The 57,671-nt window shown below is 69.7% G+C and carries 47 protein-coding genes, 2 tRNA genes and 2 pseudogenes; 32 read left to right on the forward strand and 19 right to left on the reverse strand.

Annotated features, from left to right (window positions below; genetic code table 11):
- Positions 1–609: 609 nt before the first annotated feature.
- The 4 genes from ABD207_RS23855 (at position 610) to ABD207_RS23870 (ending at position 4,373) form a co-directional block, all read left to right on the forward strand.
- The gene (locus ABD207_RS23855) at positions 610–1,287 is read left to right on the forward strand and encodes a PadR family transcriptional regulator (protein WP_167995092.1); all 678 of its coding nucleotides are present in this window, start codon (positions 610–612) and stop codon (positions 1,285–1,287) included.
- Positions 1,288–1,331: 44 nt separating this feature from the next.
- Complete coding sequence (locus ABD207_RS23860) at positions 1,332–2,414, forward strand: inositol-3-phosphate synthase (RefSeq protein WP_343999500.1); 1,083 nt, start codon at positions 1,332–1,334, stop codon at positions 2,412–2,414.
- A 100-nt stretch (positions 2,415–2,514) separates the two neighbouring features.
- On the forward strand, positions 2,515–3,777 hold the full coding sequence (locus ABD207_RS23865; protein WP_344015160.1) for an MFS transporter: 1,263 nt from the start codon (positions 2,515–2,517) through the stop codon (positions 3,775–3,777).
- A 122-nt stretch (positions 3,778–3,899) separates the two neighbouring features.
- Positions 3,900–4,373, forward strand: a complete 474-nt coding sequence (locus tag ABD207_RS23870) for an LppU/SCO3897 family protein (protein WP_344015161.1) — start codon at positions 3,900–3,902, stop codon at positions 4,371–4,373.
- Positions 4,374–4,506: 133 nt separating this feature from the next.
- Here ABD207_RS23870 and ABD207_RS23875 read toward each other — a convergent pair whose 3' ends face one another.
- Positions 4,507–5,967: a CCA tRNA nucleotidyltransferase gene (locus ABD207_RS23875; RefSeq protein WP_344015162.1), complete on the reverse strand. Its 1,461-nt coding sequence runs from the start codon at positions 5,965–5,967 to the stop codon at positions 4,507–4,509.
- A gap of 205 nt (positions 5,968–6,172) precedes the next feature.
- On the opposite strand from ABD207_RS23875, the gene ABD207_RS23880 reads away from it, so the two are divergent.
- From ABD207_RS23880 to trxA, 7 genes are all read left to right on the forward strand, one after another.
- Positions 6,173–8,560, forward strand: a complete 2,388-nt coding sequence (locus ABD207_RS23880; protein WP_344015163.1) for a DUF6049 family protein — start codon at positions 6,173–6,175, stop codon at positions 8,558–8,560.
- 44 nt (positions 8,561–8,604) lie between these two features.
- Complete coding sequence (murJ, locus tag ABD207_RS23885) at positions 8,605–10,896, forward strand: murein biosynthesis integral membrane protein MurJ (RefSeq protein WP_344015165.1); 2,292 nt, start codon at positions 8,605–8,607, stop codon at positions 10,894–10,896.
- A gap of 140 nt (positions 10,897–11,036) precedes the next feature.
- Positions 11,037–12,755 (forward strand): protein kinase family protein, encoded by a 1,719-nt coding sequence (locus tag ABD207_RS23890; protein WP_344015166.1) that lies wholly within the window; start codon positions 11,037–11,039, stop codon positions 12,753–12,755.
- 25 nt (positions 12,756–12,780) lie between these two features.
- Positions 12,781–13,506: an RNA polymerase sigma factor SigM gene (sigM, locus tag ABD207_RS23895; RefSeq protein WP_344015167.1), complete on the forward strand. Its 726-nt coding sequence runs from the start codon at positions 12,781–12,783 to the stop codon at positions 13,504–13,506.
- A complete protein-coding gene (locus ABD207_RS23900) occupies positions 13,503–14,504 on the forward strand; it encodes an anti-sigma factor (RefSeq protein ID WP_344015168.1) in 1,002 nt (333 codons plus the stop codon). Before sigM ends, ABD207_RS23900 begins: the two co-directional genes overlap by 4 nt.
- Positions 14,505–14,697: 193 nt before the next feature.
- Complete coding sequence (trxB, locus tag ABD207_RS23905) at positions 14,698–15,666, forward strand: thioredoxin-disulfide reductase (protein ID WP_344015169.1); 969 nt, start codon at positions 14,698–14,700, stop codon at positions 15,664–15,666.
- Between the two features lie 41 nt (positions 15,667–15,707).
- Entirely contained in the window at positions 15,708–16,040 is a 333-nt protein-coding gene (gene trxA / locus ABD207_RS23910; RefSeq protein WP_167995073.1) for a thioredoxin, read from the forward strand.
- Positions 16,041–16,130: 90 nt separating this feature from the next.
- On the opposite strand, the gene ABD207_RS23915 is transcribed toward trxA, so the two are convergent.
- From ABD207_RS23915 to rpmH, 9 genes are all read right to left on the reverse strand, one after another.
- Positions 16,131–16,748, reverse strand: coding sequence for a GNAT family N-acetyltransferase (locus ABD207_RS23915; RefSeq protein WP_344015171.1), 618 nt, complete (start codon positions 16,746–16,748; stop codon positions 16,131–16,133).
- A 311-nt stretch (positions 16,749–17,059) separates the two neighbouring features.
- A complete protein-coding gene (locus tag ABD207_RS23920; protein ID WP_344015172.1) occupies positions 17,060–18,148 on the reverse strand; it encodes a ParB/RepB/Spo0J family partition protein in 1,089 nt (362 codons plus the stop codon).
- Positions 18,145–19,224 (reverse strand): ParA family protein, encoded by a 1,080-nt coding sequence (locus ABD207_RS23925; RefSeq protein WP_343999556.1) that lies wholly within the window; start codon positions 19,222–19,224, stop codon positions 18,145–18,147. Before ABD207_RS23925 ends, ABD207_RS23920 begins: the two co-directional genes overlap by 4 nt.
- Positions 19,225–19,724: 500 nt before the next feature.
- Complete coding sequence (gene rsmG / locus ABD207_RS23930) at positions 19,725–20,444, reverse strand: 16S rRNA (guanine(527)-N(7))-methyltransferase RsmG (protein WP_344015173.1); 720 nt, start codon at positions 20,442–20,444, stop codon at positions 19,725–19,727.
- Positions 20,445–20,565: 121 nt separating this feature from the next.
- Positions 20,566–21,078: a R3H domain-containing nucleic acid-binding protein gene (locus tag ABD207_RS23935; RefSeq protein WP_167995069.1), complete on the reverse strand. Its 513-nt coding sequence runs from the start codon at positions 21,076–21,078 to the stop codon at positions 20,566–20,568.
- Between the two features lie 14 nt (positions 21,079–21,092).
- Entirely contained in the window at positions 21,093–22,355 is a 1,263-nt protein-coding gene (yidC, locus tag ABD207_RS23940; protein ID WP_344015174.1) for a membrane protein insertase YidC, read from the reverse strand.
- Between the two features lie 3 nt (positions 22,356–22,358).
- Complete coding sequence (gene yidD / locus ABD207_RS23945; protein ID WP_343999471.1) at positions 22,359–22,733, reverse strand: membrane protein insertion efficiency factor YidD; 375 nt, start codon at positions 22,731–22,733, stop codon at positions 22,359–22,361.
- Complete coding sequence (gene rnpA / locus ABD207_RS23950) at positions 22,730–23,101, reverse strand: ribonuclease P protein component (RefSeq protein ID WP_344015175.1); 372 nt, start codon at positions 23,099–23,101, stop codon at positions 22,730–22,732. Before rnpA ends, yidD begins: the two co-directional genes overlap by 4 nt.
- A gap of 21 nt (positions 23,102–23,122) precedes the next feature.
- Positions 23,123–23,260: a 50S ribosomal protein L34 gene (gene rpmH / locus ABD207_RS23955; protein ID WP_003956500.1), complete on the reverse strand. Its 138-nt coding sequence runs from the start codon at positions 23,258–23,260 to the stop codon at positions 23,123–23,125.
- A 398-nt stretch (positions 23,261–23,658) separates the two neighbouring features.
- Here rpmH and dnaA point away from each other — a divergent pair, with 398 nt between their 5' ends.
- The 10 genes from dnaA (at position 23,659) to ABD207_RS24005 (ending at position 37,172) form a co-directional block, all read left to right on the forward strand.
- Positions 23,659–25,656: a chromosomal replication initiator protein DnaA gene (gene dnaA, locus ABD207_RS23960; protein ID WP_344015176.1), complete on the forward strand. Its 1,998-nt coding sequence runs from the start codon at positions 23,659–23,661 to the stop codon at positions 25,654–25,656.
- A gap of 936 nt (positions 25,657–26,592) precedes the next feature.
- Positions 26,593–27,723 (forward strand): DNA polymerase III subunit beta, encoded by a 1,131-nt coding sequence (dnaN, locus tag ABD207_RS23965; protein ID WP_344015211.1) that lies wholly within the window; start codon positions 26,593–26,595, stop codon positions 27,721–27,723.
- Positions 27,724–27,915: 192 nt separating this feature from the next.
- The gene (gene gnd, locus ABD207_RS23970; RefSeq protein ID WP_344015177.1) at positions 27,916–28,791 is read left to right on the forward strand and encodes a phosphogluconate dehydrogenase (NAD(+)-dependent, decarboxylating); all 876 of its coding nucleotides are present in this window, start codon (positions 27,916–27,918) and stop codon (positions 28,789–28,791) included.
- A gap of 86 nt (positions 28,792–28,877) precedes the next feature.
- The gene (gene recF / locus ABD207_RS23975) at positions 28,878–29,999 is read left to right on the forward strand and encodes a DNA replication/repair protein RecF (protein ID WP_344015178.1); all 1,122 of its coding nucleotides are present in this window, start codon (positions 28,878–28,880) and stop codon (positions 29,997–29,999) included.
- Positions 29,996–30,568: a DciA family protein gene (locus tag ABD207_RS23980; RefSeq protein ID WP_344015179.1), complete on the forward strand. Its 573-nt coding sequence runs from the start codon at positions 29,996–29,998 to the stop codon at positions 30,566–30,568. Before recF ends, ABD207_RS23980 begins: the two co-directional genes overlap by 4 nt.
- A 437-nt stretch (positions 30,569–31,005) precedes the next feature.
- Positions 31,006–33,087: a DNA topoisomerase (ATP-hydrolyzing) subunit B gene (gyrB, locus tag ABD207_RS23985; RefSeq protein WP_344015182.1), complete on the forward strand. Its 2,082-nt coding sequence runs from the start codon at positions 31,006–31,008 to the stop codon at positions 33,085–33,087.
- A 42-nt stretch (positions 33,088–33,129) separates the two neighbouring features.
- Positions 33,130–35,712, forward strand: a complete 2,583-nt coding sequence (gene gyrA, locus ABD207_RS23990; protein ID WP_344015184.1) for a DNA gyrase subunit A — start codon at positions 33,130–33,132, stop codon at positions 35,710–35,712.
- Between the two features lie 18 nt (positions 35,713–35,730).
- Positions 35,731–36,471 (forward strand): DUF3566 domain-containing protein, encoded by a 741-nt coding sequence (locus ABD207_RS23995; protein ID WP_344015185.1) that lies wholly within the window; start codon positions 35,731–35,733, stop codon positions 36,469–36,471.
- A gap of 99 nt (positions 36,472–36,570) precedes the next feature.
- Positions 36,571–36,647: transfer RNA gene (locus tag ABD207_RS24000), tRNA-Ile, on the forward strand.
- Positions 36,648–36,818: 171 nt separating this feature from the next.
- Positions 36,819–37,172, forward strand: a complete 354-nt coding sequence (locus tag ABD207_RS24005; protein WP_344015186.1) for a DUF1330 domain-containing protein — start codon at positions 36,819–36,821, stop codon at positions 37,170–37,172.
- 222 nt (positions 37,173–37,394) lie between these two features.
- Here ABD207_RS24005 and ABD207_RS24010 read toward each other — a convergent pair whose 3' ends face one another.
- Positions 37,395–37,814 carry a DUF6344 domain-containing protein gene (locus ABD207_RS24010; RefSeq protein WP_344015187.1) on the reverse strand — a complete coding sequence of 140 codons (420 nt, stop codon included), beginning with the start codon at positions 37,812–37,814 and terminating at the stop codon, positions 37,395–37,397.
- A gap of 338 nt (positions 37,815–38,152) precedes the next feature.
- Here ABD207_RS24010 and ABD207_RS24015 point away from each other — a divergent pair, with 338 nt between their 5' ends.
- Together ABD207_RS24015 and ABD207_RS24020 are read left to right on the forward strand one after the other, a co-directional pair.
- Positions 38,153–38,281, forward strand: coding sequence for a DLW-39 family protein (locus tag ABD207_RS24015; protein ID WP_003999697.1), 129 nt, complete (start codon positions 38,153–38,155; stop codon positions 38,279–38,281).
- A 263-nt stretch (positions 38,282–38,544) separates the two neighbouring features.
- Complete coding sequence (locus ABD207_RS24020) at positions 38,545–39,885, forward strand: hypothetical protein (protein WP_344015188.1); 1,341 nt, start codon at positions 38,545–38,547, stop codon at positions 39,883–39,885.
- A gap of 1,292 nt (positions 39,886–41,177) precedes the next feature.
- Here the strand turns inward: ABD207_RS24020 and ABD207_RS32175 are convergent.
- Positions 41,178–42,075 (reverse strand): annotated as a pseudogene (locus ABD207_RS32175) (serine/threonine-protein kinase); the annotation flags it as partial.
- A 178-nt stretch (positions 42,076–42,253) separates the two neighbouring features.
- The gene (locus ABD207_RS24030; protein WP_344015190.1) at positions 42,254–42,802 is read right to left on the reverse strand and encodes a helix-turn-helix domain-containing protein; all 549 of its coding nucleotides are present in this window, start codon (positions 42,800–42,802) and stop codon (positions 42,254–42,256) included.
- A gap of 181 nt (positions 42,803–42,983) precedes the next feature.
- Between ABD207_RS24030 and ABD207_RS24035 the strand changes: the two genes are divergently transcribed.
- Positions 42,984–43,056, forward strand: a tRNA-Ala gene (locus ABD207_RS24035).
- A 229-nt stretch (positions 43,057–43,285) separates the two neighbouring features.
- Here the strand turns inward: ABD207_RS24035 and ABD207_RS24040 are convergent.
- Positions 43,286–43,987: a DUF5324 family protein gene (locus ABD207_RS24040; protein ID WP_344015191.1), complete on the reverse strand. Its 702-nt coding sequence runs from the start codon at positions 43,985–43,987 to the stop codon at positions 43,286–43,288.
- A gap of 350 nt (positions 43,988–44,337) precedes the next feature.
- Between ABD207_RS24040 and ABD207_RS24045 the strand changes: the two genes are divergently transcribed.
- Positions 44,338–44,865 carry a peptidylprolyl isomerase gene (locus ABD207_RS24045; protein ID WP_343999439.1) on the forward strand — a complete coding sequence of 176 codons (528 nt, stop codon included), beginning with the start codon at positions 44,338–44,340 and terminating at the stop codon, positions 44,863–44,865.
- A gap of 106 nt (positions 44,866–44,971) precedes the next feature.
- On the forward strand, positions 44,972–45,844 hold the full coding sequence (locus ABD207_RS24050) for a rhomboid family intramembrane serine protease (protein ID WP_344015193.1): 873 nt from the start codon (positions 44,972–44,974) through the stop codon (positions 45,842–45,844).
- Positions 45,845–46,087: 243 nt separating this feature from the next.
- Here the strand turns inward: ABD207_RS24050 and crgA are convergent, their stop codons facing one another.
- On the reverse strand, positions 46,088–46,342 hold the full coding sequence (gene crgA / locus ABD207_RS24055; protein WP_167995042.1) for a cell division protein CrgA: 255 nt from the start codon (positions 46,340–46,342) through the stop codon (positions 46,088–46,090).
- A 139-nt stretch (positions 46,343–46,481) separates the two neighbouring features.
- On the opposite strand from crgA, the gene ABD207_RS24060 reads away from it, so the two are divergent.
- From ABD207_RS24060 to ABD207_RS24085, 6 genes and pseudogenes are all read left to right on the forward strand, one after another.
- Positions 46,482–47,261, forward strand: a complete 780-nt coding sequence (locus ABD207_RS24060; RefSeq protein WP_343999433.1) for a DUF881 domain-containing protein — start codon at positions 46,482–46,484, stop codon at positions 47,259–47,261.
- Positions 47,262–47,283: 22 nt separating this feature from the next.
- Entirely contained in the window at positions 47,284–47,964 is a 681-nt protein-coding gene (locus ABD207_RS24065) for a class E sortase (RefSeq protein ID WP_344015194.1), read from the forward strand.
- Positions 47,965–48,016: 52 nt separating this feature from the next.
- Entirely contained in the window at positions 48,017–48,178 is a 162-nt protein-coding gene (locus ABD207_RS24070; RefSeq protein ID WP_206317402.1) for a hypothetical protein, read from the forward strand.
- Positions 48,175–48,813, forward strand: coding sequence for an aminodeoxychorismate/anthranilate synthase component II (locus ABD207_RS24075; protein ID WP_344015195.1), 639 nt, complete (start codon positions 48,175–48,177; stop codon positions 48,811–48,813). The genes ABD207_RS24070 and ABD207_RS24075 overlap by 4 nt, the downstream gene beginning before the upstream one ends.
- Positions 48,810–49,996: pseudogene (locus ABD207_RS24080) on the forward strand (class E sortase). Before ABD207_RS24075 ends, ABD207_RS24080 begins: the two are co-directional and overlap by 4 nt.
- Before the next feature lie 13 nt (positions 49,997–50,009).
- Positions 50,010–50,765, forward strand: a complete 756-nt coding sequence (locus ABD207_RS24085) for a class E sortase (protein WP_344015196.1) — start codon at positions 50,010–50,012, stop codon at positions 50,763–50,765.
- Positions 50,766–50,926: 161 nt separating this feature from the next.
- Here ABD207_RS24085 and pknB read toward each other — a convergent pair whose 3' ends face one another.
- The 4 genes from pknB to ABD207_RS24105 all read right to left on the reverse strand — a co-directional run bounded on the left by pknB (position 50,927) and on the right by ABD207_RS24105 (position 57,601).
- The gene (gene pknB, locus ABD207_RS24090) at positions 50,927–52,942 is read right to left on the reverse strand and encodes a Stk1 family PASTA domain-containing Ser/Thr kinase (protein WP_344015197.1); all 2,016 of its coding nucleotides are present in this window, start codon (positions 52,940–52,942) and stop codon (positions 50,927–50,929) included.
- Positions 52,943–53,111: 169 nt separating this feature from the next.
- Positions 53,112–54,590: a peptidoglycan D,D-transpeptidase FtsI family protein gene (locus tag ABD207_RS24095; RefSeq protein WP_344015199.1), complete on the reverse strand. Its 1,479-nt coding sequence runs from the start codon at positions 54,588–54,590 to the stop codon at positions 53,112–53,114.
- A complete protein-coding gene (locus ABD207_RS24100; protein ID WP_344015200.1) occupies positions 54,587–56,035 on the reverse strand; it encodes an FtsW/RodA/SpoVE family cell cycle protein in 1,449 nt (482 codons plus the stop codon). The genes ABD207_RS24095 and ABD207_RS24100 overlap by 4 nt, the downstream gene beginning before the upstream one ends.
- 27 nt (positions 56,036–56,062) lie before the next feature.
- A complete protein-coding gene (locus ABD207_RS24105; protein ID WP_344015201.1) occupies positions 56,063–57,601 on the reverse strand; it encodes a Stp1/IreP family PP2C-type Ser/Thr phosphatase in 1,539 nt (512 codons plus the stop codon).
- Positions 57,602–57,671 lie beyond the last annotated feature (70 nt).

Below are 57,671 nucleotides of genomic sequence, written 5' to 3' on the forward strand. Positions count from 1 at the left end.
CGCGCCGGCGCGCCGGCTGCCGGGCCCGGTGTCCGACGCCCGGCGCCTGCCGCCTCTCTGTGCTGCGCGCCGCGCCTCGGCGCGGCCGCCGTACATGGGCCCTTCGCCCCCGCGGGGTCCCGGCCCGTAGGAATCGGACGGCGACCCGGTGGCGCCTCGCGGTGCCGCGCGGCGGCCGGAGGACGAGCCGGACTGGCCGCGTCGGGCCGCGGCACGTCCGCCTCCCTGCGGCGGTTTGCGACGGTGCTCGCTCATCGAACGACTACTCCTCGGGCAGGCGCACCCTTGCGCGCCTGGAACGGCGGCTGGTTTCCGGTCCCCCCGAAGTACGGATACGGCGCTGGCCGCATTCAGCCCGTACTGCACCGGGGACAGGGACGCCCACAGACGTCACTCGGTTCCCGGTGGTGTGCATGGCGCACAGACTACGCACCGCCAAAACCTGCCGAGCCCAGAAGTTCACCTCAAATCAGGCAACTTGCTCGGTATGAATCCGGGATGTGATCCCGTTCACCACACTCCCTCTTGTCGCATCCGGAGGGCCGTTCTATCGTCGTGATGTATCGAGTCGATACATCAGAGCGGCATACGGGACGAGAGGAGGCGACGATGAGCCGGCGTTCCGGGATCCTCGAGTTCGCCGTACTCGGCCTGCTCCGCGAATCTCCGATGCACGGCTATGAGCTGCGCAAGCGGCTCAACACGTCGCTGGGCGTCTTCCGGGCGTTCAGCTACGGGACGCTGTATCCCTGCCTCAAGACGCTGGTCGCCAACGGCTGGTTGATCGAGGAGCCGGGGAGCACCAGCGAGGCCACCGCGACCCTCACCGGCCGACGCGCCAAGATCGTCTACCGGTTGACGGCCGAAGGTAAGGAGCACTTCGAGCAGCTCCTCTCGCAGACGGGCCCCGACGCGTACGAGGACGAGACCTTCGCCGCGCGGTTCGCCTTCTTCGGGCAGACGTCGCGCGACGTACGCATGCGCGTGCTGGAGGGCCGCCGCAGCCGCCTGGAGGAGCGTCTCGAGAAGATGCGCGCCTCACTGGCGCGCACCCGGGAGCGCCTCGACGACTACACGCTTGAGCTCCAGCGCCACGGAATGGAGTCCGTGGAGCGCGAAGTGCGCTGGCTGAACGAGCTCATCGAGAGTGAGCGCGCCGGGCGGGACCTGCGGGGTTCCGCCCCTGGGGGAGCCGCTCAGCAGGACAGGACATCTGGAGCGACGGGCGGCCTGCCCCGGTCCGGGGACGATCCCCGGCCGGATACGCCCGACGACACCGCCACGTGAGACCCACCTCAGGGCCTCACTCGTACACACAGGGAGCAACCGGAATGGGTTCGGTTCGCGTAGCCATCGTCGGCGTGGGCAACTGCGCGGCATCGCTGGTTCAGGGAGTCGAGTACTACAAGGACGCCGACCCGGCGAGCAAGGTGCCGGGCCTGATGCACGTCCAGTTCGGCGACTACCACGTCGGTGACGTCGAGTTCGTCGCCGCCTTCGACGTGGACGCCAAGAAGGTCGGCCTCGACCTCGCGGACGCCATCGGCGCCTCCGAGAACAACACCATCAAGATCTGCGACGTCCCCCGTACCGGCGTGACGGTGCAGCGCGGCCACACCCTCGACGGTCTCGGCAAGTACTACCGGGCCACCATCGAGGAGTCCGCCGAGGAGCCCGTCGACGTCGTCCAGGTCCTCAAGGACAAGCAGGTCGACGTCCTGGTCTGCTACCTGCCCGTCGGCTCCGAGGAAGCGGCGAAGTTCTACGCCCAGTGCGCCATCGACGCCAAGGTCGCCTTCGTCAACGCCCTCCCGGTCTTCATCGCCGGCACCAAGGAGTGGGCGGACAAGTTCACCGAGGCCGGTGTGCCGATCGTCGGTGACGACATCAAGTCCCAGGTCGGCGCGACCATCACGCACCGCGTCATGGCGAAGCTGTTCGAGGACCGCGGTGTCATCCTGGACCGCACCATGCAGCTGAATGTCGGCGGCAACATGGACTTCAAGAACATGCTCGAGCGCGAGCGCCTGGAGTCCAAGAAGATCTCCAAGACGCAGGCCGTCACCTCGCAGATCCCCGACCGGGAGCTGGGCGAGAAGAACGTCCACATCGGCCCGTCCGACTACGTGGCCTGGCTGGACGACCGCAAGTGGGCCTACGTCCGCCTCGAGGGCCGCGCCTTCGGTGACGTCCCGCTGAACCTGGAGTACAAGCTCGAGGTCTGGGACTCCCCGAACAGCGCCGGTGTCATCATCGACGCCCTGCGCGCCGCGAAGATCGCCAAGGACCGGGGCATCGGCGGCCCGATCCTGTCGGCCTCCTCGTACTTCATGAAGTCCCCGCCGGTGCAGTACTTCGACGACGAGGCCCGCGAGAACGTCGAGAAGTTCATCCGGGGCGAGGTCGAGCGCTGAACCCTGCCAAGCAGGCAGTTGGAACCCTGCCTCTGCGGGCAGTTGAGGGTCTCCGGGTCGCACGGCCCGGAGACCCTCTCCGTATGTGAGGCTGTGCGCCATGGCCGTCGTCCGTGACCTGCGCGTCCTGCTGCGCTTCCAGGGGTTCCGACGCCTGCTCGCCGTACGGCTGCTGTCCCAGGGGGCGGACGGGGTCTTCCAGGTCGCGCTCGCCGCCTATGTGGTCTTCTCCCCGGAGCGGCAGACCTCGGCCGCGGCGATCGCCTCCGCGATGGCGGTGCTGCTGCTCCCCTACTCGCTCCTCGGGCCGTTCGCCGGGGTGTTCCTGGACCGCTGGCGCCGCCGCCAGGTCTTCCTCTACGGCAATCTGCTGCGCGCCCTGATGGCCGCGGTCACCGCCGTGCTGATCCTGGGCGGCGTCCCCGACTGGCTGCTCTACGTCTCCGCCCTGTGCGTCACCGCCGTCAACCGCTTCGTGCTGGCCGGCCTGTCCGCCGCGCTGCCCAGGGTGGTGGACACCGAGCGGCTGGTCGTCGCCAACTCGCTGTCGCCGACCGCGGGGACGCTGGCCGCCACCGTCGGCGGCGGACTCGCCTTCCTGGTGCGGCTGCTGATCGCGGACTCCGACGCGGCCGTGGTGGTCGTGGGCGCCGGCCTGTATCTGTGCGCGGCCCTCGCCTCCCTGCGCATCGCCAAGGAGCTCCTCGGACCGGACCGCGCCCTCGTCAACCCCCGGCTCGCCACCGCGCTGTCCGGCACCGCGCGCGACCTGGTGGCCGGTGTACGGCATGTCGCCGCACCGCAGCGCCGGGAGGCCGCCTGGGCGCTGACCGCGATGTCCCTGATGCGGTTCTGCTACGGGGCCATGCTCGTCATGGTGCTGATGCTGAGCCGCTATGCGCTGACGTCGAGCACGGACGGGGGACTGGCGCTGCTCGGGCTGGCGCTCGGCTTCTCGGGCGCCGGGTTCTTCGCGGCCGCCGTCCTGACGCCGTGGGCCGCGGGGCGGCTGGGGCCGGGCCGCTGGATCGTGGTGTGCGCCGGGGCGGCTGCGCTGCTGGAGCCGGCCCTCGGTCTGCTCTTCGCCACCGTCCCCCTGCTCGCCGGGGCGTTCGTCCTGGGACTGACCACCCAGGGCTCCAAGATCGCGACGGACACCATCGTCCAGACCCTGGTCGAGGACGACTTCCGTGGCCGGATCTTCTCCGTCTACGACGTTCTGTTCAATGTGGCCTTCGTCAGCGCCGCCGCGGTGGCGGCCCTGATGCTTCCTCCGGACGGGCGTTCGGTTCCGCTGGTCGTAACGATCGCCGTGATCTACGGAGGAGTAGCTGCGCTTATGGCCCGTTTTGAGCGCCAGTAAGTGTCACATCAGTGCCACAGAGCCCCAGGAAGCTACTGAGATGTCCATGGCGGCCGATAGCTTACGTGGGTCTTACGAGCGAGCTTTTCGCGTCAGCACCCATGTATTGAGGGGGACCCCCAGTGACCACTCCGCCGCCCCAGGGCAACCCGTTCGCCCAGGGCCAGCAGCAGCCCTACGGCCAGCCGCCCCAGGGCGGTTTCCCCCAGCAGGCGGGCCAGCCCGGCTTCCCGCCTCCGGGGGCTCCGGTGCCGCCGGCCCAGCCGCAGCGGAAGGTCAGCTTCAAGCTGATCAAGAACATCGTGCTGGCCGTGGTCGTCGTCAGCGTCGCGATCGGCGGCTACATCGCCAGCCGCGATGATGCCGACCAGGCCGCTGTGGGCGACTGCCTGAAGTCCGCTTCCTCCTCCTCGGACCGCATGGAGGTCGTCGACTGCTCCTCCTCGGAGGCCGAGGGCAAGGTCCTCAAGAAGGTCGAGGGCCACTTCACGTCCTTCACCGCCGAGGCCGAGTGCCGCAAGGTCGACGGAGCCACCGGCTTCTACGCCGAGACCGGCGACGGCGAGGAGTTCCTGCTCTGCTTCGGCGATGTCTGACCGGACCTGAGCACCTGGTGTCACCGAACAGGCGGGTCATGTTTCACGTGAAACATGACCCGCCTTTCGCAACCTGTCGCGGGAGAGAGCCCCGGGGGCATGTTTCACGTGAAACGTGCCCCCGTTCCGCGGCTCAGCGCTGCTGCTCGCCGCTCTGCTGTTCGCTCCACCACTGCTTGAGGGCCGCGACCGCCTCGTCGTGGGGCATCGGGCCGTTCTCCAGGCGGAGCTCCAGCATGTGCTTGTAAGCCCTGCCCACATCGGGGCCCGGCTTGATGCCCAGGATCTCCATGATCTGGTTGCCGTCGAGGTCCGGGCGGATGGCGTCCAGCTCCTCCTGCTCCTGGAGCTTGGCGATGCGCTCCTCCAGGCTGTCGTACGCACGGGAGAGCGCGGCCGCCTTGCGCCGGTTGCGAGTGGTGCAGTCGGAGCGGGTCAGCTTGTGCAGGCGGTTCAGGAGCGGGCCCGCGTCACGGACATAGCGGCGCACGGCCGAGTCCGTCCATTCCCCCGTGCCGTAGCCGTGGAAGCGGAGGTGCAGCTCCACCAGGCGGGAGACGTCCCTCACCAGCTCGTTGGAGTACTTCAGCGCCGTCAGCCGCTTCTTGGCCATCTTCGCCCCGACCACCTCATGGTGGTGGAACGAGACCCTGCCGTCCTTCTCGAAGCGGCGGGTGCGCGGCTTGCCGATGTCGTGCAGCAGGGCGGCCAGGCGCAGGGTGAGGTCCGGGCCCTCGTCCTCCAGCGCCATCGCCTGCTCCAGGACGATCAGCGTGTGCTCGTAGACGTCCTTGTGCCGGTGGTGCTCGTCACTCTCCAGACGCAGCGCCGGCAGCTCGGGCAGCACATGATCCGCCAGCCCGGTGTCGACGAGCAGCGTCAGGCCCTTGCGCGGGTTCGAGGAAAGGATCAGCTTGTTCAGCTCGTCGCGCACCCGCTCCGCGGAGACGATCTCGATACGTCCCGCCATTTCCGTCATCGCCGCGACGACCTCGGGCGCCACGTCGAAGTCCAGCTGGGCGGCGAAGCGCGCGGCCCGCATCATCCGCAGCGGGTCGTCCGAGAAGGACGCCTCCGGCGTGCCCGGCGTCCGCAGCACCCGGGCCGCGAGGTCGTCCAGGCCCCCGTGCGGGTCGATGAAGACCTTCTCCGGGAGCGAGACGGCCATCGCGTTCACCGTGAAGTCACGGCGGACGAGGTCCTCCTCGATCGAGTCGCCGTACGACACCTGGGGCTTGCGCGAGGTGCGGTCGTACGCCTCCGACCGGTACGTCGTCACCTCGATCTGGAAGCCGTCCTTCTGCGCACCGACCGTCCCGAAGGCGATGCCGACGTCCCACACGGCGTCCGCCCAGGGCCGCACGATCCGCAGCACGTCCTGGGGGCGGGCGTCCGTGGTGAAGTCCAGGTCGTTGCCCAGCCGGCCGAGCAGTGCGTCCCGTACCGAGCCGCCGACGAGTGCGAGTGAGAATCCCGCCTCCTGGAAACGGCGGGCGAGATCGTCGGCAACAGGCGCGACCCGGAGCAGTTCGCTCACTCCGCGTTCCTGCACCCGGCTGAGAGGGGTACTGGTTTCTTCCTTGGCGTTCGGCACAACAGAAGAGGGTACGTGGCCCAGGCAGCCCGCAGCCTCCCCATTACATGCGCAGAGGGTCACCCCGGCCGGCACACAGGGCAACAGGCCGATCCACTTCCCGATCTTGCGCGGCGGTCCGTGGCACTACCTCTCAGCTCGCATCGTTACCATGCGGGGACCACTTTCCGACGACCACTGACGACGACAAGGGACGGGCGAGCGCGTGGCCGAGGCGGCAGCTATCCAGGGGACCAGTCCCTCACCTGCCCGCCGCTGGCTGCGGCGCACCGGAGCCCTGCTCGCCGGGGTGCCGCTGCTGGCCGGGCTCCTCCAGCTGCCCGCCCAGCCCGCGGCGGCCGACTCCGGCCGGACCGCTCCCCGCGCCGCGGCCGCGACGGGCTCCGTCTCCGTCTCGGTGGACACGCTGACCCCCAGCATCCCCGGCGAGGGGGACACGGTCACCGTCTCCGGCACGGTCACCAACAAGGGCAAGCAGGCCGTCACGGACGCCCACGTCGGCCTGAGCGTGGGTCCCCGGCTGACCACCCGCTCCGGCATCGACACGGTCGCCAGGAACAGCGGCGACGTCCGCACTCCCGTCGGCCAGGAGATCGGCGGCAAGTTCACCGAGAAGTTCGACAAGCTCACCCCCGGTGTCTCGCGCCCCTTCAGCATCTCCGTGCCGGTCGACGAGCTGGACCTCGGCCAGGACGGCGTCTACCAGCTGTCCGTGCAGCTGACCGGGCAGACTGCGGCACAGCAATGGGAGCAGACCCTCGGCGTCCAGCGGACCTTCCTTCCCTGGCAGCCCGACGAGGCCGAGACCAGGACGAAGACGACCGTCCTGTGGCCGCTGATCTCCGATGTGCATGTCACGGCGGAGACGGGTTCGAACGAGCAGCAGACCCCCGTCTTCCGTGACGAGGACCTCGCCAAGGAGATCGCACCCGGCGGCCGGCTCGACCGGATGGTGTCGCTGGGCAAGGAGCTCGACGTCACCTGGGTGATCGACCCCGACCTGCTGGCCTCGGTCGACGCCATGACCGAGAGCTACGAGGTCCGCGGCGAGGGTGACGAGAACGTCACCGGTCGCAATCAGCAGCTCGCCAAGCGATGGCTGGCCCAGCTGCAGCAGGCGGTGGAGGACAAGGAGGTGGTCGCCCTGCCGTTCGGCGACCCGGACCTGGCCTCCCTCGCCCATCACGGCACATCGGTCGCCGGCTCGCTGAACCACCTCAAGGAAGCCACCGACGCCGCCGTCGAAACGGTGCGGACCATCCTCCACATGACCCCCGCCACGGACTTCGCCTGGCCCGTGAGCGGCGCGGTCGACCCGTCCATCATCAAGGTCGCCACCTCCGCGGGCGCCGACAAGGTGATCGCCCGCAGCGACTCCTTCCGGGAGAACGGCGGGCTGTCGTACACGCCCTCGGCGCCGCGCCCCATCGGTGGCGGCACGACCGCGGTGGTCGCCGACGCACGGCTGTCCACGGCCTTCCAGGGCGACATGGCCAAGGCCTCCGGGTCCACGCTGGCCACCCAGCGGTTCCTCGCCCAGAGCCTGATGCTCGGCCTGCAGACCAACAAGCAGCGCAGCATCGTCGTCGCCCCCCAGCGCACCCCGTCAGCGAGCCAGGCCCAGACGATGGCCGAGGCGGTCAAGGCGCTGCAGAACGCCTCCTGGTCCGACTCACAGGGCCTCGCCGCGGCCGCCAAGGCCAAGCCCGACCCGGCGGCCCAGCCCACCGTCCCCTCCGCGGGCGCGTACCCGGCCTCGCTGCGCAAGCAGGAGCTGCGCCGGTCGGCGTTCGAGCAGATCGCGAGGACGCAGGACAAGCTCGACAATTTCAAGGTGATCCTCTCCGAGGCGGACCGGGTGGTGACCCCGTTCGGCCGCGCCCTGAACCGGGCCATGTCCGCCTCGTGGCGGGGCCGCCCCGCCGACGCGGCCATCTACCGCAGCGGAGTGGAGACCTACCTGGACGGGCTCATCGACTCGGTGAAGCTGATCGAGAAGTCCGAGACGAAGCTCTCCGGCCGCAGCGCCACGATCCCGGTGACGGTGCAGAACAACCTGGTCCAGGGCGTCGACCACCTGGTGCTGCGCCTGACCTCCACCAACCCGACCCGGCTCAAGATCGACGGCGGCGCCTATCAGGAGCAGCCGGTCACCGTCTCCGGCGGCCACAGCCAGTCGGTGAAGTTCACCACTTCCGCCAACGCCAACGGCCGGGCGACCGTGGTGGCCCAGCTGTACACACCGGACGGCCGGAAGTACGGCGAGCCCGTCACCTTCGACGTCAAGGTCACCGAGATCACCGCCACGGTGATGCTGGTCATCGGCGGCGGAGTGCTGCTGCTGGTCCTCGCGGGGCTCCGCATGTACACCCAGCGCAAGCGTGCCGCAGCCCGTGAAGCGGCGGAGGAGGAGCCCGGGGCGGGCGAGGAGAGCGACGACGCGCAGAACCCGGAGGCCGCCGGGGAGCGTCCCACCGAGGAGCCGGGGTCCGGCTCACCGGAGGGCGCCTCCCAGCAGCCGAGTGACCCGGCAGCGGACACCGCACCGGAAAGCGCAGACCCGTCCGGCACGGGTGAGAGAGTGGACCGTTGACGATGTCGTGGCCGGTCGGCCCGGGACGATGAGGTGGGGTAACCATGAACGCGCCGTACGACGGTGACCGCGGTCATGCCGCGGGCAGCTCGGGCCACCCCGAGTCGGACCACCCCGAGGGTCCGCCGCCCGGACACGGCCAGGTGCCTCCGCCGTCCGAGGACCCGTACCTCCAGGAAACCTACGACCAGGACCCCTACCGGGCGCAGGACATCTCCGCCCAGGACCCGGTCGACGAGGCGCGCTACGACCGCGCCGCGCACCCCCCGCCGGCGCAGGCCCCCCAGCCGCAGCAGCCGCTGTACGGCAGGCCTCCCCAGCCGCCGCACGCTCCCGATCCGAGGGTGTGGGCGCAGACCCCCGCGCCGGAGCCGGACGGCCCCTCGCAGCATCTGCCGTACGGGGACGACCCGCGCACCACGCAGTACGTGGGCGTGGACGAGCTCGTCGGCGGCGGCCGCCAGGAGCAGGACGCCTTCGCGCACCTCTTCCGCGACCAGCAGCAGAGCGGCGTGTTCCCGGACCAGCCCCCGGGCGACCGGTACCCCGCGCAGCACTCGGCCGGGCAGGAAGGCACCGGGCAGCCCGAGGGCCCCGCTCCGGTGCCCGGGCCCGCCACCCCGACCCCGGGCCACTACGCGGGCGCCACCCCGCCGCCCGCGGCGGAGGCTCCCGCCCCCGAGCCGGCTCCGGCGCCCAAGAAGGCGGGCCGGGCCGGCGGCCTGCTGAAGTCGAGCGCGGTGATGGCGGCGGGCACGATGGTGTCCCGGCTGACGGGGTTCATCCGCTCCGCGCTGATCGTCTCGGCTCTGGGGCTCGGCCTGCTCGGCGACTCGTTCCAGGTCGCCTACCAGCTGCCGACCATGATCTACATTCTCACCGTCGGCGGCGGTCTCAACTCGGTGTTCGTACCGCAGCTGGTCCGCGCCATGAAGGAGGACGAGGACGGGGGCGACGCCTACGCCAACCGGCTGCTGACCCTCGTCATGGTCGCCCTGGCCGCGCTCACCGCCCTCGCCTGGTTCGCCGCTCCGCTCCTGGTGCGCGCCCTGTCGAACCCGGTCGCCAGCGACCCCGACGCCAACGACGTCGCCGTCACCTTCACCCGCTACTTCCTGCCCTCGATCTTCTTCATGGGCATTCATGTGGTGATGGGTCAGATCCTCAACGCCCGCGGCCGCTTCGGCGCGATGATGTGGACTCCGGTCCTGAACAACATCGTCATCATCGTCACCCTCGGCACCTTCATCTGGGTGTACGGCACCGCCGCCGACTCCGGCATGACGGTCGAGACCATCCCGCCCGAGGGCAAGCGGCTGCTCGGCGTCGGCGTGCTCCTCGGCCTGGTGGTCCAGGCGCTGGCGATGATCCCGTACCTGCGCGAGACCGGGTTCCGGATCCGCCCGCGCTTCGACTGGAAGGGCCACGGACTCGGCAAGGCCGCCATGCTGGCCAAGTGGACCATCCTGTTCGTCCTGGCCAACCAGGCGGGCGCCCTGGTCGTGACCCAGCTGTCCACCGCGGCCGGCCGGGACTCCGGCGTCGAGGGCACCGGCTTCGCCGCCTACGCCAACGCGCAGCTCATCTGGGGCCTGCCGCAGGCCATCATCACCGTCTCCCTGATGGCCGCCCTGCTGCCCCGCATCTCCCGCTCGGCGGCCGACGACGACGCCGGGGCGGTCCGGGACGACATCTCCCAGGGGCTGCGCAACACGGCTGTCGCCATCGTGCCGATCGCCTTCGGCTTCGTCTCGCTCGGCATCCCGATGTGCACCCTGATCTTCGGCTCTTCGGGCACCAGCGAGGCGACCAACATGGGCTACATGCTGATGGCCTTCGGCCTCGGCCTGATCCCCTACTCGGTGCAGTACGTCGTTCTGCGCGCCTTCTACGCCTACGAGGACACCCGGACCCCCTTCTACAACACGGTCATCGTGGCGGCGGGCAACGCGCTCGCCTCCGGGCTGTGCTTCCTGGTGCTCCCGGCCCGCTGGGCCGTGGTCGGCATGGCCGCCTCCTACGGACTGGCCTACGCGATCGGCGTCGGCGTCGCCTGGCGCCGGCTGCGCAAGCGGCTGGGCGGCGACCTGGACGGCGCCCGGGTGCTGCGCACCTACGCCCGGCTGTGCATCGCCTCGGTGCCGGCCGCACTGCTCAGCGGCGCCGCCTGCTACGGCATCAGCCAGACGCTGGGCCAGGGCGTCGGCGGTTCCTTCGCGGCGCTGCTGGCCGGCGGTGCCGTCCTGCTCGGCGTCTTCTTCGTCGCCGCACGCCGCATGCGCATCGAGGAGCTCAACTCACTGGTCGGCATGGTCCGCGGACGCCTGGGACGCTGAGGCAGGGGGTAGACGCACAACCATCGTCAGCCACCGTGTGTCGTGCATAGCGGCGGACTGTGGGCACAATTGATGTCGGCGTCGGGCGGCGCGCAACGGCGCCGGCCGATGCGCAACGGATGGGGAGGCAGGGAACGACGGTGGCGGAACGGAGCACAGCTGCCGTCGACGTGGCAGACAACAGCGGCGAGGAGTCGCTGACCGCGGAGGCGGACCAGTCCACGGCCGACGGGGTGGCCAAGAACCGGGAGCAGGACACGGACAGCGACGAGGTACAGGAGAAGACCGGGACCGAGGGTTCCGGCAAGACCTCGCCGCCTGAACTGCACAGTGGTCACAAGCTCGCCAGACGCTACCGGCTCGAGGAGTGCGTCACCCGTCTGGACGGATTCAGCAGCTGGCGTGCCGTCGACGAGAAGCTGCGCCGCGCGGTCGGGGTGCACATCCTGCCCGCCGACCACTCGCGCGCCCGTTCGGTGCTGGCCGCTGCCCGCTCCTCCGCCCTGCTGGGCGATCCGCGCTTCGTGCAAGTCCTGGACGCGGTCGAGGAGAACGACCTCGTCTACGTGGTCCACGAGTGGCTCCCCGACGCCGTCGAGCTGACCACGCTGCTGGCCTCCGGCCCGCTGGAGGTCTACGACGCCTACCAGATGGTCAGTCAGGTGTCCGCCGCCATGGCCGCGGCGCACCGCGAGGGCCTCGCGCATCTACGGCTCAACCCCAATGCGGTGCTGCGCACCTCCACCGGCCAGTGGCGCATCCGCGGCCTCTCCGTGAACGCGGCGCTGCGCGGCATCAGCTCCGACACCCCGCAGCGCACCGACACCGAGTCCATCGGCGCCCTGCTGTACGCGGCGCTCACCCAGCGCTGGCCGTACGAGAACGACGCCTACGGCCTGTCCGGCCTGCCGAAGGACGTCGGCCTGATCCCGCCCGACCAGGTGCGCGCCGGTGTCCACCGCGGGCTGTCCGAGCTCGCCATGCGCGCCCTCGCCAACGACGGCGCCACCGCATCCCGGCACGAGTCGCCCTGCACCACGCCGGAGGAGCTGGTGAAGGCGATCGGCGAGATGCCCCGCATCCGCCCGCCGGAGCCCGCGTTCACCTCGCCGCCCGAGTACCAGCGCACCACCTACCAGCAGGGCACCTACGGCCGCACGGCACCCCGTCCGGGCAGCCCCCAGGCGGTGCCCGCTCCGCCGCCCCCGCTGCAGAGCCGCACGGGCAAGGCGCTGAAGTGGGCGGTGTCGGCCCTGCTGATCGCGGCCCTCGGGCTGGGCAGCTGGCAGCTCGCGGACGCCCTGATGGACCAGGGCGGCAAGTCCGACGACACCAACAAGACGCAGACCAACGACGGGGACGACAAGGGCGGCAAGGCCCGGCCGCCCAAGCCGCTGGCCATCCAGGGCGCCCAGGAGTACGTCGCCAAGGGGTCGGCCCAGGCGCCGGAGGACGTGGCCAAGACCTACGACGGCGATCCCTCGACCTACTGGCGCACCAGGAGCTTCGTGGACGGGCCCGACATGAACCCGGCCTTCAAGCCCGGTGTGGGGATCGTCTACGACCTCGGGTCCGAGCAGACGGTGAAGGCGTCGTCGATGGGGCTGCGCTACAGCGGCGACCACACCACGGTCACGCTGTACGCGACGGACTCCACCAGTTCGTCGACCCCGATCAGCGCCATGCGGAAACTCGGTACGGTGACCACCACCGGGGACAGCGCGACGGTGAAGGTCTCCAAGCCGGTGAAGACCCGGTACGTGCTCGTCTGGATCACCGCCATGCCGTCGGCGCCCGTTGACGCATACAGTGGCGCCGGATACAAGCAGGCCATCACCGACCTGAAGTTCACCGGCTGACGCCTGAAAAGGGGGAGGGGGTCCGATGGCGGACGGCACCGCGTACCGTGACGCGAGCGATCAGGACCTCCTGGCCCGCCATGTGGACGGCGATCCCGACGCCTTCGGTGAGCTGGTGCGCCGCCACCGGGACCGGCTGTGGGCCGTGGCCCTGCGCACGCTGGGAGACCGGGAGGAGGCCGCCGACGCGGTCCAGGACGCCCTGGTCTCCGCCTACCGGGCCGCCCACACCTTCCGAGGACGGTCGGCCGTCACGACCTGGCTGCACCGGATCACCGTGAACGCCTGCCTGGACCGGGCCCGCAAGGCCGCCTCCCGGAAGACCGCACCGGTGGACGACACCGAGCGCCTGGAGCAGCTGCTGGAGCCGCACGAGTCCGCGGCGGCGCCCGCCGAGCGCAACGATCTGCACCGCCAGCTGATCGAGGCCATGGGCACCCTTCCGGCCGATCAGCGGGCCGCACTGGTGCTGGTGGACATGCAGGGCTATCCCGTCGCCGAGGCCGCCCGGATCCTCGATGTGCCCACCGGCACGGTGAAGAGCCGCTGTGCCCGTGGCCGGGCCAGACTCCTGCCCCTCCTGACCCATCTGCGGCCGGACGCCGAGGGTGAGGCCGGGAAACCGGACGAGGCACGGAACCGGACAGCGGGCAGAGCCGTCCCACCCGCAGCGGGACCGCGTGCAGCGGATCCGCCGGAGGCAGGACCGAGTGACCCAGCGGCTATGAAGGGCGGAGGTGGGCGAGCGTGACGTCGACGACGGAGGACAGGGCGGAGCACCCGGACGTCGCGGAGATCTCCGACCTCACCGAAGGACTCCTGCCGCCGGACCGGACCACCGCGGTACGCCGTCATCTGGACGAGTGCGAGCTCTGCGCGGACGTCCATGCCTCGCTGGAGGAGATCCGGAGCCTGCTCGGCACGGCGCCGGGTCCGCTCCGCATGCCCGACGACGTCGCCGGCCGTATCGACGCCGCACTGGCCGCGGAGGCCCTGCTCGACGCCAGGGCGTCGCAGGCGCGGGCGGAGGAAGCCCCGGAGGCCCCCGAGGCCCCTGAGGCCGCGGAGACGCCGGGGGCGCCGGCGGAAAGGACCCCGGAGGCCGTAGGTGCCGCCCGTGCGGCGAGTGCCGAGGACGATGGCGCGCATGTTTCACGTGAAACCGCGCGCGTTTCACGTGAAACATCGGCCCCCGCAGACCGGCCTGCCGGGCGTCCCCGCTCCGCGACCACCGGTCCGGGCCGCAAGGGCCACCTGCGGGGCCGCCGCCGGCTCGCCGTCCTGGGCACCGTGTTCACCGTCGCCGCCCTGGGATTCGGCTCGCTGCTGCTGTCGTCCCTGAACGATGGCGGGGCTCCCGAGAAGGGGCAGGAGACCACTGCCGCGGACACCTTCTCCGGGGAGCGCCTGAAGGAGCGGGTCGACCATCTCCTGGCGAGCAGCCAGGGCAAGGGCGGCGGGTCCCGCACTCCGTTCGGCGTGGAGTCGGAAGGCACCGGAGCGAGCCCCCGAGTCCTGAGGGAGCCGGCGGTCCCGGAGTGCATCCGTGAGGGCATCGGCCGGGACGATGCCGCACTCGGCACGGAGCACGGCACGTACCAGGGCAAGGAGGCGTTGCTCGTGGTGCTCCCCGACGCCGCGGATGACACCCGCGTGACCGCCTATGTGGTCGAGACGACCTGCGTGGACGATCCCTCCTCGGGAGCCGAGGCGAAGGTCCTGCTGAAGCACTCCTACACCCGGTCCTGACCGAGAGGAGTGACGGCCTCCGACGCGGCAATGCGTACGGTGTGTGCCCCCTTCGTGCGCGTCACAGGGCCGTCTCCGTGTGCCCGGACACAGCGGGAATGCCAGCCCCTTAGGATCCGTTGGGTGGGGTGAGAGTCGAGAACAGAAGCTCCCCCGGTCGACCTGACGCAGACCAGAGACGAGGAAATCAGCCGTGAGCGACGTCCGTAACGTGATCATCATCGGATCGGGGCCGGCCGGCTACACGGCGGCGCTCTACACCGCCCGTGCGTCGCTGAAGCCTCTGGTGTTCGAGGGCGCCGTCACCGCCGGTGGTGCGCTGATGAACACCACCGAGGTCGAGAACTTCCCCGGCTTCCAGGACGGCATCATGGGCCCGGAGCTCATGGACAACATGCGCGCCCAGGCCGAGCGCTTCGGGGCCGAGCTGGTCCCGGACGATGTGGTCGCCGTCGACCTGACCGGTGAGATCAAGACCGTCACGGACACCGCCGGCACCGTGCACCGCGCGAAGGCCGTCATCGTCGCCACCGGCTCGCAGCACCGCAAGCTCGGTCTGCCGAACGAGGACGCCCTCTCCGGCCGGGGCGTGTCCTGGTGCGCCACCTGTGACGGCTTCTTCTTCAAGGACCAGGACATCGCCGTGATCGGCGGTGGTGACACCGCGATGGAGGAGGCCACCTTCCTCTCGCGGTTCGCCAAGTCGGTGACGGTCGTCCACCGCCGGGACACTCTGCGCGCCTCCAAGGCGATGCAGGAGCGCGCCTTCGCCGACCCGAAGATCTCGTTCATCTGGGACAGCGAGGTCGCCGAGATCCTGGGCGACCAGAAGCTGTCCGGTCTGAAGCTGCGCAACGTCAAGACCGGCAAGCTCACGGACCTGGCGGTGACCGGTCTGTTCATCGCGATCGGCCACGACCCGCGCACCGAGCTCTTCAAGGGTCAGCTGGAGCTGGACGAGGAGGGCTACCTCAAGGTCGACTCGCCCTCCACGCGCACCAACATCCCCGGCGTCTTCGGCGCCGGTGACGTGGTCGACCACACCTACCGCCAGGCCATCACCGCGGCCGGCACCGGCTGTGCCGCCGCTCTCGACGCCGAGCGCTTCCTCGCCGCCCTCGCGGACGAGGACCAGGCCGAGCCCGAGAAGACCACTGTCTGATCCCCACCCGCCCCACGCACCACACAGTTAAGGAGCCCGCCGTGGCAGGCACCCTGAAGAACGTGACCGACGACTCCTTCGAGCAGGACGTCCTCAAGAGCGACAAGCCCGTCCTGGTGGACTTCTGGGCCGCCTGGTGCGGTCCGTGCCGCCAGATCGCTCCGTCCCTCGAGGCCATCGCCGCCGAGTACGGGGACAAGATCGAGGTCGTCAAGCTGAACATCGACGAGAACCCGGGCACGGCCGCCAAGTACGGAGTCATGTCGATCCCGACCCTGAACGTCTACCAGGGCGGCGAGGTCGCCAAGACCATCGTCGGTGCCAAGCCGAAGGCCGCGATCGTGCGCGACCTCGAGGAGTTCATCGCGGACTGACGTCGGACTGCCATCGCGGTGGCGTCTGTTTCACGTGAAACACGAATGGGCCGACCCACACGGGTCGGCCCATTCGTGTGATGACGCCCCTCAGAGCGGCCGCAGCGCGGGCTCCTTCTGCACCGCGCCGAGCAGCCGGTCCAGCGCCATCTCCACGTCTTCCTTCCAGGACAGGGTCGTTCTCAGCTCCAGCCGCAGCCGCGGGTAGGTCGGATGCTGGCGGACCGTCTTGAAGCCCACGGCCAGCAGATGGTCGGCCGGCAGCACACAGGCGGGCTCCTTCCAGCAGGCGTCGCCGAAGGCCTCGATCGCCTTGAATCCCCGGCGCAGCAGATCCTTCGCCACCGTCTGGACCATCACCCGGCCCAGCCCCTGCCCCTGATAGCCGGGCACGATGAAGCCCGTCATCAGCTGCACCGCGTCGGGCGACACCGGGCTCGTCGGGAACGCCGTGGACCGCGGGACGTACGCCGGGGGCGCGTACAGCACGAACCCCACCGGGACGTCGTCGACGTAGACGACTCTTCCGCAGGAGCCCCACTCCAGCAGGACGGCAGAGATCCAGGACTCCTTCTCCAGGCTGGAGGTGCCCGCCTCTACCGCTGCCTCACCGCTGACGGGGTCGAGCTCCCAGAAGACGCACGAGCGACAGCGCTGGGGAAGGTCCTGAAGGTTGTCCAGCGTGAGCGGTACGAGCCGACGGCCCATGACGGCTGTTCCTCGCTTCCTGCGCCCGCTGCTTCGCGGGCGGCTGTGAGAGCACTTCGTTCCCTGAGCAGACTGCCGATGAACCCGCCGACGGCTGCCACCCCCAGCCCCGCGCCTACCAGTCCGCTGCGGCTCGTCAATCGCATGGCCCCTGCCTTGCTCTTCAAAGTACTGCCCGGAGGATGCGCCATATCCGAACGCATCGTATCCATGAAGCGATTCCCTCGATACCGACACAAAGCAAAGGGTGGACTGGTTCCGGAACGCACCGGATGCAGTCCACCCTCCAGGCTCGGCCGACGGCCGTGAGATCAGTCGTCGGCTTCCTCGCTGTCGTGCTCCGCGAGGCTCTTCTGCAGGACCGGGCCCTCGCCGGGAGCCAGGGTGCTGAGGATCCGTTCAAGATCCTCCATGGAGGCGAACTCGACCGTGATCTTGCCCTTCTTCTGCCCGAGGTCGACCTTGACCCGCGTCTCGAAGCGGTCCGAGAGCCGCGTCGCCAGCTCGGTCAGTGCCGGGGAGACCCGGGCACCGGCGCGCGGCCCCTTGGAGCGCTGAGCCTTCTGCGGACGCGATCCCATCAGGGTCACGATCTCCTCGACGGCCCGCACCGAGAGGCCCTCGGCCACGATGCGGTGGGCCAGCCGGTCCTGCTCCTCCGAGTCCTCGACGGACAGCAGCGCACGGGCGTGGCCGGCCGACAGCACTCCGGCGGCGACCCGCCGCTGGACCGCCGGGGAGAGCTTCAGCAGACGCAGGGTGTTGGAGACCTGCGGGCGGGACCGGCCGATGCGGTCCGCCAGCTGGTCGTGCGTGCAGTTGAAGTCCTTCAGCAGCTGGTCGTAGGCGGCTGCCTCCTCCAGCGGGTTCAGCTGGGCACGGTGCAGGTTCTCCAGCAGGGCGTCCAGGAGAAGCTTCTCGTCCTCCGTGGCCCGCACGATCGCCGGGATGGCCTCCAGACCGGCCTCGCGGCAGGCACGCCAGCGGCGTTCGCCCATGATGAGCTCATAGCGCCCGGGACCAGTCGGCCGGACCACGACCGGCTGGAGCAGACCCACTTCCTTGATGGAGGTGATCAGCTCGGCCAGCGCGTCCTCGTCAAAGACCTCTCGCGGCTGCCGCGGGTTCGGCGTGATGGCATCGAGGGGAATCTCCGCGAAGTGCGCACCGAGCGGCGGAGGGGGCACCTGCGAGGACTGCTCCTCTGTTTCACGTGAAACAGCGGGCAGCGTGGCCACCTTCGCCGCGGCCACACCACGTTCGTTGGGCAGGACCGGAACCGCGGCCGGCGATGTGGAGGCGTTGCCCCCCATCGCGGCCGGCGGCACCGTCTTCTCGGTCGGGGCGGCAGGGATCAGCGCGCCGAGACCACGACCCAACCCCCTCCGTTGCTCGCTCACTGGATGCCCTCCACCATGCTCGGATCGTTCTGCTGCTGTGCGCCGATGTGCGCCTGTGCGGCGTCATAGCTGACGCCGACGCCCCTCAGCGCGATCTCACGTGCCGCCTCAAGATAGGAGAGGGCACCGCTCGATCCAGGATCGTAGGTCAGTACCGTCTGCCCATAGCTCGGCGCCTCCGAGATACGGACCGAGCGCGGGATGCTCGTCCGCAGTACCTCATCGCCGAAGTGGTTGCGCACCTCCTCGGCGACCTGGGACGCCAGACGGGTCCGGCCGTCGTACATGGTGAGCAGGATCGTCGAGACGTGCAACGAGGGATTGAGGTGCCCTCGCACCAGGTCGACATTGCGCAGTAGCTGCCCGAGCCCTTCGAGTGCGTAGTACTCGCACTGGATCGGGATCAGCACCTCCCGGCCGGCCACCAGCGCGTTCACCGTCAGCAGCCCCAGGGAGGGCGGGCAGTCGATCAGGATGTAGTCCAGCGGCTGCTCGTAGGCCTGGATGGCCCGCTGCAGGCGGCTCTCCCGTGCCACCAGCGACACCAGCTCGATCTCCGCACCGGCGAGATCGATGGTGGCGGGGGCGCAGAAGAGACCCTCGACATCCGGGACGGGCTGGACGACGTCCGAGAGCGGCTTGCTCTCGACCAGCACGTCATAGATGGAGGGGACTTCGGCGTGATGGTCGATGCCCAGGGCAGTGGAGGCATTGCCCTGCGGATCGAGGTCGACCACGAGAACGCGGCCGCCGTGCAGAGCGAGCGAAGCGGCAAGGTTGACCGTGGTCGTCGTCTTGCCCACGCCGCCCTTCTGGTTGGCCACCACGATGACACGCGTCTGCTCAGGCCGTGGCAGACCCTCACCGGCGCGGCCCAGAGCCTCCACCGCCAGCTGGGCAGCACGACCGATGGGAGTGTCGTCCATCGGAGGCGGCGTTTCACGTGAAACATCCGCCCCCATCGACTCGGTACGGGGACCGGGGACCGGATCGGTCATCGGTCCCGCGATGTTGGCGTCGGACCGCAAGGATTCACTCTCCTCGACTTCAGGCTCGCAATGAACAGAGCCTCCCATGTCTTCGGGGTGGTGAACCAGTGAGGCCTGGCGTTCTGTGGAGAAATCCACCTCTGTGGACAACTCCGGACCCTCGACGAGTGACGAGGAGGCGCTCTCCGCGGGCGCCGGGGAAGCACCCTGCTGTGGTGACGGGGAGGAGAGGCCCTCCGCGGGCGAGGGGGAGAAGTCTTCCGCGGCGGGATTCGCCGGAGATAGGCCGGGAGCAGGCCCTTCTCCGAGTGATCCGAGAGGCTTCCGGTCGCGGGGTTCGGCCGCAGCGCGGCCTCGACTGATGATGCCGTGCAGGAGTGAGCGACGTTTCACGTGAAACACGATGCACAGCAGTCGAGGCAGCTTTGCCGCGACACTCCGGCACGAAGGCTATGGCAGCTTGTGTGGAGTACGCCCGCCCTGACGACGGGCCCGTGCGGAGCACGTCCTGTCCCGAGGACGGGCCTTGTGCGGAGTACGCCCAACCCCGGGACGGACCCCGCCGGGACGCACCCCGCTTCGGAGCGCTAGCCGCGACGCCGACGCGCCCGACCCGTACGTGCGGCCTTGGCCCGCTTTGCCGCGAAGCGCACCCCGCCGGGGCTCTCGCCCACCTCGACCCGCACCACGGTGGACATCAGGTCCACGACTCCCTGCCCCACATGCACGATGGAGGTGGCCACGGCGCCCAGCTTGCTCAGGGCCGTGGCCGCGTTCTTCAGCTCCTCCTCGGCGGTGTCGCCCTTGAGGGCGAGCATCTCGCCATAGGGCCGCAGCAGGGGGATGCCCCAGGCGGCGAGGCGGTCGAGCGGCGCCACGGCACGGGCGGTCACCACATGGACCGGGGGCAGCTTCCCCATGACCTCCTCGGCCCGGCCGCGCACCACCGTCACATGGTCCAGGCCCAGCAGCTCCACGACCTCGGTCAGGAAGGTCGTCCGCCGCAGCAGCGGCTCCAGCAACGTGATCTTGAGGTCGTCGCGGACCAGCGCCAGGGGAATGCCCGGCAGCCCGGCTCCCGAGCCGACGTCGCACACCGTCACGCCCTCCGGCACGACCTCCGAGAGCACCGCGCAGTTCAGCAGATGCCGCTCCCACAGGCGCGGCACCTCTCGCGGGCCGATCAGACCACGCTGCACGCCCGCCTCCGCGAGCAGCTCTGCGTACCGCACCGCATCCGCGAAACGATCACCGAAGACCTCGCGTGCCTGCTCCGGCGCGGGGGGAAGCTCCGCTGCCTCCGTCACGGGGGACCGTCCTTCCGCATACGTGCCGGCACGGGCGCCGGCACCAGAACCACAGAACATCAGGCTGACAAAGTTCGGCCCCGCCTGCGCAACAGACGGGGCCGGTGGAACGTAGTGCCGATCAGGCGGGCAGCACGACGACGAAGCGCTGCGGCTCCTCGCCCTCGGACTCGCTGCGCAGGCCCGCGGCCTTGACCGCGTCGTGCACGACCTTGCGCTCGAAGGGCGTCATCGGCTTGAGCCGCACGGCCTCGCCGCTGCTCTTGGCCTCGGCGGCCGCCTTGGCGCCGAGCTCCGACAGCTCGGCCCGCTTCTTGGCCCGGTACCCGGCGATGTCGAGCATCAGCCGGCTGCGGTCGCCGGTCTCCCGGTGCACGGCCAGGCGCGTGAGCTCCTGGAGCGCTTCCAGCACCTCGCCGTCACGACCGACCAGCTTCTGCAGGTCACGGCTGCCCGTGTCGCTGATGATCGAGACGGAGGCGCGGTCGCCTTCGACGTCCATGTCGATGTCGCCGTCGAGGTCGGCGATGTCGAGCAGACCCTCCAGGTAGTCCGCCGCGATGTCGCCCTCCTGCTCGAGGCGGGTCAGGGTGTCTGCACCCTCGGCAGCGGCGGAGGTGGTGCCTTCCGTCACGGGATGGACTCCTTCTACTTCTTCGACGGGGACTTGGGCCGCTGCGGGCCCTTGCGCTGTCCGGACTGGGCCTTGCTGCGGGTACCGCTGCCGGGCTTCGACGGGTTCTTCTTGGCCCCGCTCGCAGCCTTGGCGTCACCCTTGGGCTGACCGGTCTTGGTCAGCGACATCGGCTCGCCGGCCGCCTTGGCGGCCTGGCGCTGCGCCTTGGTCTGCCGCTTGGGCTGCTGACGCCTGGGGGCGGTGGTGACGGGCGCGCCGTCCTCGGCCTGGGCGGCGGCCGTGGCCTCGCTCTTGATCACCGACCCGTCGGCCTGGGCCGCCAGGCCGGCCTTGTTCAGACCGTTGATGAACTTGCGCTCGAACTCGTTGCGGTCCCGGCCCTTGGCGACGATCGCCTTGACGATGGCCCGCTCGCGGCGGCCGCGGGTCCCGCCGTGCTTGGTGACATGCTTGGAGAGGCGCTCCAGGTAGGCGGCCTGTGCCTTGGAACCCGGGGTCGGGTTGTTGTGGATGACATACATCTGCTGGCCCATGGTCCACACGTTGGTGGTCAGCCAGTAGACGAGGACACCGACCGGGAAGTTGATGCCGAAGACGGCGAAGATGACGGGGAAGACGTACATCAGCATCTTCTGCTGCTGCATGAACGGCGTCTTCACCGTGGTGTCGACGTTCTTCGTCATCAGCTGCCGCTGCGTGTAGAACTGCGACAGCGACATCAGGATGATCATGACCGCGGTCACGACCCGCACGTCGGTCAGCGACGCGTTGAGCTCGGCCAGCTTGGCCGGGCTGTCCATGAACTTCGCGGCGAGCGGGGCGCCGAAGATGTGGGCCTTCTGGGCGCTCTGCAGGAGCGACCCGTCGATGAAGCCGATCTCCTTGTTCGAGGCGATGCTGTTCAGGACGTGGTACAGGGCGAAGAAGAACGGCGACTGCGCCAGGATGGGAAGGCACGAGGAGAGCGGGTTGGTGCCCGTCTCCTTGTAGAGCTTCATCATCTCTTCGGACTGGCGCTGCCGGTCGTTCTTGTAACGCTCCTGGATCTTCTTCATCTCCGGCTGGAGCGTCTGCATGGCCCGCGTCGCCTTGATCTGCTTCACGAAGAGCGGGATCAGGCAGATACGGATCAAGATCACCAGGGACACGATGGACAGGCCCCAGGCCCAGCCCGTGTCCGGGCCGAAAAGGGCGCCGTACACGCTGTGGAACTGGACGATGACCCAGGAGACGGGTGTCGTGATGAAACTGAAGAGGCTGGCAATCGTGTCCACTAATCATGCTCCTTGGGCATGGGACGAGGTCTCTGCGGCCGGGCTCGAAGGACTCGTCGGACTTGTGGGGGAAGTCTGTCCTTCGGTGGCCGGTTCGGCGGCGGAGGGCCCGCCCTTGCGTGCACGCCAGGCGTTACGCAGCATTTCGTGCCACCGCGGACGCTTGCGCGGCGGGACATGGTCCACACCGCCCAGCGACCACGGATTGCACCGCAGGATGCGCCAGGCCGTGAGTGCTGTGCCCTTGACGGCACCGTGCCGGTCGATGGCCGTGTAGCCGTAGTGGGAGCACGACGGGTAGTACTTGCACACCGGCCCCAGCAGCGGACTGATCGTCCACTGGTAGAGCTTGATCAGGGCCAGCAGCGGGTACTTCATCTCGTGCCCCCTCCCAGGAGCCGCTCGAGGGCGGCATCCAGGTCTCGGGCCAGCTGGGCTTGGTCGGCGTCACCCGCTCCGGGCAGCGCGCGTACGACTACCAGGCTACCGGGGGGCAACTGGGCGATCCGGTCCCGCATCAGATGGCGAAGCCTGCGCTTCACCTTGTTGCGGACGACGGCTCCGCCCACGGCCTTGCTCACGACGAAACCCGCACGCGCCGGGGGAGCGCTCTCCCCAGGCGCATGCGGGTCCTTGGCACCGCTACGAAGGTGCACGACGAGGTGCTGGCGTCCGGCCCGGCGGCCTCGTCGTACCGCAGTCGCGAAGTCCTCGCGCCGCCTCAGCCGGTTCTCGGGGGGCAGCACGACGTCATGACCTGACCGGTATCAGGCGGACAGACGGGCGCGACCCTTGCTGCGGCGGGACGCGAGAATCGCGCGGCCGGCACGGGTGCGCATCCGCAGCCGGAAGCCGTGGGTCTTGGCGCGGCGACGGTTGTTCGGCTGGAAGGTGCGCTTGCTCACTCGGGGGCTCCAGAAAAGAATCGGTAATTGCGGGGTGCCGCCTTGGCTGTCACCGTGCGCCCACGAGTAGCTCGCGTTACGCCCCAGTGCACCGCTGACCGATCACCGTGGTTCACCCCCGCAGTGGCGGGGACGTGATCTTTGCCCATCGGAGGCAGGCGGCAGCAGCCATCGACAACTCGACCTGGTTACGGTACGCGCGGCTGCGCCATTCGGTCAAACCAGCGCCCGCCGGGAGACACTTGTCCACAGGCTGGGGACAACAACTTGAACCGCACCGGCCGCCCTGACTACCGTGACTGAACTCCAATTCGTTCCCTTGTCACTCGACCATCCCCTTTACATCCCGACCCGTCCCCGAATCACACGTTCGAGGGACCTGTGAGAGAGCGTGCCCTGTGGCTGACGTACCTGCCGATCTTGCCGCAGTGTGGCCACGTGTACTGGAGCAGCTCCTCGGCGAGGGTCGCGGCCAAGGGGTCGAGGCGAAGGACGAGCACTGGATCCGGCGCTGCCAGCCCCTGGCCCTCGTCGCCGACACGGCGCTGCTCGCGGTGCCGAACGAGTTCGCCAAGAACGTACTCGAGGGGCGGCTGGCCCCGGTCGTCAGCGAGACTCTGAGCCGCGAGTGCGGCCGCCCCATCCGGATCGCGATCACCGTCGACGACTCCGCGGGTGAGCCCCCGGCACCCCCGGCGCCCCGGCCCCAGCCGCGTTACGAGGAGCCCGAGCTCCCGGCCGCACGCCCGGAGCAGCAAAACCGCGGCGACCAGCGCGACCAGCGCGACCAGCGCGAACAGCGCGATCAGTACGACAGCGGCTACGGGGGCTACGAGCCCTACGGCCGCCGCCGCGCCGACCAGCATCCGTCCGGCGACGACCTGCCCACCGCGCGTCCCGCCTACCCCTCGGAGTACCAGCGCCCGGAGCCCGGCTCCTGGCCGCGGCCGCCCCAGGACGAGTACAGCTGGCAGCAGCAGCGGCTCGGCTTCCCCGACCGCGATCCGTACGCCTCGCCGGGCCCGGAGAGCTACGCCGGCGGGCCCTCCTCCCAGGACTACGGGCAGGACTACCGCCCGCAGCCGCCCGAGCGCCCCGGCTACGATCCGCAGCGCTCCGACTACGACGGCTCACGTGGTGACTACGACCGCGGGGACTACGAGCGGGGTGACCGCGGCGAGTACGACCGTGGTGACCGCGGTGACTACGAGCAGCGGGACGCCGCGCGCCGTGAGCTGCCCGAGCCCCCGCCCGGCTCCGGGCACGTCCACCGCGGCGGCCCCGCCGGCCCGAACCTGCCGACCACCGGAGCACCCGGCCCGCTGGCGGCGCAGCCCGCGCCCGCGCCCGGTCCCGGTGAGCCCACCGCCCGCCTGAACCCGAAGTACCTCTTCGACACCTTCGTCATCGGTGCGTCCAACCGCTTCGCGCACGCCGCGGCGGTGGCCGTCGCCGAGGCGCCGGCGAAGGCGTACAACCCCCTGTTCATCTATGGGGAGTCGGGGCTCGGCAAGACGCATCTGCTGCACGCGATCGGGCACTACGCCCGCAGCCTCTATCCAGGCACGCGGGTGCGGTACGTCAGCTCGGAGGAGTTCACCAACGAGTTCATCAACTCCATCCGGGACGGCAAGGGCGACAGCTTCCGCAAGCGCTACCGCGAGATGGACATCCTGCTCGTCGACGACATCCAGTTCCTGGCGGACAAGGAGTCGACGCAGGAGGAGTTCTTCCACACCTTCAACACGCTCCACAACGCCAACAAGCAGATCGTGCTCTCCAGCGACCGGCCGCCCAAGCAGCTGGTGACGCTGGAGGACCGGCTGCGGAACCGTTTCGAGTGGGGTCTGATCACCGACGTCCAGCCGCCGGAGCTGGAGACCCGTATCGCGATCCTGCGCAAGAAGGCGGTGCAGGAGCAGCTCAATGCCCCGCCGGAGGTGCTGGAGTTCATCGCCTCCCGCATCTCGCGGAACATCCGCGAGCTGGAGGGCGCGCTGATCCGGGTGACGGCGTTCGCCTCGCTCAACCGGCAGCCGGTGGACCTGGGGCTGACCGAGATCGTCCTGAAGGATCTGATCCCGGGCGGCGACGACGCGACGCCCGAGATCACCTCGACGGCGATCATGAGCGCGACCGCCGACTACTTCGGGCTCACGGTCGAGGACCTGTGCGGCAGCTCGCGCGGCCGCCAGCTGGTCACCGCCCGCCAGATCGCCATGTATCTGTGCCGGGAGCTGACGGATCTGTCGCTGCCGAAGATCGGTGCGCTGTTCGGCGGCCGCGACCACACCACGGTGATGCACGCCGACCGGAAGATCCGCAATCTGATGGCCGAGCGGCGCTCGATCTACAACCAGGTCACCGAGCTCACCAACCGCATCAAGGCGGGCTGACGACGAGGCGGCGCCGGCGGCGCCCACGCCTCACAGAGCCACGAGAGGTTTCGCGCAAGGCGCTCCCGGAGCGGATCCGGGGGCGCCTTTCCTCGTCTCTGAGGTCCTCCGGCCTTCTCCGGCCTTCTCCGTGCCCTTCCCCGCCGCTCTCCCGTTGTTCGATTAACTGCCCGGTTACGGCCTCTCTCCACAGATTCGGTGACTTTTTCCCGTCCACATCCTGGGGACCGCGAAGTTGTCCCGATCTTGTCCACAGCGGCCCCGGCCGGGGACCCATCCGCCCAGATCAGCCGGTTGTGGATCCGTGGACAGGGGATCTCCACAGCCTGTGGACGGGAAGCTGATCCACAGCCTGTGCATCGAGTTGTCCACGGACAACCCACAGGCTGAGGGCTGTTGTCCCCAGAGTTCACCGGGTTCTCCACATGACTGTCCACTGTTCGGCAACCCGGCGCGCCCTCTCACCGTGTCGAGTGAAAGGCGTCACATCATGCTGCCGAGAGGGGCTGTGGGAAAGAGCGCCGAAACTGGGGACGACTCTGGGGAGAACTCGCCCCTGCCTGTGCACGGACTGTGCAGAACTTTCCGTTCTCCACAGAGGGCCCGAGTTGTCCACGGATCCCGCCCACAGGGCCCGTGGACAAAATCCCGCCGCTGACCTGCGAAAACGAGGTTATCCACGGTATCCACAGGCCCTACTACTACCCCCAACCAGAGAGAGCGAGGAATTCGTTTCGAAGCGGGCCCTGTGCACAACTCGCTCTCTCGACCCCGCCCGTCCCTCGTCACGACTTGACCCCGAGGGGCACCTACTGTCAGTGCGGTGCGTCAGACTGGTCCCCGGTGTCCTTCCCCACCCCGGGGCTCACGACACCGAGTCAGACGACGAAGCCGAAGCAGGGCGACAAGCGCCGGCAACAGCAGGAGGCGGCAACAGTGAAGATCCGGGTGGAACGCGACGTACTCGCGGAGGCAGTGGCCTGGGCGGCGCGCAGCCTTCCGGCCCGTCCGCCGGCGCCTGTCCTCGCCGGCCTTCTGCTGAAGGCGGAGGACGGCCAGCTGAGCCTGTCCAGCTTCGACTACGAGGTCTCCGCGCGGGTGTCCGTCGAGGCCGAGGTCGAGGAGGAGGGCACGGTCCTGGTCTCCGGCCGCCTGCTCGCCGACATCTCGCGCGCCCTCCCCAACCGCCCGGTGGAGATTTCCACAGACGGTGTACGGGCGACGGTGGTCTGCGGCTCCTCCCGGTTCACGCTCCACACCCTGCCTGTGGAGGAGTACCCGGCCCTGCCGCAGATGCCGAACGCGACGGGCACGGTCCCCGGTGAGGTCTTCGCCTCCGCGGTCCAGCAGGTCGCCATCGCCGCCGGCCGGGACGACACGCTGCCGGTGCTGACGGGTGTGCGCATCGAGATCGAGGGCGACACGGTGACGCTGGCGTCCACCGACCGCTACCGCTTCGCGGTCCGCGAGTTCCTGTGGAAGCCGGAGGACCCGGACGCCTCCGCGGTCGCCCTGGTGCCGGCCAAGACGCTGCTGGACACCGCCAAGTCGCTGACCAGCGGTGACCAGGTCACCCTGGCGCTGTCCGGCTCGGGCGCGGGCGAGGGCCTGATCGGTTTCGAGGGCGCCGGCCGCCGCACCACCACGCGGCTCCTCGAGGGCGACCTGCCCAAGTACCGCACGCTGTTCCCGACGGAGTTCAACAGCGTCGCCGTGATCGAGACCGCCCCCTTCGTGGAAGCCGTCAAGCGTGTGGCGCTGGTCGCGGAGCGCAACACCCCGGTGCGGCTGAGCTTCGAGCAGGGCGTGCTCATCCTGGAGGCCGGCTCCAGCGACGACGCACAGGCTGTGGAAAGGGTGGACGCCCAGCTGGAGGGCGACGACATCTCGATCGCCTTCAACCCGACCTTCCTGCTGGACGGCCTGAGCGCCATCGACGCCCCGGTGGCCCAGCTGTCGTTCACCACGTCGACCAAGCCGGCGCTGCTCAGCGGCCGCCCGGCGGTGGACGCGGAGGCGGACGAGGCCTACAAGTACCTGATCATGCCGGTGCGCCTGAGCGGCTGAGGCTGGTCCCCGGTCGTGGGGGGCGCCCGGCTGTCCACAGGTGTGGAGAAAAACCGCAGGTGAGGGCGTGTGCGGATGAGCGCGTATGCCCACAGATGTGCGTGAGCGTCCGGGTTTAGGCTCGGGGCGGTACGTCAGTGCCGCGGCACACCCGTGCCGCCACGTCACGTCGCAACCTAAGGAACTCATCTGATGGAGCTCGGTCTCGTCGGCCTCGGCAAGATGGGCGGCAACATGCGCGAGCGGATCCGCCGCGCCGGCCACACCGTCTACGGATACGACCGCAACCCGGACCTCGCCGATGTCCACAGCCTCGAGGAGCTTGTGGGCAAGCTCGCCGCCCCGCGGGTGGTGTGGGTGATGGTTCCGGCCGGCGAGCCCACCGAGTCCACCATCGACCGGCTCGGCGAGCTGCTGGAGCCCGGCGACGTCGTGGTGGACGGCGGCAACTCCCGCTGGACGGACGACGAGAGGCGCGCCGAGGAGCTGGCCGCCAAGGGCATAGGCTTCGTCGACTGCGGTGTCTCCGGCGGCGTCTGGGGTCTGGAGAACGGCTACGCGCTGATGTACGGCGGCGACAAGGAGAACGTCGCCAAGGTGCAGCCGGTCTTCGACGCGCTCAAGCCGGAGGGCGACTTCGGCTCGGTGCACGCCGGCAAGGTCGGCGCGGGCCACTTCGCGAAGATGGTCCACAACGGCATCGAGTACGCGATGATGCAGGCCTACGCCGAGGGCTGGGAACTGCTGGAGAAGGCCGACCCCGTGACGGACGTCCGGGAGGTCTTCCGCTCCTGGCAGGAGGGCACGGTCATCCGCTCCTGGCTGCTCGATCTCGCGGTGAAGGCGCTGGACGAGGACGAGCACCTGGACGGGCTCCGGGGTTATGCACAGGACTCCGGTGAGGGACGCTGGACTGTGGAGGCCGCGATCGACAACGCGGTCCCTCTGCCGGCGATCACCGCCTCGCTGTTCGCACGGTTCGCCTCGCGTCAGGAGGACTCGCCGCAGATGAAGATGATCGCGGCGCTGCGCAACCAGTTCGGCGGCCACGCGGTCGAGAAGAAGTAGCAACACGGCAGGCAGGAAGCAGGCCGTCACCGCCGAGTGACGGAGCGGAAAGCCACCCAGAGGTACCGGGAGGTCGGCGAACGACCATGCACGTCACGCATCTGTCGCTGGCCGACTTCCGCTCCTATCCCCGGGTCGAGGTCCCGCTCGACCCGGGGGTGACGGCGTTCGTCGGCCCGAACGGGCAGGGCAAGACGAACCTGGTCGAGGCGGTCGGCTATCTCGCCACGCTCGGCAGCCACCGGGTCTCCTCCGACGCCCCCCTGGTGCGGATGGGCGCCGACCGCGCGATCATCCGGGCCCAGGTGCGCCAGGGCGACCGGCAGCAGCTGGTGGAGCTGGAGCTGAACCCGGGCCGGGCCAACCGCGCCCGCATCAACCGGTCCGCGCAGGTCAGGCCGCGGGACGTACTCGGCATCGTGCGCACCGTGCTGTTCGCGCCGGAGGACCTCGCCCTGGTCAAGGGGGACCCCGGCGAGCGGCGCCGGTTCCTGGACGAGCTGATCACCGCCCGCTCTCCACGCATGGCCGGGGTGCGCTCCGACTACGACCGGGTGCTCAAGCAGCGCAACACCCTGCTGAAGTCGGCCGCGCTGGCCCGCCGGCACGGCGGCCGGACCATGGACCTGTCCACCCTCGACGTCTGGGACCAGCATCTCGCCCGGGCCGGCGCCGAGCTGCTCGCCCAGCGTCTGGACCTGATCGCCGCGGTGCAGCCGCTGGCCGACAAGGCGTACGAGCAGCTGGCGCCCGGCGGCGGACCGGTGACCCTGGAGTACAAGGCGTCCGCGCCCGGCGAGGCGCACACCCGCGAGGACCTGTTCGAGCAGCTGCTGGCCGCGCTCGCCGAGTCCCGCAAGCAGGAGATCGAGCGGGGCGTCACACTCGTCGGCCCGCACCGCGACGACCTGCTGCTCAAGCTGGGCCAGCTCCCCGCCAAGGGCTACGCCTCCCACGGCGAGTCCTGGTCCTGCGCCCTCGCGCTGCGCCTGGCCTCCTACGACCTGCTGCGTGCCGAGGGCAACGAGCCGGTGCTGGTGCTCGACGACGTCTTCGCCGAGCTGGACACCCGCCGCCGTGAGCGCTTGGCCGAGCTGGTGGCGCCCGGTGAGCAGGTCCTGGTGACCGCGGCCGTCGACGACGACGTCCCCCATGTGCTGTCCGGGGCGCGCTTCGCCGTGGCCGATGGGACGGTGGAGCGCGTATGAGCGAGCCCGAGACGCCCCGGAGCGGCACGGACCGCCCGGACGGCACGAAGGACCCCGGCAGAACACCCGAGCCCTCCGGTGTCGACCTCGCGCGGGTGGCCCTGCGCGCGGCCAGGGAGGCGGCGCGCGCCCGGGGAGAGGCGGCACAGCAGAAGCAGCAGGCGCGCCGCGGTGGCGGCCTGCGCTCCGGCGCGCGCACCGACCGGCGCGACCCGATGGCACTGGGCCCGGCGATCAACCGGCTGATCGCGGAGCGCGGCTGGGAGGCACCGGCCGCCGTGGGCGGGGTGATGGGCCGCTGGCCGGAGATCGTCGGCGAGGACGTGGCCAAGCACTGCGAGCCCGAGCGGTACGACGAAAACGAGCGGGTGCTGTTCGTCCGCTGCGACTCCACGGCCTGGGCGACCAACCTCCGGCTGCTCGCCCCCACCCTGGTCGCCCGGCTCAACGAGGACCTGGGCCACGGCACGGTCCGCCTGATCAAGGTCAACGGCCCCAGCGCCCCCACCCGCCGCTACGGCCCCCTCCGCGCCCCGGGCAGCACCGGCCCCGGCGACACGTACGGCTAGGGCTCTCGAAGTACAGCCCCCCGGCGCGTGCCCGGACGTCGCCGCACGCCGGGAAGACCTCGCCAGAACTGGGACGACGCGTTCTGCGGGCCCCCTTTCGACCCGTTTCGGAACCGCTCGTTCCGGCCTCCGGGTGTCGCTTCGCACACCCCGGTGGTGAGCCGTCGCGGAAGGTTGACGGGCGGAAGCGCTGAGTGCCCTTGTGAGCCCCTTGGAGCCCCCATCCGCATATCGGGAGTCGGCCGAGGGCGGTTCAGGGCGGCATATGAGGGCTCAGGGACCCGCAAAGCCCCATCGATGTCAGCGCTACCGGTAGACTGGAAGACGATCCCGCCCCAAACGTGGGGACCGTCCGGGAGAAGCTGAGCAACGCTGATCAAGGCTTACCGACGCAACATGCCGCAGCCGCTCACGGCGACCGCCGACGAGCCCGGCTCGTGCTGTGCCAGAAAGGGCGCTTCGTGGCCGATTCCGGCAACCCCAACGAGAACATCCCGTCCACCGAGGCCCCGGCCGGAGGCGCCGAGGGCTCAGACGCCGTGTCGTACGACGCCAGTGCCATCACCGTCCTCGAGGGTCTGGACGCGGTCCGCAAGCGACCCGGCATGTACATCGGCTCGACCGGTGAGCGTGGCCTGCACCACCTCGTGTACGAGGTGGTCGACAACTCCGTCGACGAGGCGCTGGCCGGGCACGCGGACACCATCGATGTGACGATCCTCGCGGACGGCGGCGTACGCGTCGTCGACAACGGCCGCGGCATCCCGGTGGGCATCGTGCCCTCCGAGGGCAAGCCGGCCGTCGAGGTCGTGCTGACCGTGCTGCACGCGGGCGGCAAGTTCGGCGGCGGCGGCTACGCGGTCTCCGGTGGTCTGCACGGCGTCGGCGTCTCCGTCGTCAACGCCCTCTCCAGCCGGGTGTCCGTCGAGGTCAAGACCGACGGGTACCGCTGGACGCAGGACTACAAGATGGGCGTGCCCACGGCTCCGCTCCAGCGGCACGAGCCGACGGACGAGACCGGCACCTCCGTCACCTTCTGGGCCGACCCGGACATCTTCGAGACCACCGACTACTCCTTCGAGACGCTCTCGCGGCGTTTCCAGGAGATGGCGTTCCTCAACAAGGGCCTGACCATCCGGCTCACCGACGAGCGGGAGTCGGCCAAGGCCACCGCCGGTGCGGACGAGGCCGGCGCGGACGAGCTGGCCGAGGAGCAGAAGGCCAAGACCGTCACGTACCACTACGAGGGCGGCATCGTCGACTTCGTGAAGTACCTCAACTCCCGCAAGGGAGACGTGGTGCACCCCAGCGTGATCTCCCTCGAGGCGGAGGACAAGGACAAGAGCCTGTCCCTCGAGGTGGCCATGCAGTGGAACACCGGCTACAGCGAGGGCGTCTACTCGTTCGCCAACATCATCCACACCCACGAGGGCGGCACCCACGAGGAGGGCTTCCGCGCGGCGCTCACCTCGCTGATCAACAAGTACGCGCGCGACCGCAAGCTGCTGCGTGAGAAGGACGACAACCTCACGGGTGACGACATCCGCGAGGGCCTGACCGCGATCATCTCGGTCAAGCTGAGCGAGCCGCAGTTCGAGGGCCAGACCAAGACCAAGCTGGGCAACACGGAGGCCAAGACCTTCGTGCAGAAGGCGGTCTACGAGCACCTCAGCGACTGGCTGGACCGCAACCCGAACGAGGCGGCCGACATCGTCCGCAAGGGCATCGCCGCGGCCACCGCGCGGGTGGCGGCCCGCAAGGCGCGCGACCTGACCCGCCGCAAGGGCCTGCTGGAGACCGCCTCCCTGCCGGGCAAGCTCTCCGACTGCCAGTCGAACGACCCCGCCAAGTGCGAGATCTTCATCGTCGAGGGTGACTCCGCGGGCGGCTCGGCCAAGTCCGGCCGGAACCCGGAGTACCAGGCGATCCTCCCGATCCGCGGCAAGATCCTCAACGTCGAGAAGGCGCGCATCGACCGCATCCTGCAGAACCAGGAGATCCAGGCGATGATCTCCGCGTTCGGCACCGGCGTGCACGAGGACTTCGACATCAGCAAGCTCCGCTATCACAAGATCATCCTGATGGCGGACGCCGACGTCGACGGCCAGCACATCAACACCCTGCTGCTGACCTTCCTGTTCCGCTTCATGCGCCCGCTGGTCGAGGCCGGGCACGTGTACCTCTCCCGTCCGCCGCTCTACAAGATCAAGTGGGGCAAGGACGACTTCGAGTACGCGTACTCCGACCGCGAGCGGGACGCGCTGATCGAGATGGGCCGCCAGGCAGGCAAGCGCATCCGCGAGGACTCGGTGCAGCGCTTCAAGGGTCTCGGTGAGATGAACGCCGAGGAGCTGCGCATCACCACGATGGACCAGGAGCACCGCGTCCTCGGCCAGGTCACGCTCGACGACGCCGCCCAGGCCGACGACCTGTTCTCGGTGCTGATGGGCGAGGACGTCGAGGCCCGCCGCGCGTTCATCCAGCGCAACGCCAAGGACGTCCGTTTCCTCGACATCTGAGTCGGTCTCAGCTGACCGCACCCGGAAGGACTTTCACCAGCAATGACCGACGAGAACACCCCTGTCACCACGCCCGAGGGCGAGCCCCTGGCCCTGCGTGTCGAGCCCGTCGGGCTCGAGACGGAGATGCAGCGCTCGTACCTCGACTACGCGATGTCCGTCATCGTCTCGCGTGCGCTGCCGGACGTCCGGGACGGCCTCAAGCCCGTCCACCGGCGCGTGCTGTACGCGATGTACGACGGCGGCTACCGCCCCGAGCGCGGCTTCTACAAGTGCGCCCGTGTCGTCGGCGACGTCATGGGCAACTACCACCCGCACGGCGACTCCTCGATCTACGACGCGCTGGTCCGCCTGGCGCAGCCGTGGGCGATGCGGATGCCGCTGGTGGACTCCAACGGCAACTTCGGCTCCCCGGGCAACGACCCGGCGGCGGCGATGCGCTACACCGAGTGCAAGATGGCGCCGCTGTCGATGGAGATGGTCCGTGACATCGACGAGGAGACCGTCGACTTCACGGACAACTACGACGGCCGCTCCCAGGAGCCGACCGTCCTGCCGGCCCGCTTCCCGAACCTGCTGATCAACGGCTCGGCCGGTATCGCGGTCGGCATGGCGACCAACATCCCGCCGCACAACCTGCGCGAGGTCGCCGCCGGTGCCCAGTGGTACCTGGAGAACCCGGAGGCCTCGCACGAGGAGCTGCTGGACGCGCTGATCGAGCGCATCAAGGGCCCCGACTTCCCGACCGGCGCCCTGGTGGTGGGCCGCAAGGGCATCGAGGAGGCCTACCGCACCGGCCGCGGCTCGATCACCATGCGCGCGGTGGTCGAGGTCGAGGAGATCCAGAACCGCCAGTGCCTGGTCGTCACCGAACTGCCCTACCAGGTCAACCCGGACAACCTCGCGCAGAAGATCGCCGACCTGGTGAAGGACGGCAAGATCGGCGGCATCGCGGACGTCCGCGACGAGACCTCCTCGCGCACCGGCCAGCGCCTGGTGATCGTGCTCAAGCGGGACGCGGTCGCCAAGGTCGTGCTGAACAACCTGTACAAGCACACCGATCTGCAGACCAACTTCGGCGCCAACATGCTGGCCCTGGTGGACGGCGTGCCGCGCACGCTGTCGCTGGACGCGTTCATCCGCCACTGGGTGAACCACCAGATCGAGGTCATCGTCCGCCGCACCCGCTTCCGGCTGCGCAAGGCCGAGGAGCGCGCCCACATCCTGCGCGGTCTGCTGAAGGCCCTGGACGCCATCGACGAGGTCATCGCGCTGATCCGGGGCAGCGAGACCGTCGAGGTCGCCCGCGGCGGCCTGATGGACCTGCTGGAGATCGACGAGATCCAGGCCAACGCGATCCTGGAGATGCAGCTCCGCCGCCTGGCGGCCCTGGAGCGGCAGAAGATCGTCCAGGAGCACGACGACCTGCAGGCGAAGATCAACGAGTACAACGAGATCCTCGCCTCGCCGGTCCGCCAGCGCGGCATCGTCAGCCAGGAGCTGGCCGCGCTGGTCGAGAAGTACGGCGACGACCGCAAGACGCAGCTGATCCCCTACGAGGGCGACATGTCCATCGAGGACCTGATCGCCGAGGAGGACATCGTCGTCACGGTCACCCGCGGCGGCTACATCAAGCGCACCAGGACCGACGACTACCGCGCCCAGAAGCGCGGCGGCAAGGGCGTGCGCGGGGCGAAGCTCAAGGAAGACGACATCGTCGACCACTTCTTCGTCTCGACCACCCACCACTGGCTGCTGTTCTTCACCAACAAGGGCCGCGTCTACCGAATCAAGGGCTATGAACTGCCCGACGCCGGCCGGGACGCGCGCGGGCAGCACGTGGCCAACCTGCTGGCCTTCCAGCCGGACGAGACGATCGCCGAGATCTTCGCGATCCGCGACTACGAGGCCGCGCCGTATCTGGTCCTGGCCACCAAGGGCGGCCTGGTCAAGAAGACCCCGCTGAAGGACTACGACTCCCCGCGCTCCGGCGGTGTGATCGCGATCAATCTGCGCGAGCGCGAGGACGGAACCGACGACGAACTGATCGGTGCCGAACTGGTTTCGGCCGATGACGATCTGCTGCTGATCAGCAAGAAGGCACAGTCGATCAGGTTCACCGCCTCGGACGAGACGCTGCGTCCCATGGGCCGTGCGACCTCGGGCGTCAAGGGCATGAGCTTCCGCGAGGGAGACGAACTGCTCTCGATGAATGTTGTCCGACCCGGTACGTTCGTGTTCACTGCCACGGACGGCGGGTACGCGAAGCGGACCTCCGTCGACGAGTACCGCGTCCAGGGTCGCGGCGGCCTCGGCATCAAGGCCGCCAAGATCGTGGAGGACCGGGGTTCGCTCGTCGGCGCGCTGGTGGTCGAGGAGAACGACGAGATCCTCGCCATCACGCTGTCGGGCGGTGTGATTCGCACGCGAGTCAACGAGATCAGGGAAACCGGCCGTGACACCATGGGCGTTCAACTGATCAACTTGGGCAAGCGCGATGCCGTGGTCGGCATCGCCCGGAACGCCGAGGCGGGACGCGAGGCGGAGGAAGTCGACGGTGAGGCCGACGACACCGCCGAGGCGACGACCGGCACGGACCAGGGCGGGGAGCCCTCGTCCGAGTAGCACGAGGAGTGAGTCAGCGTGAGCGGAGCCACGGGCACCGGACCGACCGGTACCAGCAGGGGAACGGACGGCGGTGGCCGTGGCTCCGCCGCGCAGGCACCCGACCCGCACACGACCAACCTGAAGCCGGTGAGGGTGCCCGCGAACGACTCGTCCTCGCCGAAGCCACAGCCATCCCAGGGGGGAACGGTGACGGACACCCGAGGCCCGCAGCAGGCCGCGCCGGACCAGGGCGCCGCCGCCCAGGCGGCCTCACCGCTGCCCGGGGAGCGGCACCCGCAGCAGCCGGCGGGGCCCTACCACCCGCCGCAGGCCTACCCGGCGCAGCCCGCGGCGGGACCGGCCGGCGCGGTACGGCGCCCGCGCACGGGGGCGACCACCACCCCGCGCGTGCGCAAGGCCCGGCTGCGCGTGGCCAAGGCCGACCCCTGGTCGGTCATGAAGGTCAGCTTCCTGCTCTCCATCGCGCTGGGCATCTGCACGATCGTCGCCTCCGCCGTCCTGTGGATGGTGATGGACGCCATGGGCGTCTTCTCGACCGTCGGCGGCACCATCTCCGAGGCGACCGGCTCCAACGAGTCGAACGGCTTCGACCTGCAGTCCTTCCTGTCGCTGCCGAACGTGCTGCTGTTCACCACGATCATCGCGGTCATCGACGTCGTCCTGGCCACGGCCCTGGCGACGCTCGGCGCCTTCATCTACAACCTCTCCGCGGGCTTCGTGGGCGGCGTCGAGCTGACACTGGCCGAGGACGAGTAGCCCGCACCGGCGGGCCCCGGGTAACCGATTTTGGGACTCCCCCTCTCGTGCGCTAATCTTCAGGGGTCAGCGCGCGGGACACACACCGCAGAGCGCGGCGGGGCTATAGCTCAGTTGGTTAGAGCGCATCCCTGATAAGGATGAGGCCACAGGTTCAAATCCTGTTAGCCCCACCAGCACGAAGACCCCCGGTCCGATTGGGCCGGGGGTCTTTCTTCGGCGTCCGGTGCTGTCAGTGCTGTCGGCTGCTGTCCGGATGCGTATCGCTTACCTCCGAGGTAATCGCGGCGTGCGGCATCCCTGGCTACGTTTGCGTTCCCCCGCGGGACCGAACGAAGGAGCCGGACATGCCCGCCTACGGGTTCGCGCACCTGCGTGACCGTCGACACCACCCGGACATCCTCGAGTACCTCGAGGGGATCCAGAGCACCCTCGACCCGTTCCACGGCCGCTTCCTGATCCACGGCCCGCCGGCGGCGGTACTGGAGGGCAGCTGGCCGGGCAGCATGGTGCTGATCGAGTTCCCCGGCGTGGCCGAGGCCCGCGCCTGGTACCAGTCCCCCGAGTACCAGCAGATCCTCCGCCTGAGGACCGACCACATCGACGGAGATGTCGTACTCGCCGAGGGCGTAGGCCCGGGGTACGACCCGCGCGAACGCGCGGAGAAGCTCGGGGCGGAGGCGGCTGAGGAGCGCGCATGAGCGCATAGGGCTGTGCTGGACAGAACTGTGCTGGACAGAACTGTGCTGGACAGAGCGTGCTGGACAGAGCGTGCTGGACAGGGAAAAGCCCGGCTGCTCCGGGGAGGAGCTGCCGGGCCTGCGTGTGCCGTGGGGCTGTACGCAAGTTCGCCAGGACTTTCAACTGCCGGACGGCACGAGATGGCTGGGTTGCTGAGGATGGCCGGAGGAGCGGCCGGGGGGTCAGCGCTGGAGTGGGGTGCTGCTGGTGGTCGAGGGGCCCGATGGGGAAGCGGCGCCGGACTGGGGTGCGGTGCCGGACTGGGACGCGGTGTCGGACGGGGAGGCCGTGTCGGGGGCGCACATCAGCAGGTCCGCGTTGGTGCCCACGGCGAGGAGGTGCCGGCAGCGGGGGGACTTGCCGTGGGCCTCGGCGTGGATGCGCTGCTTCATCGTGGGGGGCAAGGCGCTGGGCCGGGGCGAGAGCCGCAGGAGCACCGCCGGGGCCGCCGTGGTGTCGGCGGCGCGCTCCGTGTTGCGCGCCGTCTCGGTCTGCGGTACGGCCGCCGAGGCGGTGGTGGTGGACAGGCCGAGCGCCGTGCAGAGCGCGAGGAAGGCGGTGACGATGACGGTCCACAGCTTCATGACCTTGTTCTTGGCCATGGTCCCCTCACTTTCGGGTTGGGCGATTTGCGTACTTTGCTCATGATGTGTATGAGGGCCGAGAAGTGGTGGACCGACGCCCGTGGCGCGTGGATGTTCAGATGAACACCACCCGGATGGACGCAAGGCGGCCGAGAAAAGGAGAAGCACGGAGCAAATCGGCCAAATCAACGGTCCGTGAGGGTGTGATCACCCTCCGATCGGATCGAGGTGATCACCGGCTAAAGCGCTGCGGCGGGCGGGAGTTGAGGGCCGACATAGGTCACCGATCGGTATCGGTCGGTGTGTATAGTCGGGCGCCAGAGGTCCCCTACGTCAAGGAAAGACGAGGTCGCGCGGTGAAGAAGCTTCTCCTGGTCGCACTGGCCGCCATCGGCGGGCTCCTCGTGTACCGCCAGATCCAGGCGGATCGCGCCGAGCAGGATCTGTGGACGGAGGCGACTGACTCCGTGCCCACGGGTTCGTGAGTACCGACAACCGACGCTGAACAGGCCCCGGCCGCGCTTGCGGTCGGGGTTTTGTGTGCGGTGAACCTTGCTCACGGGCCGCCGCCGCGGGGCAGGATGGGCGGCGGCGCGGCGTACGAATGATCACGTACGGGCCGACGCCGAGGCAGAGGGACGCCCCGGCAGGAAGCGAGGAGTGGCGCGTGAGGGGACGGCGGTGCAGGGCGTGGGGGCGGCGCGCACGGCTCGTACAGGGGCGTCCGGTGGCTCGCGGGCGCGCGGGCGTGGCGTTGCTCACGACCGCGCTGCTGCTGGCCCCGGCCGCGGCTCTGGGGTCGGGGCAGTCGGCGCACGCCGCCGCCGGTACCACGCGGTTCTCCGGGGGGCCCAAGGCCGCGAGTGGTGTTTCGAAGACGTTGAAGGCGGCGCCGGGAACGCCGGGGGGCTATGCCTTCGCCGATGATGCTCAGCGCGTCGAGGGTGCGGCTAGCACGGGGGCGGCTCCGACGCTGACGGCGGGCCGGAGTTATCGCAGCACCCTGCCGGCGTCCGGTCCGGTGCACTACGGCGTCCAGCTCGACGGGACGTCGAATGCGTACGTCTCCGTCACCGCCGTTCCGCCGGCGGGCGGCACCGCCGCGGTCTCCGACGGCCTCAAGGTGTCCCTGCGGGACGGCGCCGGCCGCTCGTGCGATCTCGACACCGCGACTATCGGAGCCGGCCGCAGCCCCCGCCCCGTCACCGCCTGGGCCGTTCGGGAGATCTCGCCGAGAAGGTCCCTGTGCAGGGAGGCCGGGACCTACTACGTGTCGGTCGAGCGCGCCGATCCGGACGGCAGAGGAGCCTCCCCCGAGCCCTGGGAGCTGGAGCTCGCCGTGGTCTCCGAGCCGCCGGTGAAGGAGGAGGGGTCGGCCGGCGCGCCCGGGGCCTGGAACTCCGCGACCCCGGATCCCCTCACGGGAGAGGAGCAGCGGCGGCCGGGCGGAGCGGGATTCGCCGAGGCGGCTCTGATCGGAGAGGGGGTCTGGCGGGATGACATCAGGCCCGGCCGGACGGTGTTCTACCGGGTCCCCGTCGACTGGGGGCAGCAGCTGCACGTCACCGCCGAGCTGGGCGGCTCGGGCTCCGGCCGCTCCGGTTTCGTCCCCTCCGCCCTGGACCTGGACCTCTACAACCCCGTCCGCGGCCACGTCGCCGACCTGGGCATCGGCTACGACGGCAGCCAGAAGACGGAGAGCCTGACTCCCTTGCCGCCCGTGGCCCACGCCAACCGGCAGGCACCCAACAGCAAGGTGTCGGCCGTGCGCTTCGCCGGTTCCTACTACCTCGTGGCCCACCTCTCGGCGGAGGTGGCGGAGGAGTTCGGCGACGAGCCCGTGCCGTTGGTGCTGCGGGTACGGGTGGGCGGTTCGGCACAGGACGGGCCCGGCTACCAGGGGGATTCCGTGCCGGCGGGCATCTTCACCGTCACGGAAGAGGACCGGGAGGCGGCGGCCGAGGGCACGGCGGACGGCGACGGTACCGCGATGCGGGCGCTGGCCGTGGGCGGCATCGGCACGGGGAGCGCGCTTCTGCTGGGGCTCGGGGTGTGGACGGTCGTGGCCCGCAGGCGGGCGGCTCCCTAGCGGGCATACGCTGCGGGTGGGCGGTCAGATCTGGGTGAGGGCCCAGAAACCCACGGCGTAGCAGGCCAGGGCGAGCAGCAGGAGGGGCACGGCCACCTTGGCCGGAGGGCCCGGGCGACGGCGCCGGCGGCCGGTCGGTCCGGTCTGCGGAATCGCTGCGTTCGGAGTGGGAACCTGCGCGACCTGGGCGGTGTATTCAGCAGTGAAGGCCTCGGCGGGCTGGTGCCAGGCCGGGGCGGGATACGCCGGTGGATGAGACTGGGGGGAGCGCAGCGGGTGAGTGGGGTCGTTGGGGGAGACGGGCGCGGCGGGGGCCTGAGGGTGCAGTGCGCCGTGATGGAGGGCTTGTCCCGGTGGTGGGGGCGTGCTGGGCGGGGTCGGAGCGATCGGTGTGGCGGGGGAGCTGCCCGTGGCCGGCGGCGGAGGCAGGTGGAAGCTGCCGGTGTCCGACATACCGGCCGGTTGCTCCGGAGCGGAGGGCTGAGCGGGGGCGGGCGGCTGCTCGGGTGCCTGTGGGTGGCGTGGGCTGCCGGCCGGGGGCGCGAGTCCGGGCGGTGCGGAGGCGGGGGGAGCGGTGTGCTGCCACGGGTCGGTGGTGCCGGGCGACACGGAGCCGGGGCCGGGGTGGCCGACACCGGTACCGGTGCCCATGCCGGTGCTGTGACCTGCGGCGATTCCGCTGCCGGACGCCGAGACCGGCCGCCCGCCCGCAGGAGCGGGCCCGCCTGTGGGACCAGGCCTGCCCGTGGAGCCAGGCCCGGTTGCGGCACCGGGCCTGCCTGCGGAGACGGGCCCGTTCGTGGGGCCAGGCCCGTCTGCGGCACCGGGCCCGTCGGCGGAGCCGGGTCCGCCCGTGGCACCTTGCCCGCCTGTGGACCCGGGCTCGCCAGTGAGGCCGGGCCCGCCCGCGGTGAAGCCGGCGGAGGCGGCCCCGCTGCCGGAGAACTCGGCCGGGCCACCAGGTTCCCTACCGCCACCGGACAGATCTGCCGAGCCGGCCCCGCCCCCGGCTCCCGCGCGGCCCACGCCTTCTCCTGCGGCCTCCGGCAGATGGCCCGGCGCGGCCCCCGGCAGATGGCTCGGTGCTGCGGACTCCGCCAGTTGGCCCGGCACCCCGCCTTCCGGCCCCTCACCCGTGCCCGCCCCCGCGGCTCCAGCAGAGATCCGGCCTCCGGCCGCACCCCCCGCTTCCCCCGCCGTGGACTGCCGAGCCTCCGCGGACCGGGACGGCGGAGCGGCGAGGGCGCCCTCGCCCTCGCCGGACGGCGGACGACGGCCACCGCTCGGGCTCGTCACGCCGGAGGCCCGCTTCACGGGGCCGTCCTCCGCGAACCCCGGGGGCAGCGGCCCGAGCTGGTCGAAGATCTCGATCTGCTCGTCGTCGGGGCCGGGCTCCGGAAGGAGCTCCGCCGCCGCGGCGAGCGCCTTGCGCGCCCCGGTGGCGGTACGGAAGCGCGCCGCCGGATCCGGTTGCAGCAGGGTCGACACGACCTGCCACAGCGGCTCCGGAATGCCCTGGGGCGCTCCGGGCGTCCCGTGCTCCGTGAAGTACTGGACGAGGGCCTTGGCGTCCGGCTTGGCGCCCTCCAGCAGATACAGCGCGACCAGGCCCACGGCGAACAGGTCGGCGGGGAAGTCCGGCTCCGAGCCCATCATCTGCTCGGGGGCGATATAGCCGGGCGTGCCGACGACCAGGTTGGTCTCGGTCAGCCGGGGCTCGCCCAGCCGCATGGCGATGCCGAAGTCGGACAGGCGCAGCCGTGGCCGGGCCGTCCCCGTCGCCTCCAGGAGCACATTGGCGGGCTTGATGTCGCGGTGCACCACGCCCTCCGCGTGCACCGCGGCCAGTCCGGCCAGCAGCTGGTCGAGCAGGGTGCAGACATACGCGGGCGGCAGAGGCCCGTAGTCGTTCACCAGGTGGACCAGCGAGCCGCCGGCGACGAGGTCCATGGTGAAGAGCACCTTGTCGTCGTCGGCGGCCCAGCTGGTCGGCGCGAGGACATGGGGATGGTCGATGCGCAGGGCCTGCTCGCGCACGAAGCGGAGCAGCGAGTGCGCGTCGCTCTGGAGAAGGACCTTGGCGGCCACATAGCGCCGCCGGCGATGGTCCCAGGCGCGCCAGACGGCACCGACGCCTCCGCGGCCGATCGGGTCGACCAGCTCGTACCGGCCGGCGAACACCTCACCCATGGCTGAACGTCGCTCCTCCCCCAGCGATGGCCCCCGTGACTCCCCCTCTGCCTGCCCCTCGACGGGCGGTACGACTCCCCCGCCCCTCGCCGACCCCCCGATGTGCTCAACCCCCCAGTGCGTCGGTCCCCCCGGTGCCCGGCGGCTGCCGTACCCGCTGCGGCGGCCGGGCGGATGGTCAGCTCTGGTGGGACTGGTAGTGCGCCACCGCGTCGGAGGTGCGGCCGGCGCCGTAGACGCGGAGGAACTCCGCCAGCTCGGGGTGCGTGGGGGCGAGGGCGTCCGCGGCCTCGAGGATCTCGCTGGCGGCGGCCACCGAACGCAGCAGGGACTGGATCTCGCGGACCACCCGCTTGACCGTCGGCGCCCCCGAACTGTTCGTCGTCTGCGTGGTGTTGGTGAGTACCGAACCCCCCTGCGACTTCTTGATCTCCTCCATCCGCTCGGTCGCCTCGGCCGCGCTGACGCTGCCGTCCACGACCTGGCGGGCCAGGTCCTGCAGCAGCTGAACCCGCTGGACCACGGCCGGATTACCGATCTTCGCCCGCTGGCCGCTCATCAGCTGCGACAGCATCGGCGCCGACAGTCCCAGAACCCCCGCGAGACGAGCCTGGTTGAGACCGAGATCGTCTATCAGCCGGCGGAAGAGCGTCCCCAACGGCTCCCCGTACCAGGTCCGCTGCAGTTCCCGCGCTCTTGCGGTGGCTTCCTGCTGTGCAGCGTCCATTGCGTCTCCCCATCGCTTCCCCTAGAACTGCGGTTCGCTGTAGCGAACCACGCCGAGCATCTTACGGAGAGTGGTTGGTCACGGGGACCCCAATCTTTTTGCGGGATCCCGGGGGTGACCCGGTACTCTGGTCTCCGGCGCCCACCAGGACGGGATTCCTACAGGTGGACGCTTTGCTTCCGGGGCCTTAGCTCAGTTGGTAGAGCGCTGTCTTTGCATGGCAGATGTCAGGGGTTCGACTCCCCTAGGCTCCACCGCAGGTCAAACGCCCTCCGGGACCCTGTCCCGGAGGGCGTTTCCGCGTCAGATGCCACATGGAGTCCACATAGAGTCCACAACCACAACCCCTCCCACCTGCGGGCACGCGGTGAGAGGGGTCTTTTGTCGTCGCGTGGAGATCGTTTCACGTGAAACGGCGCGGCCGTCCGGGAGAGCGTCAACTCTCCCTTCCTGCCGCGTCGTTGCCCAGCCCGTGCTTCCTTCTCACGGCTGGTCGTCGCGCTTGGCGGCCTCCTCCTCGGCCTCCTTGGCCTGGACCTCAGGGTCCAGCGTGGACTGGCCGCTGCCGTCCACCGCGGTGAGCGTGCTGCCCTCCGGGACGTCCGTCGGGGCCGGCGGCTCCACCAGCCAGTCGGGGTTGGCCTGCTTGTCCCACCACTTCCAGGCGGCGAAGGCCCCGCCCGCGACGGCGCCCAGCACCAGCAGCACCCTGGCGGCCTTCCCGGCCTTGGCGCGCCGCTGCTGCTTGCGGACGAGCTTGTTGATCTGCTTGGCCGAGACCTGGCCGCGGAGAGCGGCCAGCACCGCAGCACTGCGCGCCGCTGCCTCGTCCTTGGCCGGTCCGGCGGCGGCCCTCGCCTGTTCGATCTTCGGCTTGGAGAACTCCGCCGCCTGACGCGCGGCCTTGCGCGTCCGGAGGGCCGCTTCCTGGGCGGCCAGGTCGACCTTGGGCGGCACATGCGCCCGGGCCTGCTCCAGATACGGCTGGACGTGTGCTCCGTACTGTGCGCGGGCCTGCCCTGCGGCCTGCGTCACCTTGGGCGCGAGCCGTACGCGTGCCTCGTGTGCGTAGTGCGCGGCCCTGACCTTGGCCGTGTCGGCGTAGGGCGCCACCACTTCCGCGGCGTGCAGCACGCTGTCCTTCGCCGAACCGGTCGCGGCGCGCACGCTGTCGATGCGGGTCACGGGTTCCTCCTCCTCGGTGGCGTACGGTATTTCGACTTTCCACCCTTTTACGGATCATGCCTGCGGGACGGCCGCGGGGCATGCGTGGACGGGCATACGGGTGCCGGTCGAACGTGATCAAGTGCGATCAGGTGCGATATGGAGTGCGATAGGGGGTGAATCCTGGGCAACGGGAGCTTGTCGCCGACAATGCCACGGATCGCCGCCGGGCGCTCCCGCTACGGAGCGACTCGTGCGGATTTCCGCAACCCGTTCGGCCCGGTTGCCCGCCCGTGCACCGAGGCCGGGCGACGAGGGGCCCGGTCCGTGCGAGGATCGGGGTGTCACGGAAAGACAACGGAAGGCACATCGTGGCTGAGCAGCTCTACGCCACCCTCAAGACCAACCACGGCGACATCAAGGTCCGGCTCTTCCCGGACCACGCGCCCAAGACGGTCAAGAACTTCGTCGAGCTCGCCAAGGGCGAGCGGGAGTGGGTCCACCCGCAGACCGGCGCCAAGACCACCGACAAGCTCTACGACGGCACGGTCTTCCACCGGGTGATCAGCGGCTTCATGATCCAGGGCGGTGACCCGCTCGGCAACGGCACCGGTGGCCCCGGCTACCAGTTCGAGGACGAGTTCCACCCGGACCTGCGCTTCGACAAGCCCTACCTGCTGGCCATGGCCAACGCCGGCCCGGGCACCAACGGCTCGCAGTTCTTCATCACCGTGGCCCCCACGGCCTGGCTGAACCGCAAGCACACCATCTTCGGCGAGGTCACGGACGCCGCCGGCCAGAAGGTCGTCGACAGCATCGCCTCCACTCAGACCAACCCGCGCACGGACCGTCCGGTCAAGGACGTCGTGATCGAGACGATCGAGATCACCGAGGGCTGAGAATCCGGCGTTCCGGGGGGTGAAAGCTCCCCGGAGGGAACCAATCGCCCCGCTCATCCGTAAGGATGGGCGGGGCGGGGCTTTTCCACACCACCGAGGGGATGTCATGGACGACCAGGCTGCGAGCAGCCAGCAGGACGCCCACAGCGTCCCTCACTGCTATCGGCACCCGGACCGTGAGACCGGCATCCGCTGCACCCGCTGTGAGCGTCCGATCTGCCCGGAATGCATGGTCAACGCCTCGGTGGGATTCCATTGCCCGGACTGCGTCCGCAGTGGGTCCGGTACCGGGCACGCGCCCTCCGCCTCGATGCCCCGCACGCTGGCAGGTGGCACGGTCGCGGCCGACCCCCACCTGATCACCAAGATCCTCATCGGCATCAATCTGGCCGTGTTCATCGCGGTCCAGATCAGCACCCCGCTGCTGAACGACCTGGTGCTGATCGGCCGCTGGCCGCAGCTGGAGGGTGTCGCGGACGGAGCGTGGTACCGCCTGCTGACCTCGGTGTTCACCCATGAGCAGATCTTGCATGTGGGCTTCAACATGCTCAGCCTGTGGTGGCTCGGCGGTCCGCTGGAGGCCGTGCTCGGCCGGGCCCGCTATCTGGCGCTCTTCCTGATCTCCGGTCTCGCCGGCAGTGCCCTCGCCTATCTGCTGAGCACGCCCACCACATCGACGCTCGGCGCGTCCGGGGCGGTCTTCGGTCTGTTCGGTGCCACCGCGGTCCTGATGCGGCGGCTCAACCAGGACATGCGGCCGATCGTCGCCCTGCTGGTGATCAACCTGATCTTCACCTTCACCTGGTCCAACATCTCCTGGCAGGCCCACATCGGGGGTCTGGTGGCCGGCCTGGTGGTGGGCTATGCGATGGTGCACGCCCCGCGCGAGAAGCGCTCGCTGGTCCAGTACGGCACCTGTGCGCTGGTGCTCGCCGCCATCGTCGTCCTGGTACTGCTGAGGACGGCCCAGCTCACCTGAGCGGGCTTTGTCCACAGCGAGTGGCGGATCTTGTGCACAGGGTGCGGGAACATCTGTGCCCCCTGTCACTGACCCGTGTTTTCGCAGGTCAGGCAGGGGGCGAACAGGTCTTCGGATACCCGGCGGCCGGTCATACCGGCGTCAACCTCCCGCGAGTTATCCACAGATCGTCTTTCTTTTCCCCATGTGGACAAAGCCTGTGGATAACTCAGTGAACAGCCCTGGGCAGAGCTGAGCCCGGGCCTACTTCCACTGCGTCGAGACGGCGAATCCGGCGGCGATGAAACCGAAGCCCACCACGATGTTCCAGTTGCCCAGAGCATCGATGGGCAGCGAGCCGTCGGTGACGTAGAAAACGACGATCCAGGCCAGGCCGATGAGGAACAGGGCGAGCATCACCGGCGCGACCCAGGCGCTGTTGGTCAGGTTGATCGAAGTCGTCTGCTTCGCCGGGGGCGGCGTGTAGTCGGCCTTCTTGCGGATACGTGACTTCGGCACGAGGGTCTCTCCTGTCGATGCGCTGCGTGGCCGCGCAGGGTTCTGATCGGGCTCGGGGCAGCGTACAAGGGGACTTAAGCGCTCCCCCAGGCGTCCGTTAGCGTAGTGCTTCCGTGGCGCCGAAGGAGATAAGGGTACGTTGAGCAATTCTGCCGACTTCCCGGGGACGGAATCCAGCCCTGCCCGCAGGCGCCGTTTCCGGCCCGTGCGCGTCCTCACCGTGGGCGTCTTCGCCCTCGCCGGGCTCATCTTCTTCACCAGTTTCAACACGGCCAAGGGCACGGACATCCGCACCGATGCCTCGCTGCTGAAGCTGTCCGACCTGATCCATGAGCGCAGCCGCGAGAACGGCCGGCTGGACGAGTCCAACGGCGCCCTGCGCCGGGAGATAGAGGCACTGGCCGAGCGGGACGACGGCAGCACCGAGCAGGAGCAGAAGAAGCTCGCCGAGCTGGAGAAGCGCGCCGGCACCCAGAAGCTCACCGGTGAGGCGATCACGGTCACGCTCAACGACGCCCCGCCGGACGCCACCGCCAAGCTGCCCGGCTACCCCGAGCCGCAGCCCGACTACCTGGTGATCCACCAGCAGGACCTCCAGGCCGTGGTGAACGCGCTGTGGCAGGGCGGCGCCAAGGGCATCAAGGTCATGGACCAGCGGCTGATCTCCACCAGCGCGGTGCGCTGCGTGGGCAACACGCTGATCCTCCAGGGCCGGGTCTACTCCCCGCCCTACAAGATCACCGCGGTCGGTGACCCGGAGCGGCTGAAGAAGGCCCTGGCGGCGTCCCCGGCGATCCAGAACTACATGGTGTACGTCAACGTGTACGGCCTCGGCTGGAAAGTCGAGGACAACGGGACGGTGACTCTCCCCGGCTACTCGGGCACAGTGGATCTGCACTACGCGAAGCCTGTGGAGTAGCCAGCGAGGCGGGGGGCCGCCGGTGCGCGTGATCGTCAGGACCGTCAGCGAGCTGTGCATCACCGTCGGCGCCGTGATCGTGCTCTTCGTGGTGTACGTGCTGTTCTGGACCGGGGTGCGGGCCGACAGCGTCATGGACGAGCAGATCGACCGGCTGCGCGCGCAGTGGGAGCGGGAGCGTGCCCGGCCCCTGCCCGGGTCGCCCGCGAGCCCGCGCAAGCAGAGGCCCTATGCCGCCGGCCGGCCTTTCGCGATCATGTACATCCCGCGCTTCGGTTTCACGTGGAACAAGCCCGTGCTGGAGGGGACGGACACCGGCACCCTCAAGAAGGGCCTCGGCCACTACGCGGACACCGCGCGCCTCGGCGAGCGAGGAAATTTCGCCGTGGCCGGCCACCGCCGCACCTACGGCGACCCCTTCAAGGACTTCCCCGAGCTCAGACGCGGTGACGCGGTGGTGCTGACCGACGGAGCGACCTGGTTCACGTATCGGATCGACAAAGGGCCGTACAAAACTGTGCCCACGGACATCGAGGTGATCGACCCTGTGCCACGTACTTCCGGGTACACGCGTCCGGGCCGCTATCTGACGCTGACGACCTGTGATCCCGAGTGGGGGCACAGCCATCGGCTGATCGTCTGGGCACATCTGGACTCCACACAGCCTGTGGAGGCCGGGAAACCGGAGGCGTTGCGCCGTTAGTCTGTTGGCGTACGGCGTGGGTCAGGTGCCGTGGCACGACGGAAGGGACGGCATGTACAGCTGGATCTGGCGGCATCTGCCGGGCAATGGGTGGGTCAAGGCCCTCATCTCGCTCGTGCTGATCATCGCCGTGGTCTACATCCTCTTCCAGTACGTCTTCCCCTGGGCCGAGCCACTGCTGCCCTTCAACGATGTGACGGTGGACAACCAGTGAGCGCGCGGATTCTCGTCGTCGACAACTACGACAGCTTCGTCTTCAACCTGGTCCAGTACCTCTACCAGCTGGGTGCTGAGTGCGAGGTGCTGCGCAACGACGAGGTGTCCACCGCGCATGCGCAGGACGGCTTCGACGGTGTGCTGCTGTCCCCGGGCCCCGGCACGCCCGAGGAGGCCGGGGTGTGCGTGGACATGGTCCGGCACTGCGCGTCGACGGGCGTACCGGTCTTCGGCGTGTGCCTGGGGATGCAGTCGATGCAGGTGGCCTACGGCGGTGTGGTGGACCGCGCGCCGGAGCTGCTGCACGGCAAGACGTCACCGGTGGAGCACGAGGGCAAGGGCGTCTTCGCGGGCCTGCCGTCGCCGTTCACGGCGACCCGCTACCACTCGCTGGCCGCCGAACCGGCCACGGTTCCGGCGGAGCTGGAGGTGACCGCCCGTACCCCGGACGGCATCGTGATGGGTCTGAGGCACCGTGAACTCCCGGTGGAGGGCGTGCAGTTCCACCCCGAGTCGGTGCTGACCGAGCACGGGCACCGGATGCTGGCCAACTGGCTGGTGGAGTGCGGGGACAAGGACGCGGTGGCGAGGTCTGCGGGGCTCGCCCCGGTGGTGGGCAGGGCCACGGCGTGACGGCACTGCGCCCCGAGCGCGAGTCCGGCGCCGACGCGTATGGCGGCGCCGGCGGCCAGGGCAGGGNNGCTCGGGTGCGGTCGGGGAGTGGTACGGCCAGGAGCCATACGCACAGCAGCAGGGCGGGGAGTCCTGGGGCACCCACGCCCCCGCCGGTGGGCCGGGGCAGTCCGCATACCCACCGGGGCAGGCCGCCTACGAGCCGGGGCAGGCCGGCTACGGGCCACGCCAGGACCACTACGAACCGCGCCAGGACGCCTATGAGCCGCTGCTGGACGACGAGACGGTCGCGCTGCGGGTGCCCGAGCCGCCGCCCGGGCCGAGGCGCGCGGACCGCTCGTCCTCCCCGTCGCCCGAGCACGAGGGGCGCGCGGCCCGCAGGAAGGCCGCCAAACGCCGTCACGGGCGCCGTGGCGGTTCGCACAAGGCCGGTGAGGGCGCCGCGGCTTCCTCGGAGCCCGAGGCTCCGCTGTCCCGGACGGAGGCACGCCGGCGGGCCAGGGCCCGCAAGCCCAGTCCGGCGGTGATGCTGAGCCGGGCCATCGGTGAGGTGTTCATCACCACCGGCGTGCTGATGCTGCTGTTCGTCACCTACCAGCTGTGGTGGACCAATGTGCGGGCGCAGGCGCAGGCCGGCAAGGAGGCCAGCAACCTGCAGAACGAGTGGGCGAGCGGCAAGCGCAACCCGGGGGCGTTCGAGCCCGGCCAGGGCTTCGCCCTGCTGCACATCCCGCGGCTGGACGTGGTGGTGCCGATAGCCGAGGGCATCAGCAGCAAGCGGGTGCTGGACCGGGGCATGGTGGGCCACTACGCCGAGGGCGCGCTGAAGACGGCCATGCCGGACGCCAGGACCGGCAACTTCGGGCTGGCCGGCCACCGCAACACGCACGGCGAGCCGTTCCGGTACATCAACCGGCTGGAGCCGGGCGATCCGATCGTCGTGGAGACGCAGGACACCTTCTACGTCTACAAGATGGCGTCGATGCTGCCGGTGACCTCGCCGAGCAATGTGAGCGTCCTCGACCCCATTCCGAAGGGGTCGGGTTTCACCAAGCCCGGCCGCTACATCACACTGACCACCTGCACACCGGAGTTCACCAGCAAGTACCGGTTGATCGTCTGGGGCAAGATGGTCGAGGAACGGCCGCGCAGCAAGGGCAAGCCGGATGCGCTCGTCAACTAAGGGCAGAGGGAACGTGGCAGCGACCACCGACGACACCGAAGAGCACATCGGCACGCGTGGACGCGCCCCGCGCAGGGGACGCCGACGTATGGGGCCGGTCGCGATGGCGATCAGCTTCTTCGGGGAGCTACTGATCACGGCGGGCGTGCTGCTCGGCCTGTTCGTCGTCTACTCGCTGTGGTGGACGAACGTGCTGGCCGACCGGGAGGCCGACAAGCAGGCCGACAAGGTCCGCGATCAGTGGGCCCAGCAGTCCGACGGCGGGGGCCCGGTCTCCTACGACAGCAAGGACGGCATCGGCTTCCTGCACGTGCCCGCGATGAGCGGGGACGAGATCCTCGTCGAGAAGGGCACCTCGATGAAGGTCCTCAACGACGGCGTGGCCGGCTACTACACGGACCCGGTGAAGGCGACGCTGCCCACCTCCGGCAAGAAGGGCAACTTCTCGCTGGCCGCGCACCGGGACGGTCACGGGGCCAGGTTCCACAACATCCACAAGATCGAGAACGGCGACCCGATCGTCTTCGAGACGAAGGACAAGTGGTACGTCTACAAGGTCTTCAACATCCTCCCGGAGACCTCGAAGTTCAACGTCGACGTCCTCGCCAAGGTCCCCAAGGGCTCCGGAAAGACCAAGGCCGGCCACTACATCACGCTGACCACCTGCACCCCCCTCTACACGAGCAAGTACCGCTACGTGGTCTGGGGGGAACTCGTCCGCACGGAGAAGGTGGACGACCAGCGGACACCGCCGAAGGAACTGCAGTAGGCCGCAGCGAACGGCAGTAGGCCACAGGAAACGGCAGAGTAGGCCACAGGGAACCGCACCAGCAGGAACGGCAAGGGCGCCGGTCCCCTCCGAGGAGGGAGCCGGGGCCCCTGCCGTCTGCCGTTGCGGGCCAGTCCGAACCGGGGGCAGTCCGCCCGCGGTCAGTCTTCCTTGTTGCCGGTGGCTCCGCCGAAGAGGCCGCCCGGACCGCCGGGGCCGCCGTTGCCTCCGCCGCCCTGGTCGGTGGTGAACAGGCTCACCGCCGTGCCCTTCTGGACCTGGGCACCCTGGGGCGGGTTGGAGCCGAAGACGCGGGAGTTGGGGTCCTGCGAGCCGGCGATGTTGCCGACGGCCAGACCCGCGTCCTGGAGCATCTTCTGGGCGTCCTTGAGGGTCTGCCCGTTGACGTTCGGGACGGCGACCTGCTCGTTCTGCTGCTTGGCCTTGCCGACGACGATCTGCACCGCGGAGTTCTTGTCGACCGAGGAGCCGGCCTCCGGCGTGGTGCGGATCACCTTGCCGACCTGGTTCGGGTCGTCGGTCTCCTCGTCGACGCAGTTGCCCACGAGGTCGTTGTCCGTCATCTGGGCCTTCGCCTCGTCACAGGTCTTGCCGATGACGTCCGGGACCGTGGACTTCGCCTCGGCCTTGGCGATGGTCAGCGTGATGGTGGAGCCCTTCTCGACCTCGGTGCCCGTGGTCGGGTCCTGCTCCAGGACGGTGCCCGCCTCCTCCGGGGACTCGCGGGTCTCCGTCTTGACCTCGAAGGAGTACTTGTCGGCCTCCAGCTTCTCCGTCGCCTCGTCGATGTCCAGGCCCACGACGCTGGGCACGGTCACCTTCGGCGCGCCGGTCGACACGGTGAGGTTGACGACGGAGTCCTTCTTGACCTTCGCCCCGGCGTTCGGGTCCTGGTCGCAGATCTTGCCCTTGCTCTGCTGCTCACACGGCTTGGAGGTGAACTCCAGCTTCAGATTGCCGTTCTCCGCCAGCCGCTTGGCGGTCGACTTCGTCTCGCCGACGAAGTTCGGCACGCTGACCGTGTCGTTGCTCACCCCGCCGCCGCTGAACAGCGACCGGCCGACCAGGATCGCCCCGATGAGCACCAGGACACCGGCCGCCACCAGCAATATCGTCGAGGTGTTGGACTTCTTCTGGTTCTGGCGGCGGCGGTCGGGCCGCTCGTCGAAGCCGTAGCCGCCGTCGTCCGGGTTCAGGGGCGGCAGCATCGACGTCGGCGCCCCGGTGCCGGAGTCCGAGCGCAGCGCCGTGGTCGGCTGGTCGCTGTTGTAGCCGCCGTAGCCGACGGCGCCCAGCGCGGCGGTGGCCGCGACCGGCTGGCCGTCGAGGCAGGCCTCGATGTCGGCACGCATCTCGTCGGCCGACTGGTAGCGGTAGTCCGGGTCCTTGACCAGCGCCTTCAGCACGATCGCGTCCATCTCGGGCGTGATCTCGGGATCGAAGACGCTGGGCGCCTGCGGCTCCTCACGGACGTGCTGATAGGCCACCGCCACCGGGGAGTCGCCGACGAACGGCGGCCGGACGGTGAGCAGCTCGTACAGCAGGCAGCCCGTGGAGTACAGGTCGCTGCGCGCGTCGACCTGCTCGCCCTTGGCCTGCTCCGGGGAGAGGTACTGGGCCGTGCCGATCACCGCGGCGGTCTGGGTCATGGTCATGCCGGAGTCGCCCATGGCGCGGGCGATGCCGAAGTCCATCACCTTGACCTGGCCGTTGCGCGTCAGCATGACGTTGGCCGGCTTGATGTCGCGGTGGACGATGCCGTTGCGGTGGGCGTACTCCAGGCCCTGGAGGATGCCGATGGTCATCTCCATGGCCCGCTCGGGCAGCAGCTTGCGGCCACTGTGCAGAAGCTCACGCAGGGTGGAGCCGTCCACGTACTCCATGACGATGTACGGGATGGACACCCCGTCGATGTAGTCCTCGCCCGTGTCGTAGACCGCGACGATCGCGGGATGGTTGAGCGAGGCGGCCGACTGGGCCTCCCGGCGGAACCGGGCCTGGAAGGACGGGTCGCGTGCGAGGTCCGCGCGCAGCGTCTTCACCGCCACGGTGCGGCCGAGGCGGGTGTCATGCGCGAGGTAGACCTCCGCCATGCCGCCGCGACCGAGCACCTGGCCCAGTTCGTACCGGCCGCCGAGGCGACGCGGCTCTTCCATAGCTACCTACCAGCCCTCTCCGTCGGTCCCTGGTGGCACACCCGTGCCACCGGAGGCTGCCGTCCGGGCCTACCGTACCCGGCTCGCTTTGTGTGACCTGGCCAAGTGCGTCACCCGATACAGGACCGGTACCGCAACGTGCATCGATGTGAAGCAGACGTGACCGGAGTCACTGCTTGCCCTTGATGACCGCCTCCATCACGTCCCTGGCGATCGGCGCGGCCAGGCCGCCACCGGAGATGTCGTCACGCACGGCTTCGTCGTCCTCGATCACCACGGCGACGGCCACGGGGGACTCGCCGTCCGAGGTCTTGGCGTAGGAGATGAACCAGGCGTACGGGTTCTTGCTGTTGTTCTCACCGTGCTGGGCGGTACCGGTCTTGCCGCCGACGGTGACGCCGGGGATCTGCGCCCTGCGGCCGGTGCCGTCCTTGACGACGGTCTCCATCATCGACTGGAGCTTCTGCGCGTTGTCCGCGGACAGCGGGCGGCTGTACTCCTCCGGGTCGGTCCGTTCGATCGGCTCGACGTCGCGGGCCTGGAGCATGTCGACCATGTACGGCTTCATCAGCACGCCGTCGTTGGCGACAGCGGAGGCCACCATGGCCATCTGCAGCGGGGTCGCGGCGGTGTTGAACTGGCCGATGGAGGACAGGGCGGTCTGCGACTTGTTCATGTCGTCCGAGAACACCGACGCGGTGGCGCGGACCGGCGTGAACTGCTCCTCGGTGAAGCCGAACTTCTTGGCCATCTCCAGCATCTTGTCGTTGCCGAGATCGGAGCCGATCTTGCCGAAGACGGTGTTGCAGGACACCTTCAGCGCGTCGCGCAGCGAGGCGTTCTTGCAGGGGATGTTGCCCTCGTTCTTCAGCTCGGTCGTGGTGCCCGGCATGACCCACGGCAGTGGAGTCCTGGTCGGCTCCTCCGGGTCGGTGTAGAGGCCGTTCTCCAGCGCCGCGGCGGCGGTGACGACCTTGAACGTGGAGCCGGGCGGGTAGACCTCGCGCAGCGCCCGGTTCAGCATCGGGTCGTCGGGGTTGTTCTTCTTCTGCAGCTTCTGCCAGGCCTTGGTGTCCGTGGTGGTGGAGTTCCCGGCGAACGACGACGGGTCGTACGACGGGAAGGACGCCAGCGCCAGGATCTTGCCGGTGGACGGCTCCAGGGCGACCACCGCGCCCTTGCCGCCCTGGCTCTTCAGGCCGTTGTAGGCGGCCTTCTGTGCGGCGGCGTTGAGGGTGGTGACGACATTGCCGCCCTGCTTCTTCTTGCCGGTCAGCATGTCGAGCGTGTTGCGGAAGAACAGCCGGTCGTCGTTGCCGGTGAGGATGCCGTCCTCGATGCTCTCCAGCTGGGTGGCGCCGAAGGCCTGGGAGGCGTACCCGGTGACCGGCGCCCACATCGGGCCGTCCTTGTAGGTGCGCTTGTACTTGTAGTCGCTGCCGGAGGTCTCCTTGGAGCCGGTGATGGCCTCACCGCCGACGATGATGTCGCCGCGCGGGGAGGCGTAGCGCTCTATGGCGACGCGGCGGTTGCGGTCGTCGGTCCTCAGCTTGTCCGCCTGGGCGTACTGCAGCCAGTTGTCGCGGATGAGCAGGGCGAGCATCAGAAGGCCGCAGAAGATCGCGATCCGGCGCAGGGGCTTGTTCACGGTCGGACCACCTGAGTCATCTCGGCGTCGGGGTTGGCGGCGGGAGCGGGGGCCGGGCGGCGGGCGGTGTCGCTGATCCGCAGCAGGATGCCGATCAGCGCCCAGTTGGCGATCACCGAAGAACCGCCGTAGGCCACGAACGGCAGCGTCATACCGGTCAGCGGGATGAGACCCATCACACCGCCGGCCACCACGAAGACCTGGAGCGCGAAGGCGCCGGACAGGCCGACGGCGAGCAGCTTGCCGAACGGGTCGCGGGCGGCGAGCGAGGTGCGGACACCGCGCTCGATGATCAAGGCGTACAGCAGCAGGATCGCCATGACGCCGGCCAGGCCCAGCTCCTCGCCGAAGGTGGCGAGGATGAAGTCGGAGTTGGCGGCGAAGCCGATGAGGTCGGAGTTGCCCTGCCCGAGGCCGGTGCCGAGGGTGCCTCCGGAGCCGAAGGCCCACAGGGCCTGAGCGGCCTGCTCGGAGTGGATGATGCCGTCCTGGACGGCTGCGCGGGAGAGCTCGTACTCGCGCATCGGGTCGAGCCAGGCCTGCACACGGGTCTGGATGTGCGGCTCGAAGCTCGCCACGCCGACGGCGCCGGCCGCGGACATCAGCAGACCGAAGACGATCCAGCTGGTCCGCTCGGTGGCGACGTACAGCATGATGACGAACATCCCGAAGAACAGCAGGGACGTACCGAGGTCGGTCTCGAAGACCAGGATGAGGATCGACAGCGCCCAGACGACGAGGATCGGGCCGAGGTCGCGCCCGCGCGGCAGGTACAGGCCCATGAAGCGGCGGCTGGCCAGCGCCAGGGCGTCCCGCTTCACCATGAGGTAGCCGGCGAAGAACACCGCGAGGACGATCTTGGCGAACTCACCGGGCTGGAGGGTGCCGAGACCCGGGATCTTGATCCAGATCTTGGCGCCGTAGATGTTCGCGCCGAGCCCCGGCACCAGCGGCAGGATCAGCAGGAACAGCGCCCCGGCCATGGAGATGTAGGTGTAGCGCTGCAGGACGCGGTGGTCCTTCAGGAAGGCCAGCACGCCCACCAGCAGGGCGAGGCCCATCGCCGAGTACAGCAGCTGCCGCGGGGCCGCCTCCACGAACGTGCGGCTCGCCTGAAGCCGCTCGGACTGGTCCAGCCGCCAGATGATGACCAGGCCGATGCCGTTGAGCAGCGTCGCCAGCGGCAGCAGCAGCGGGTCCGCGTACGGCGCGAGCTTCCGCACCGCCACGTGCCCCACCCCGGCCAGCAGCCCGAGCCCCAGCCCGTAGGCCAGCAGGCCGGGCGGGACGGAGCCGTCGAGGGCCAGGCCGACGTTGGCGTAGGCGAAGACCGGGATGACGACGGCGAAGACCAGCAGGGCCAGCTCGGTGTTGCGGCGGCTCGGGGCGCCGATCGCGCCGATGGTGGACGTGTGGTGGGTCGACGGGTTGGAAGTACTGCTCATCGTGTGACAGGGCCTCTCACGGCTTGCCTACTGCTTACCGCACAGCGAGACGACCTTCTGCTCTTCCTCCGAGAGGTTGGGGCCGGGGCTGGGAGTGGGTGCGGTCGTGGACGGGGGCGTGGACTTCTGCGGAGCCTTCGTCGAACCGGAGGGGTTCGGCGTCGGCGAGGCTTTGGACGCGAAGGAGGCGGGAGCGGTTCCCGTGGTGCCTCCTGCCTCGCCCTCACCGGTCTTCGCGTTGTTCTCGCTCTCGGCGGCGCGCCGCTCGGCCTGCTTCTTGCACGCGGAGGCCTGCACGGACAGTTCCTCGATCTTCGCCTGGGCGCCCTTCAGGTCGCCCTCGGCGATCGTCGCCTCCACCAGTTTCTGCTGGTAGGGCGGCAAGTACTTGAGTTCGATCTCGGGGTGGTCCTTGACCACCTCGGACAGCGACACCCAGGCCAGGTCCTGGCTGATGCCCCGGTACAGGGCGACGTGCTCGCCGTTGACGCCGACGTAGTACTGCGTCTGCGTCCACCGCCAGCCGCCGTAGGCCCCGCCGCCGAGGACGGCGAGCGCCAGCAGGCCGTACAGGGAGCGTTTGAGCCATGTGCGCTTCTTGGGCTTGACGAAGTCCTCGTCGGAGTAGCCGAAGCCGTCGGTGGGGATGTAGCCCGTGACGTCGCCGCTGCCGGGCGGGCCGAACTCGCCCCCGCCGCCCTGGCCGCGGTGGCGGCCGAGGCCGGCGGCGCGGCCGGCCGGGGTCTGCATGATCCCGTCGTGGTGCAGCTGGTGCTGGTTCTCGGCGACGGCGCCCACCACGACCGGGGTGTCGGACAGCTGCCCGGCCAGGGTGTCCCCGGTGTCCAGGTCGAGGACGTCGGCCACGATCACCGTGATGTTGTCGGGCCCGCCGCCGCGCAGCGCCAGCTCGATCAGGTTCTGCACGGTCTCCTGGGGGCCCTGGTAGCTGGCCAGGGTGTCTTCCAGGGTCTGGTGGGAGACGACGCTGGACAGGCCGTCGGAGCAGATCAGGTACCGGTCGCCGGCCCGGACCTCGCGGATGGACAGGTCGGGCTCGACGTGCTCGCCGCTGCCGAGGGCCCGCATGAGCAGCGACCGCTGCGGGTGCGTGGTCGCCTCCTCCTCGGTGATGCGGCCCTCGTCGACCAGCCGCTGCACCCACGTGTGGTCCTGGGTGATCTGGGTCAGGACGCCGTCGCGCAGCAGATAGGCGCGGGAGTCGCCGACGTGCACCATGCCGAGCCGCTGCCCGGTCCACAGCAGGGCCGTGAGCGTGGTGCCCATGCCCTCCAGCTGCGGGTCCTCCTCGACCATCATGCGCAGCTGGTCGTTGGCCCGCTGGACGGCGCTGCCCAGGGAGGTGAGCAGGTCGGAGCCGGGGACGTCGTCGTCGAGGGAGACGATGGTGGAGATGGCCTCCGAGGAGGCGACCTCACCGGCCGCCGCGCCACCCATGCCGTCGGCGATCGCGAGCAGCCGGGGACCGGCGTAACCGGAGTCCTCGTTGCCCTCCCGGATCATGCCCTTGTGTGATCCGGCGGCGAAACGCAGGGAGAGACTCATGCGCACCTCGCCTGTCGGCTCCGGGTACACCCGGTCGTGTCGAGCCACACTGCCCACCCTCCGGTCGGGA

This window comes from Streptomyces thermospinosisporus, from assembly GCF_039526425.1.
In the GTDB taxonomy this organism is placed as follows: Bacteria; Actinomycetota; Actinomycetes; order Streptomycetales; family Streptomycetaceae; genus Streptomyces; species Streptomyces thermocarboxydovorans.

Excerpts from the sequence above, each read along its gene's own strand:
- ABD207_RS23855 (WP_167995092.1), top strand. The coding sequence starts at position 610 with ATGAGCCGGCGTTCCGGGATCCTCGAGTTCGCCGTACTCGGCCTGCTC.
- ABD207_RS23860 (WP_343999500.1), top strand. The coding sequence starts at position 1,332 with ATGGGTTCGGTTCGCGTAGCCATCGTCGGCGTGGGCAACTGCGCGGCA.
- ABD207_RS23865 (WP_344015160.1), top strand. The coding sequence starts at position 2,515 with ATGGCCGTCGTCCGTGACCTGCGCGTCCTGCTGCGCTTCCAGGGGTTC.
- murJ (WP_344015165.1), top strand. The coding sequence starts at position 8,605 with ATGAACGCGCCGTACGACGGTGACCGCGGTCATGCCGCGGGCAGCTCG.
- sigM (WP_344015167.1), top strand. The coding sequence starts at position 12,781 with ATGGCGGACGGCACCGCGTACCGTGACGCGAGCGATCAGGACCTCCTG.
- ABD207_RS23915 (WP_344015171.1), bottom strand. The coding sequence starts at position 16,748 with ATGGGCCGTCGGCTCGTACCGCTCACGCTGGACAACCTTCAGGACCTT.
- ABD207_RS23925 (WP_343999556.1), bottom strand. The coding sequence starts at position 19,224 with ATGGGAGGCTCTGTTCATTGCGAGCCTGAAGTCGAGGAGAGTGAATCC.
- yidD (WP_343999471.1), bottom strand. The coding sequence starts at position 22,733 with ATGAAGTACCCGCTGCTGGCCCTGATCAAGCTCTACCAGTGGACGATC.
- gnd (WP_344015177.1), top strand. The coding sequence starts at position 27,916 with ATGGAGCTCGGTCTCGTCGGCCTCGGCAAGATGGGCGGCAACATGCGC.
- recF (WP_344015178.1), top strand. The coding sequence starts at position 28,878 with ATGCACGTCACGCATCTGTCGCTGGCCGACTTCCGCTCCTATCCCCGG.
- ABD207_RS23980 (WP_344015179.1), top strand. The coding sequence starts at position 29,996 with ATGAGCGAGCCCGAGACGCCCCGGAGCGGCACGGACCGCCCGGACGGC.
- gyrA (WP_344015184.1), top strand. The coding sequence starts at position 33,130 with ATGACCGACGAGAACACCCCTGTCACCACGCCCGAGGGCGAGCCCCTG.
- ABD207_RS24005 (WP_344015186.1), top strand. The coding sequence starts at position 36,819 with ATGCCCGCCTACGGGTTCGCGCACCTGCGTGACCGTCGACACCACCCG.
- ABD207_RS24010 (WP_344015187.1), bottom strand. The coding sequence starts at position 37,814 with ATGGCCAAGAACAAGGTCATGAAGCTGTGGACCGTCATCGTCACCGCC.
- ABD207_RS24030 (WP_344015190.1), bottom strand. The coding sequence starts at position 42,802 with ATGGACGCTGCACAGCAGGAAGCCACCGCAAGAGCGCGGGAACTGCAG.
- ABD207_RS24050 (WP_344015193.1), top strand. The coding sequence starts at position 44,972 with ATGGACGACCAGGCTGCGAGCAGCCAGCAGGACGCCCACAGCGTCCCT.
- ABD207_RS24070 (WP_206317402.1), top strand. The coding sequence starts at position 48,017 with ATGTACAGCTGGATCTGGCGGCATCTGCCGGGCAATGGGTGGGTCAAG.
- pknB (WP_344015197.1), bottom strand. The coding sequence starts at position 52,942 with ATGGAAGAGCCGCGTCGCCTCGGCGGCCGGTACGAACTGGGCCAGGTG.
- ABD207_RS24100 (WP_344015200.1), bottom strand. The coding sequence starts at position 56,035 with ATGAGCAGTACTTCCAACCCGTCGACCCACCACACGTCCACCATCGGC.
- ABD207_RS24105 (WP_344015201.1), bottom strand. The coding sequence starts at position 57,601 with ATGAGTCTCTCCCTGCGTTTCGCCGCCGGATCACACAAGGGCATGATC.